This is a genomic window from Brevibacterium sp. ACRRH, from assembly GCF_022346365.1.
GTDB classification, from domain to species: Bacteria; Actinomycetota; Actinomycetes; order Actinomycetales; family Brevibacteriaceae; genus Brevibacterium; species Brevibacterium paucivorans.
Map to the genome: position 1 here is coordinate 115,344 of NZ_JAKRMN010000002.1, position 57,671 is coordinate 173,014.

The 57,671-nt window shown below is 57.0% G+C and carries 52 protein-coding genes, 2 tRNA genes and 2 pseudogenes (2 of these 56 cut by a window edge); 25 read left to right on the forward strand and 31 right to left on the reverse strand.

What is annotated here, in order from left to right; translation table 11 throughout:
- The 7 genes from MHX53_RS02720 to MHX53_RS02750 all read right to left on the reverse strand — a co-directional run.
- Positions 1-380: the 5' portion of a toxic anion resistance protein gene (locus MHX53_RS02720; RefSeq protein WP_239271210.1), read on the reverse strand. It extends 835 nt beyond the left edge of the window; 380 of the gene's 1,215 nt are visible here — the first part of the coding sequence; it begins with the start codon at positions 378-380; the stop codon falls past the left edge of the window.
- Positions 381-411: 31 nt separating this feature from the next.
- Positions 412-1,227, reverse strand: coding sequence for a hypothetical protein (locus tag MHX53_RS02725; RefSeq protein ID WP_239271211.1), 816 nt, complete (start codon positions 1,225-1,227; stop codon positions 412-414).
- Positions 1,224-2,837 carry a substrate-binding and VWA domain-containing protein gene (locus MHX53_RS02730; RefSeq protein ID WP_239271212.1) on the reverse strand — a complete coding sequence of 538 codons (1,614 nt, stop codon included), beginning with the start codon at positions 2,835-2,837 and terminating at the stop codon, positions 1,224-1,226. Before MHX53_RS02730 ends, MHX53_RS02725 begins: the two co-directional genes overlap by 4 nt.
- Positions 2,821-3,951, reverse strand: a complete 1,131-nt coding sequence (locus tag MHX53_RS02735) for a hypothetical protein (RefSeq protein WP_239271213.1) — start codon at positions 3,949-3,951, stop codon at positions 2,821-2,823. Before MHX53_RS02735 ends, MHX53_RS02730 begins: the two co-directional genes overlap by 17 nt.
- A gap of 115 nt (positions 3,952-4,066) precedes the next feature.
- The gene (locus MHX53_RS02740; RefSeq protein WP_239271214.1) at positions 4,067-5,398 is read right to left on the reverse strand and encodes a M20 family metallo-hydrolase; all 1,332 of its coding nucleotides are present in this window, start codon (positions 5,396-5,398) and stop codon (positions 4,067-4,069) included.
- A 462-nt stretch (positions 5,399-5,860) separates the two neighbouring features.
- Positions 5,861-6,220, reverse strand: a complete 360-nt coding sequence (locus tag MHX53_RS02745; protein WP_239271215.1) for a GntR family transcriptional regulator — start codon at positions 6,218-6,220, stop codon at positions 5,861-5,863.
- Between the two features lie 49 nt (positions 6,221-6,269).
- A complete protein-coding gene (locus MHX53_RS02750) occupies positions 6,270-7,319 on the reverse strand; it encodes a hypothetical protein (protein WP_239271216.1) in 1,050 nt (349 codons plus the stop codon).
- Positions 7,320-7,419: 100 nt separating this feature from the next.
- Here MHX53_RS02750 and MHX53_RS02755 point away from each other — a divergent pair, with 100 nt between their 5' ends.
- Together MHX53_RS02755 and MHX53_RS02760 are read left to right on the forward strand one after the other, a co-directional pair.
- Positions 7,420-8,334 carry a DUF1206 domain-containing protein gene (locus tag MHX53_RS02755; protein ID WP_239271217.1) on the forward strand — a complete coding sequence of 305 codons (915 nt, stop codon included), beginning with the start codon at positions 7,420-7,422 and terminating at the stop codon, positions 8,332-8,334.
- A gap of 151 nt (positions 8,335-8,485) precedes the next feature.
- A complete protein-coding gene (locus MHX53_RS02760; protein ID WP_239271218.1) occupies positions 8,486-8,641 on the forward strand; it encodes a hypothetical protein in 156 nt (51 codons plus the stop codon).
- A 32-nt stretch (positions 8,642-8,673) separates the two neighbouring features.
- Here the strand turns inward: MHX53_RS02760 and MHX53_RS02765 are convergent, their stop codons facing one another.
- Both MHX53_RS02765 and MHX53_RS02770 read right to left on the reverse strand, forming a co-directional pair.
- The gene (locus tag MHX53_RS02765; RefSeq protein WP_239271219.1) at positions 8,674-11,034 is read right to left on the reverse strand and encodes a S8 family peptidase; all 2,361 of its coding nucleotides are present in this window, start codon (positions 11,032-11,034) and stop codon (positions 8,674-8,676) included.
- Between the two features lie 170 nt (positions 11,035-11,204).
- On the reverse strand, positions 11,205-12,173 hold the full coding sequence (locus MHX53_RS02770) for an ATP-binding protein (protein WP_005886112.1): 969 nt from the start codon (positions 12,171-12,173) through the stop codon (positions 11,205-11,207).
- A 269-nt stretch (positions 12,174-12,442) separates the two neighbouring features.
- Between MHX53_RS02770 and MHX53_RS02775 the strand changes: the two genes are divergently transcribed.
- Positions 12,443-12,832, forward strand: coding sequence for a DUF4870 domain-containing protein (locus tag MHX53_RS02775; RefSeq protein ID WP_005886114.1), 390 nt, complete (start codon positions 12,443-12,445; stop codon positions 12,830-12,832).
- An 81-nt stretch (positions 12,833-12,913) separates the two neighbouring features.
- On the opposite strand, the gene MHX53_RS02780 is transcribed toward MHX53_RS02775, so the two are convergent.
- Positions 12,914-14,041 (reverse strand): hypothetical protein, encoded by a 1,128-nt coding sequence (locus MHX53_RS02780; protein WP_239271220.1) that lies wholly within the window; start codon positions 14,039-14,041, stop codon positions 12,914-12,916.
- A gap of 102 nt (positions 14,042-14,143) precedes the next feature.
- Positions 14,144-14,296, reverse strand: coding sequence for a hypothetical protein (locus MHX53_RS02785; protein WP_239271221.1), 153 nt, complete (start codon positions 14,294-14,296; stop codon positions 14,144-14,146).
- 224 nt (positions 14,297-14,520) lie between these two features.
- Here MHX53_RS02785 and MHX53_RS02790 point away from each other — a divergent pair, with 224 nt between their 5' ends.
- The 3 genes from MHX53_RS02790 to MHX53_RS02800 are packed head-to-tail and all read left to right on the forward strand — an operon-like array spanning position 14,521 to position 17,101.
- The gene (locus tag MHX53_RS02790; RefSeq protein ID WP_102239403.1) at positions 14,521-15,450 is read left to right on the forward strand and encodes a metal ABC transporter substrate-binding protein; all 930 of its coding nucleotides are present in this window, start codon (positions 14,521-14,523) and stop codon (positions 15,448-15,450) included.
- Positions 15,447-16,202: a metal ABC transporter ATP-binding protein gene (locus tag MHX53_RS02795; RefSeq protein WP_005886122.1), complete on the forward strand. Its 756-nt coding sequence runs from the start codon at positions 15,447-15,449 to the stop codon at positions 16,200-16,202. Before MHX53_RS02790 ends, MHX53_RS02795 begins: the two co-directional genes overlap by 4 nt.
- Positions 16,199-17,101, forward strand: a complete 903-nt coding sequence (locus MHX53_RS02800) for a metal ABC transporter permease (protein ID WP_239271222.1) — start codon at positions 16,199-16,201, stop codon at positions 17,099-17,101. Before MHX53_RS02795 ends, MHX53_RS02800 begins: the two co-directional genes overlap by 4 nt.
- On the opposite strand, the gene MHX53_RS02805 is transcribed toward MHX53_RS02800, so the two are convergent.
- A complete protein-coding gene (locus tag MHX53_RS02805; RefSeq protein ID WP_239271223.1) occupies positions 17,077-17,760 on the reverse strand; it encodes a metal-dependent transcriptional regulator in 684 nt (227 codons plus the stop codon). The two genes, MHX53_RS02800 and MHX53_RS02805, sit on opposite strands and share 25 nt — an antisense overlap.
- A 288-nt stretch (positions 17,761-18,048) precedes the next feature.
- On the opposite strand from MHX53_RS02805, the gene MHX53_RS02810 reads away from it, so the two are divergent.
- Entirely contained in the window at positions 18,049-20,325 is a 2,277-nt protein-coding gene (locus tag MHX53_RS02810; protein WP_239271224.1) for a bifunctional UDP-sugar hydrolase/5'-nucleotidase, read from the forward strand.
- A 172-nt stretch (positions 20,326-20,497) separates the two neighbouring features.
- Positions 20,498-21,088 (forward strand): dihydrofolate reductase family protein, encoded by a 591-nt coding sequence (locus MHX53_RS02815; RefSeq protein WP_239271225.1) that lies wholly within the window; start codon positions 20,498-20,500, stop codon positions 21,086-21,088.
- A gap of 898 nt (positions 21,089-21,986) precedes the next feature.
- Here MHX53_RS02815 and MHX53_RS02820 read toward each other — a convergent pair.
- From MHX53_RS02820 to MHX53_RS02835, 4 genes and pseudogenes are all read right to left on the reverse strand, one after another.
- A complete protein-coding gene (locus MHX53_RS02820; protein ID WP_239271226.1) occupies positions 21,987-24,551 on the reverse strand; it encodes a DEAD/DEAH box helicase in 2,565 nt (854 codons plus the stop codon).
- Positions 24,548-25,513: pseudogene (locus MHX53_RS02825) on the reverse strand (DUF1837 domain-containing protein). The gene MHX53_RS02820 and the pseudogene MHX53_RS02825 overlap by 4 nt, the downstream one beginning before the upstream one ends.
- Positions 25,514-26,053: 540 nt before the next feature.
- Positions 26,054-26,881: a CPBP family glutamic-type intramembrane protease gene (locus MHX53_RS11745; protein ID WP_102239411.1), complete on the reverse strand. Its 828-nt coding sequence runs from the start codon at positions 26,879-26,881 to the stop codon at positions 26,054-26,056.
- Positions 26,882-27,091: 210 nt separating this feature from the next.
- Positions 27,092-27,715: a hypothetical protein gene (locus MHX53_RS02835; RefSeq protein ID WP_102239412.1), complete on the reverse strand. Its 624-nt coding sequence runs from the start codon at positions 27,713-27,715 to the stop codon at positions 27,092-27,094.
- Positions 27,716-27,958: 243 nt separating this feature from the next.
- On the opposite strand from MHX53_RS02835, the gene MHX53_RS11750 reads away from it, so the two are divergent.
- A complete protein-coding gene (locus MHX53_RS11750; RefSeq protein ID WP_102239413.1) occupies positions 27,959-28,699 on the forward strand; it encodes a CBS domain-containing protein in 741 nt (246 codons plus the stop codon).
- A gap of 290 nt (positions 28,700-28,989) precedes the next feature.
- On the opposite strand, the pseudogene MHX53_RS02845 reads toward MHX53_RS11750, so the two are convergent.
- Positions 28,990-30,222: pseudogene (locus tag MHX53_RS02845) on the reverse strand (IS3 family transposase).
- 256 nt (positions 30,223-30,478) lie between these two features.
- On the opposite strand from MHX53_RS02845, the gene MHX53_RS02850 reads away from it, so the two are divergent.
- From MHX53_RS02850 to MHX53_RS02885, 8 genes are all read left to right on the forward strand, one after another.
- On the forward strand, positions 30,479-30,904 hold the full coding sequence (locus MHX53_RS02850; protein ID WP_102239414.1) for a MarR family transcriptional regulator: 426 nt from the start codon (positions 30,479-30,481) through the stop codon (positions 30,902-30,904).
- A gap of 70 nt (positions 30,905-30,974) precedes the next feature.
- Entirely contained in the window at positions 30,975-31,589 is a 615-nt protein-coding gene (locus tag MHX53_RS02855) for a DsbA family protein (RefSeq protein WP_219722392.1), read from the forward strand.
- On the forward strand, positions 31,582-32,049 hold the full coding sequence (locus MHX53_RS02860; RefSeq protein WP_102239415.1) for a deaminase: 468 nt from the start codon (positions 31,582-31,584) through the stop codon (positions 32,047-32,049). The genes MHX53_RS02855 and MHX53_RS02860 overlap by 8 nt, the downstream gene beginning before the upstream one ends.
- A 22-nt stretch (positions 32,050-32,071) precedes the next feature.
- Complete coding sequence (locus MHX53_RS02865) at positions 32,072-32,392, forward strand: multidrug efflux SMR transporter (RefSeq protein ID WP_102239416.1); 321 nt, start codon at positions 32,072-32,074, stop codon at positions 32,390-32,392.
- A 29-nt stretch (positions 32,393-32,421) separates the two neighbouring features.
- Positions 32,422-32,835, forward strand: coding sequence for a multidrug efflux SMR transporter (locus MHX53_RS02870; protein ID WP_102239417.1), 414 nt, complete (start codon positions 32,422-32,424; stop codon positions 32,833-32,835).
- Positions 32,832-33,515 carry an MFS transporter gene (locus MHX53_RS02875; RefSeq protein ID WP_102239418.1) on the forward strand — a complete coding sequence of 228 codons (684 nt, stop codon included), beginning with the start codon at positions 32,832-32,834 and terminating at the stop codon, positions 33,513-33,515. The genes MHX53_RS02870 and MHX53_RS02875 overlap by 4 nt, the downstream gene beginning before the upstream one ends.
- 80 nt (positions 33,516-33,595) lie before the next feature.
- Positions 33,596-34,201 carry a TetR/AcrR family transcriptional regulator gene (locus MHX53_RS02880; RefSeq protein ID WP_239271227.1) on the forward strand — a complete coding sequence of 202 codons (606 nt, stop codon included), beginning with the start codon at positions 33,596-33,598 and terminating at the stop codon, positions 34,199-34,201.
- Between the two features lie 45 nt (positions 34,202-34,246).
- Positions 34,247-35,524, forward strand: a complete 1,278-nt coding sequence (locus MHX53_RS02885; RefSeq protein WP_102239420.1) for an FAD-dependent oxidoreductase — start codon at positions 34,247-34,249, stop codon at positions 35,522-35,524.
- 165 nt (positions 35,525-35,689) lie between these two features.
- Here the strand turns inward: MHX53_RS02885 and MHX53_RS02890 are convergent.
- The 9 genes from MHX53_RS02890 to dnaA all read right to left on the reverse strand — a co-directional run bounded on the left by MHX53_RS02890 (position 35,690) and on the right by dnaA (position 46,969).
- Positions 35,690-35,762, reverse strand: a tRNA-Ala gene (locus MHX53_RS02890).
- A gap of 163 nt (positions 35,763-35,925) precedes the next feature.
- A tRNA-Ile gene (locus MHX53_RS02895) sits at positions 35,926-35,999 on the reverse strand.
- A gap of 165 nt (positions 36,000-36,164) precedes the next feature.
- On the reverse strand, positions 36,165-37,367 hold the full coding sequence (locus MHX53_RS11755) for a DUF3566 domain-containing protein (RefSeq protein WP_239271228.1): 1,203 nt from the start codon (positions 37,365-37,367) through the stop codon (positions 36,165-36,167).
- Complete coding sequence (gyrA, locus tag MHX53_RS02905) at positions 37,364-39,958, reverse strand: DNA gyrase subunit A (RefSeq protein ID WP_239271305.1); 2,595 nt, start codon at positions 39,956-39,958, stop codon at positions 37,364-37,366. The genes MHX53_RS11755 and gyrA overlap by 4 nt, the downstream gene beginning before the upstream one ends.
- Positions 39,959-40,072: 114 nt before the next feature.
- A complete protein-coding gene (gene gyrB, locus MHX53_RS02910; protein WP_239271229.1) occupies positions 40,073-42,067 on the reverse strand; it encodes a DNA topoisomerase (ATP-hydrolyzing) subunit B in 1,995 nt (664 codons plus the stop codon).
- Positions 42,068-42,273: 206 nt separating this feature from the next.
- Positions 42,274-42,795: a DciA family protein gene (locus tag MHX53_RS02915; RefSeq protein ID WP_204515214.1), complete on the reverse strand. Its 522-nt coding sequence runs from the start codon at positions 42,793-42,795 to the stop codon at positions 42,274-42,276.
- Positions 42,795-43,913 (reverse strand): DNA replication/repair protein RecF, encoded by a 1,119-nt coding sequence (recF, locus tag MHX53_RS02920; protein ID WP_239271230.1) that lies wholly within the window; start codon positions 43,911-43,913, stop codon positions 42,795-42,797. Before recF ends, MHX53_RS02915 begins: the two co-directional genes overlap by 1 nt.
- A gap of 12 nt (positions 43,914-43,925) precedes the next feature.
- Entirely contained in the window at positions 43,926-45,065 is a 1,140-nt protein-coding gene (gene dnaN, locus MHX53_RS02925) for a DNA polymerase III subunit beta (RefSeq protein WP_239271231.1), read from the reverse strand.
- Between the two features lie 473 nt (positions 45,066-45,538).
- The gene (gene dnaA / locus MHX53_RS02930; protein WP_102239428.1) at positions 45,539-46,969 is read right to left on the reverse strand and encodes a chromosomal replication initiator protein DnaA; all 1,431 of its coding nucleotides are present in this window, start codon (positions 46,967-46,969) and stop codon (positions 45,539-45,541) included.
- 454 nt (positions 46,970-47,423) lie between these two features.
- Between dnaA and rpmH the strand changes: the two genes are divergently transcribed.
- The 8 genes from rpmH (at position 47,424) to MHX53_RS02970 (ending at position 52,567) form a co-directional block, all read left to right on the forward strand.
- Complete coding sequence (rpmH, locus tag MHX53_RS02935; RefSeq protein WP_102239429.1) at positions 47,424-47,561, forward strand: 50S ribosomal protein L34; 138 nt, start codon at positions 47,424-47,426, stop codon at positions 47,559-47,561.
- Positions 47,562-47,906: a ribonuclease P protein component gene (gene rnpA / locus MHX53_RS02940; RefSeq protein ID WP_102239430.1), complete on the forward strand. Its 345-nt coding sequence runs from the start codon at positions 47,562-47,564 to the stop codon at positions 47,904-47,906. It abuts the gene before it with no gap.
- Positions 47,903-48,295, forward strand: coding sequence for a membrane protein insertion efficiency factor YidD (gene yidD / locus MHX53_RS02945; protein ID WP_204515211.1), 393 nt, complete (start codon positions 47,903-47,905; stop codon positions 48,293-48,295). The genes rnpA and yidD overlap by 4 nt, the downstream gene beginning before the upstream one ends.
- An 11-nt stretch (positions 48,296-48,306) precedes the next feature.
- On the forward strand, positions 48,307-49,263 hold the full coding sequence (gene yidC, locus MHX53_RS02950) for a membrane protein insertase YidC (protein ID WP_239271232.1): 957 nt from the start codon (positions 48,307-48,309) through the stop codon (positions 49,261-49,263).
- 6 nt (positions 49,264-49,269) lie between these two features.
- Positions 49,270-49,773, forward strand: a complete 504-nt coding sequence (locus MHX53_RS02955; protein ID WP_102239433.1) for a R3H domain-containing nucleic acid-binding protein — start codon at positions 49,270-49,272, stop codon at positions 49,771-49,773.
- A 2-nt stretch (positions 49,774-49,775) separates the two neighbouring features.
- On the forward strand, positions 49,776-50,405 hold the full coding sequence (gene rsmG, locus MHX53_RS02960) for a 16S rRNA (guanine(527)-N(7))-methyltransferase RsmG (protein WP_239271233.1): 630 nt from the start codon (positions 49,776-49,778) through the stop codon (positions 50,403-50,405).
- A 163-nt stretch (positions 50,406-50,568) separates the two neighbouring features.
- A complete protein-coding gene (locus MHX53_RS02965; protein ID WP_239271234.1) occupies positions 50,569-51,465 on the forward strand; it encodes an AAA family ATPase in 897 nt (298 codons plus the stop codon).
- Positions 51,458-52,567, forward strand: coding sequence for a ParB/RepB/Spo0J family partition protein (locus MHX53_RS02970; RefSeq protein ID WP_239271235.1), 1,110 nt, complete (start codon positions 51,458-51,460; stop codon positions 52,565-52,567). Before MHX53_RS02965 ends, MHX53_RS02970 begins: the two co-directional genes overlap by 8 nt.
- A 55-nt stretch (positions 52,568-52,622) precedes the next feature.
- On the opposite strand, the gene MHX53_RS02975 is transcribed toward MHX53_RS02970, so the two are convergent.
- From MHX53_RS02975 to murJ, 5 genes are all read right to left on the reverse strand, one after another.
- Positions 52,623-53,768 carry a peptidoglycan-binding protein gene (locus tag MHX53_RS02975; protein WP_343212350.1) on the reverse strand — a complete coding sequence of 382 codons (1,146 nt, stop codon included), beginning with the start codon at positions 53,766-53,768 and terminating at the stop codon, positions 52,623-52,625.
- Between the two features lie 58 nt (positions 53,769-53,826).
- On the reverse strand, positions 53,827-54,147 hold the full coding sequence (gene trxA, locus MHX53_RS02980; protein ID WP_204515207.1) for a thioredoxin: 321 nt from the start codon (positions 54,145-54,147) through the stop codon (positions 53,827-53,829).
- Between the two features lie 14 nt (positions 54,148-54,161).
- Complete coding sequence (gene trxB / locus MHX53_RS02985; protein WP_102239439.1) at positions 54,162-55,100, reverse strand: thioredoxin-disulfide reductase; 939 nt, start codon at positions 55,098-55,100, stop codon at positions 54,162-54,164.
- A gap of 70 nt (positions 55,101-55,170) precedes the next feature.
- On the reverse strand, positions 55,171-57,543 hold the full coding sequence (locus MHX53_RS02990) for a hypothetical protein (RefSeq protein WP_239271237.1): 2,373 nt from the start codon (positions 57,541-57,543) through the stop codon (positions 55,171-55,173).
- Positions 57,544-57,640: 97 nt separating this feature from the next.
- On the reverse strand, positions 57,641-57,671 hold the 3' end of the coding sequence (gene murJ / locus MHX53_RS02995) for a murein biosynthesis integral membrane protein MurJ (protein WP_239271306.1). It continues 1,583 nt past the right edge of the window; only the last 31 of its 1,614 coding nucleotides appear in the window; its start codon lies off the right edge, out of view; the stop codon is at positions 57,641-57,643.

The following is a 57,671-nucleotide window of genomic DNA, read 5'->3' on the forward strand; positions in this document are numbered from 1 at the left end:
AAGGTTTTTTCAGACGGCGCTAGATCGTTCATCACGGTGCGCAACTCCAGCAGTGAACTCGACACCTGCTGCTGGCTCTTGCTGCCTTCTGCCTTGGCGTCGCGCAGGGACTTCTCCATGAACCGGCTGGACGTCTGCGCGGTAGACTCAAACGTCTTACGCGCCACGTTCCCAATCGCAATGATCTGCGTCTGGAACTCCTGGCTGTGCGGGTTCAAAGCTGCCACGGTGTTCAACCACTTTTCGGCACGCTGGCTCAGCTCAGTGGAAACCGCTTGGTCCAGCGGCTCCAGCATGGAAAGCGCTTTGTCGTCTTTAACTTCTTCAACGGGTGGTTCAGCTACGGGAGCTGGAGCTGGTTCTGGTGGCTGCAGAGTCATGACGGTCCTTTCGGGTGAGTTTGGATTGGAGCTAGATATCAATAATCGATGGGGTGTCCGAAGCGTTCAGGCGCCTACGCATGAACTCCGAATGCACTTCCAGTGAGTGGCTCACGCCTCGCACCACGTCCTGTTCCAGCTGTTCCAGAGTCTCGCTCATGACGCCGAACTCACTGTGAATCGTCTCGAGGTTTTTCTGCACGTCCTTAAGCGCATCCCCGCTGAACTTCGCCAGGAAGTCGAACGTGTCGTCAACCGCGTCCATGAGCTCCGGAATGTACCGGCAGGCGATCCCCTCCAACATGAGCAGGTCCCCGTCGCTGGGGTCGCGTTCTTGCACGGCTTCGGTCTGGGCTAACCCGTCGATCCGGGTGAGGATCCCTGCCAGCTGGTCTAACACCTCGGCCGGCCGCGAGGCTCCCCCATACCGGCCCGAGGTCGCCCCAACTCCCGGCGCCGCCTCAACTCCGGAGGTGACCCCTGGGGCCATCCCCGCCGAGGTGCCACCCGCCCCTCGCTGTCCGCGCAGGTTCCGTTCGATCCGGGGCAGTTCGCTGCGCCATTCGTCGAGTTTGCGCCGTATGTCGCGGGTTGAGTTCAGCACGTTTTCCAGGATGGTGGCGGTGCTTTCGTTAACCCCGTCCGAGGTGGTTACGAGCAGGCTGGGCGCGGGAGTGATTGCGTGGAGAAAGACACCAACGGCGGCAGCCATTGCGCCTCCTGCAGCCACGGCGACACCCGCAACCCCAACCGCGCCGGCAAAACTACCCAGCCCCAAGACAGCACTGGTTGCGCCCAGCAGCACTCCACTGGCGCCAGCGATCATGGCCTGCGTACGAGTTTTCACAGGTAGCCTCGGATGTCCTTAAACGCGGCGGTGAGGTCGGCGTTGCCGTCAAACACGCGGCCCCCAGTGAGTGAGACCAGTTCCTGTAGTTCGTCTGAGTCGGCATTTCCGAAGCTCACCGCGAACACGGGGATATCCTGGACGTCCGGGTTATTGCTGTACCAGTCTTTGAACGCGCGGAATGAGATGCCGTGTTCGTTCATGCCGTCGGTGAACACCACCACTGAGGTGATCTTGTCATCCGACTTTTCTTTTTTCGCCGATTCCAGCGTGGTTTGCAACGTGGAGTAAATGGCTGTTCCGCCTTCAGCCGTCAGCGTCTGGATCTTGGTGTCGAGGTCCTTGCGCACCTTGTCAGCGCTACCGTTGTCAGTCAGTCTGTATCCGTCGGTGCTCTTGACTTCGTGCGAGAACTCCACCAGTTTGAGCTTTTCACGTGGCTGGATCGCAAGGAAGCGTTCGGTGTCGTTCTTTGCGCTGGTTCCGCTCAAGATTCCCAACGCTGTTTTGAGTTGTTCCAACCGCTCCCCGCGCATGGAGCCCGAGGTGTCAATCTGGAAGAACATCGTGGCGGGTTTGCGTCCGTTTGCCACCCACGCTTCCAGCAGTTTCTGGACCGTGTCCAGGGTTGCTGGGTACGGGGTTTCAAAGGTTGTGGGGAATTCGTCTGGGTTTGAGACCTTTGTGCGACGGTGTGTTTCGTCCGTGATGCGTTGCTGGACTTCATCGCTGAGCAGGTGTTCGGTGACCTTGTTGAATTTTTCCTTGGTGTCGCCGTCTGCCCCGTCAAGCAGGGTCAGTGGGTAGTCAGCAGTGACCACGCCGTCTGAGGGTGCGATCAGCACGGGTGGTTGGCCCCCAAAGTCCATGCCTTTGAGTACGGATTCGTAGTTGAAGATTCCGTCTGCTTTGGACTGGTCTTTTGCGAAGGCTTCCGCTAGCCACCCGGAACTTCCCGAGGTGAGAGAGGTTCCTTTGGAGAATTTGGAAAGTCCTTCTGTGGCAGCTTCAACGTCTTTGGTTTGTAGCGCGTTACCTGAACCAGAGAGTGCTGTTGCAGCTTCCAGAACAGTTGAGAAACCGGAGTTGGACGACAGCGGGCTGGTCATGCCGAACTTCAGATCGCCTTTTTCTGCGGCTTGTGCAACATCAGCCCATGCTGGTTGCTTGTCTTCTGACCAGCCCAGTTGCTTAGCTTTTTCAGGCTTGAGGCCCAGAACTACTGGCGAAGACATGATTGATTTTTCTTCACCAACGAGTGATTTCGACTGCTCAAACAACGACAGATAGTAGTTGGATGGGAACCATGTGAGGTCGAAATCGCCCTGACCTTCGTTGACCAGTTTTTCGGTGCCTTCAAGGGTTCCGGCGTAGGTGATGTCGAAACTTACACCGGTTTCTTTGGCCATGTCGTTAAGGATCGGCTCTAAGTCTTTGACTTCGGACCCTGCTAGGACTTTCAGACTGTTTGCGTTTCCTCCGAAGCCACCGCCGTCGCACGCAGCGGTCACGAACGTGAGCATACCCACGGTCAGCACAGCGATCAGGGTGCGGATGATGTGCCAGGGCTTGGTTTTCGTGCTTGTTGCAGACCTAGTTGGCCAAGTCATAGCGTCTCCCGATGTTGTCGACGAGGAACGTGGTGATTTCGCTGGACGGTATCTGCGCAAGCTCAACAAAGTCGCCTGCTGGGCGGTACCGGTCGCTCAAGTTCTTTTCTTGCACCCAGTTATCGAACGCAGCGGAGTGCGGACCGTTGCTGCGGAACCCGTGTTCGGCGAGGAGTTTGGCCAGTTCTTCGTCGTTGGACAACAGGTCCATGACCTTGTCGCCGTTTTCCGTAAACGTCACAGCGGTGTGCGTGGAGAAGACCGTTGGACTTGGGTAGGCGAGCACCATGTTGTCACGGATACGTGAGTTCTGTGCGGTTTCTTCTCCCAGGAACTGACCTTCGTAGGCGATGACCATGGGCGCTTCACCCATTCCGCGGCTCAAATAGCGTTCAAACGGAGCGGCTGATGACCCTTGTGCATACCCCTGGTTGAGGAAGAGTTTGGATAGGTCATTGACTTGTGATTCAGCCGCACCTTTGTCAGTGACAACCGAGTTGTTGTTCATGACGTAGCTGGCCAGCGTCATGTACATTACCGCGGAGTTGGACTTCCGGATGTCAGTGCTGGTGATGAGCACGTTGCGCTGGGGCTTGTACGCCTTGTTGTCTTTGAGGTCGCTCCACCGCTTGTTGTCTTTGACCAGTTCAAGATACTTGGCCATGTCGATTTCCCAAATGCCCTGGTTTTCGTGGGCAACGCCGTTCTTGGCTAACACCTGAACGACGGGTTCGAACGTTGCAATTGCGATGGGTGAGAAGAATGGCGTATACGAGTTACGCGCTTTGTCTTTGAACGCTTTTTGAACCGCCTGACCAGCGGATTCAGATGATGGGAAAGCGAAGTCGTTGTTAGCTGTGGAATCACTCTTCGCCATTGCAAGTGAACCAGCAGTTGAGACCTTCACTGTGAAGCCTTTATCAGCGAACGCTTCAACCACGCGCTGGTCTTTGAAAAAGGCTTCTTTCTCGCTACCAACAACCGCAGTGACTTCAGTTTTGGGTTTACCAAAGAGACTAAAGCCGAATCGGCTGGCAACAGCTATGCCAAGCACCGCAACAAGAACAACGATGATGGCCGCACCTGCAATGGCAGCGATCTTTTTGTTTTTCATAGTACTTTTGAAGCTTAAGGACGCTTGGTGAATAGTGTGTGAACGAATTCCCCCGGAAGGCGACGGGGCACGGCCGGTTGGCACCACCTCGGGCGGGGCTGGGGGACGTCCCAGGCTACTGGCGAATGACGTCCATAGCGTCAAGGCGGGCAAGGGCGGCGTCAAGGACGCGCACGCCGTTGGCAATGTCCGAGGTGTGGCTGAACTCCTCGGGGCAGTGCGAGCGCCCATCCACGCTGGGGACGAAAATCATGCCCATGGGACCAAGCGCGGCCATGTGTTGCGCGTCGTGCCCAGCACCGGAAGGGATCGCTTCCCAGGTGAGACCGGCAGTTTGGGCGGCGTTGGCGATCTCGTCGCGGATAGCCGGAACGGTGGGGACCGCCTCCATGGTGGCGAGCCACTCGAGATCCACTTCGACACCTCGGGCGTGGGCTTCCTGGGCGATCTGTTCAGCTATGTCGCGCTGAGCAACGCCCAGCCAGTCGCTGTCAACGGAGCGGAACTCAGCTTCGAGCGTTGCCCGGCCAGGCACCACGTTGAGCGCGCCGGGCCATGCGTCCATCCGCCCCACGGTTCCCACTCCGTGATTGGGTGTACCGCACGTGACCCGTTCGACCGTTAAAGCCGAGGCGGCCGCGGCCATGAGCGCGTCGTGGCGCACGTCCATGGGAGTGGTTCCAGCGTGGTCGGTGCGGCCGCTGAACTGGGCGATGAAACGCGAAATGCCCGTGATTGCTGTAACCACACCGATCTGAGTGTTGTGCCGTTCCAGCTGTGGTCCCTGTTCAATGTGTAGTTCGATGTAGGCGTGGAAGGAGCCCGGTTGCCACGCGTTGTTGAGCGCGGCGTTGGGATCCACACCAAAGCGTGCCAAGGCGTCGCCAAACTTTGCGCCAGTTGGGTCGGTGTAATCCAGCACTGCCGGGGTCACGCCTCCCACCAGTGTGTTTGATCCCACGCACATGGTTCCAAAGTCGTTGGCTTCTTCGCCTAAGAAGTCGATGACAATGAGGTCGCGTTCGAAACGTCTTCCTGCGCGTCGCATGGCTTCAACCATTTCAATGGCGCCCAGCACGCCCACGATTCCGTCGTATCTGCCACCTGAGGCAACTGTGTCGGTGTGCGAACCCGTCACCAGCGGTTTGAGCCTGGCGCCACGTTCGCTAGCCAGACCAGGCAGTCGACCGATGATGTTGCCTGCACCGTCAGTGTGGACTTCCAGGCCCGCGCTCTTCATGCGGTTAGCCACGAATTCGCGGGCGGCTTTGTATGGTTCGCTGAGCACTTGGCGGGTCCAGCCGTCCTGTGCGGAGTCGGTGTAAGTGGACAGTTGGTTGATGGCTGATTCCAGCGCTTCCGCATCCGGTTCAATGGGACGGGCGTTGTGGGTGCTGGACTTTACTGCACCAGAGCTGGGGGCTCTGGTCTCATGACTCTGCGACATTGCACAACCTCACTGACGTGGCCTGGGCTTTTGGTATTGGTTCACGATCGTAGCCATGAGCTGTACGTGGTGAGGTTCGTGTCCAGACTGTAGTTCTTGATGTGGTTTGCGTATGGGGGTCTAAGTCGTGGGGGTGCGAGTCTCGTGGGGGTCGAACCCACCTGACTGCGTTTCGCTACACTCGAGCACCGGAGTTCGAGTCGAGTGTAGCGAAACAGCCCGTTTTTTCACTCTGAGCGAACAAAACCGGTCGTTTGGCTACACTCCAAGAACCGGAGTGTAGCCAAACGCAGTTTTCACTCCTTCAAGTAGCGCAGCGCCCCAAACCACCACCCAAAACCCACACCCCACAACATCCACAACCCCACCCACACAACCGCGCCAAAAGCCCAGTGCCCCCGAGGCGGAACATCCACCTCGGGGGCACTGCCCACTTGACGGGCACTTACGTAAGGGAGGCGCTTAACGCTGGGCCACCTCGGCGAAGGCCCGGCGAAGCATCCGCACCGCCGACTCCATATCAACACCCATGTCCACAAGCTGGCGCGCGAAGTCGCGGGTGGCACTAAGTGCAGGCGCGGCCGAGGTGTCTTCACTCACGATCGTTCCCTTCCGACCCGCGGTTTTCACGTATCCCTGGGTTTCGAGTTCGCGGTAGGTGCGGGCGACCGTGTTGGGTGCGATCCCCAGGTCGCTGGCCAAACGTCGCACGGCTGGGAGGCGGGAACCGGGCGGGAGTTCGCCGGACTCGATCTGCTGGATGAGCTGCGAACGTAGTTGCTCGTACGGAGGTGTCGCACCTGCGGGGTCAATGCGCAACATGGCATCCGTCCTTTCTGTCAGGTCTCTGCCAGGTCTGGCAGGGTGGTCGTCAGGCGTTTTCGTCCGAGGTGGTCGCAGAGTTCGCGGTATTCGCACCTGCGTGCGTGCCGGCCGCGTGGGCGCCGTCCGCGTCCGTATGAGCTGCTGCCCCCGAGGTGGCCGCGTCCGAGGCGACCCCGAGGTCTTTTCCGGCCCACAGTTTGCGCCATGGTGTGGGGTTGAAACGGCCGGTCAAAAATGGAATCAGGACGATTGCCCAGCAAACCAGACCAGTGATAAAGGCCGAAACCGCCAGTCCAGCGGTGAGGTCTTGAGCGCCTTCGCGTACCTGTGGGTCGGTGATCGCTTTGGCCACTCCAGCCAGCGTCACCAGGGATGACACCATCGCCATGGCGATTGCGTTGTCGATGAGTCCGCGTAGTGCAACGGTACGTTCGGCGTCGTCCCAGGCGAGTTCCAGGTCATCGCCGGCGTGCTGTGGGCGGTTGAGAATGTGCGTGCAGGCGAACAGCATGGCTCCCCACAGCAACAGCAGGAACCCTGCAACAACGGTGAGCATCACGAACTGGTTGCTGTATTCCGCAATCACCCCGGGGGTACGGGCGGCAATGATCCACATGGCGGCGGTGCTCAGCGCGATGCTGACAGGCGCGAGCCACGGTGCGATCCGCTCACCTTTGCTGACGTAGTCGCCAAGGGTTGTTTCAATGGGGCGGGCTACCCGAGGTTGTTCAGGGGCAAGCGGTTTGGTTCGGTAGGTGGCGACGAGGCCGCCCAGTCCTCCACCGAATGCCACACCCATGAGAGTGAGGGGGCCAGCGATTGGCATGTCGGCGTCCCAGCCGCCGAATGCGGTCTGCAGAATGGCACCGATCACGAAGCTGATGACGATTCCAGCAATTCCGCAGGTCAAGGCCGCACGTTCACGTTGTGTGATTCGTTCGATGAGGGCCGGGCGGAGGTGGTTAGGGGTTGGAAGTTTCTGTTTGTTTGCGTATTTGGCGAGTTCTTTTTCATTCACTTTGCGCATACCGCTAGTGACGGGGGCTGTTGCAAAGAGCACCCCCACTGAAATGATGATCCAGATCGTGGTGTTCATGTCACTTCCTTCCGTAGCTGTATGTATCAATACATAGTATGTACTGATACAAAACTCGATTGCAAGTGGTTTTCCGCGTTCGCTCCGGTAAATTTGAGGTATGAGCGACCTCACAGACAAGTCCAAAGACGTGGCTGACCAGGCACAAGACGTTGCAGACAAAGCGGAAAACGTCGCCCACAAAGCAGGTGACGCACATAGTGAGACAGCTGAAAAAGCCGGTGAAGTGATCCAGCAGAATCCGGTGTATCGCGGGTTTGTCACAGTAGGTCTACTTGCCTACGGCGTAGTGCACTTGGTCATTGCGTTCATCTGTGTGCAGATCGCGTGGGGCGGAGGTACCAGCGGACAGGAAGCCTCTAACTCCGGGGCGACTCAGCAGATTGCACAACAACCGTTTGGATACGTGGTGCTGATTGTGTGTGCGGTTGGATTGGCTGCGCTGGTGGTGTGGCAGCTCATTGAAGCAGCGATTGGCAATCAGCAGTATTCGGGTGCAAAGCGGTTGTTCAAAAGGATTGCGTCAGTGGGTCGCAGTGCCGTGTACGCGTTCTTGTGTGCCAGCGCCGTTCAAGCCGTTGCGGGTGCTGGCGGAGATAGTGAAGAAAAGCAAGAGTCCATGGTGGGCCAGGTGTTGGGTATGCCTGGCGGTGTCGTGATTATCGCTCTGGCCGGTGTTGTGATTGCTGCCGTTGGCGTGGGCCAGATTGTTTCTGGGGTAAAAAAGTCGTTTGAGGATGACCTGGATGGGGGCGTCGCCCTGTGGGTGAAGCGCCTGGGCCAGGTTGGTTACATCACTAAAGGGGTCGCGATCATCTTTGTGGGTGGTCTGTTCATGTGGTCATCAATCACGCATGACCCCGAGGCGGCCGGCGGCACGAATTCGGCATTGCGCACGTTGGTCGATCAGCCGTTCGGACCGTACTTGCTGACGGTAATGGCGTTAGGGATCGTCGCTTTCGGCTGTTTCTGCTTGGTGTGGGCGTTTAATGCGCGGCACGAAAAAGCAGATTGATTGGCACGGAACCGCAACGCTGGGGTGTGATCGGTTTTGATCACGTTGGCCGTAGCGTCGAATTGGTAGTAATCCATGTCCCCGGCGGGGTGTTCGTTATTCACGCGAACTACCTCTCAAAGGGCTTCGAGCAAGAAATGAGGAACGCACGATGACGAAATACACTGATGTCAACGGCGTCGCATTTACCGACGCTGACGTTGAACGCTGGGCAGACGAGGCTGAAGCCGGATTCCCCGACTCAACGCTGACCAAAGAAACACCCACCTGGGTGCGAACTGACCCCATGGAAGTACACAGAGACTAGGAGCAACCGCTTCTTAAGCGCCCCGAGTAGCTTTACGGCGCAGATATCTCAGCCGTGACCGGAATCTCGAGTTGAGTAGCGATCGGCGTGTAAAGGTCTACGTCTTGTTCCTTCGTTTGGAGCGAAAGCAGAAGCGCATATCGGACAGGCAGGTCGCGGCGGTCTTTGCGACTGTTATTCTTCCACCAGCCGCCCACTGGATATATCGCGACACTGTTGCAGTGGGCTAGTTCGGCACCGGTGCCAATCCATTCGTCTTGGTGAAGCGACCCCAAGTGTCGCGCTCGCTCGCCCAGGAACCAACGGTCTGATTCCTTCAATCGTGGACCGCCTTCTTCGTTCTGCGCTTCCCGATTAATTCGTTGAATAAACTCGGCTTCGTTTTCCAAACGCCCCTGGAGGTCGAACCGCAAACCATGGGACGCGTACTGGTACTTGCTGCGCCAACCTCGTCGAGACGCAGACGGCTCTATGAAATAGGACAAGGTGACACGAAGGCGCACCTCGGCCGCACCGATACTTTGGAGGACATCGGTTGGCCACGGTAGCGCGTGCAGGCGAAAATGTCGCATCGAGTACTTGTCTCCGCTGAACGGAACGAAGCTGTCTTGAGCGATGAGTGTGACCGCGTCTCGCCTAGAATTCAACACTGCCTTTTCCGATGGCACGCCCCAGCCGAACTGGCGGAGGAGTATCTGGCGCCCAGTTTTGGTTTGGTCGCTAGCAAGTTGTTGAACCATCGAATCGGTCCACTCTGCGGAGTGTGTCAACAGCCCACGCACAGTTTCAGGCCAGTACGATGGGTACCGATCCATCACCATGGCCGCCAATCGCGAGGCTTGTGCGGTTGCGGCACTCGTGGCATTGGCCGAAGTCAGTGCAACATCGTTTTTGTGCCCAGTCGAACGTAACGACAGCGAAGGCAATTTATCTTCAAACGTGCTAGCGCCATCTGTCAAAACGTTACCTCCTTCCATGCAGATGTCCGGCTTGATCGGCCAGCGCGTCATGTTGAAGTAAAGCGACGTGGTCGTGTGCGGAGAGATGTCGCCGGATTCGGCTAAGACGTTCCAACCTGAGTATTGCGGGTGCGATGGAGCATCAGTAAGTTCGGTGTACGCACCGACTGTGAGTGCGTTCCAAGCCTGAGCCGGGTCTTGGATTGGCGAGTTTTCGGAGTTCGTATGATGATCAGTGGCGTAGTCCGGCACGTTTCCTGCCGCGACAACGATGAGTCGACCAGACGCGGGATCTGGCGTTGAAAGCAGTTGGAGTTCGTTTCCTCTCCGGACGATATCCGTGCCGGCCGCCAGTGCGTCGACTGACGCGGACCATAGCGTTGGTTCGCCCGGTTTGTCGGGATCGGTGCTCAACGTCAAGCAGAATGTGCGATGTCGATCGGGTCGAGCTACCTCCGGATGCGAGACCGCTTCGACAGTCGCCGTGCCGTAGTCGATCGGGTCGATCAACTGGTCACCGGGTCCCGGCCACATCCGCACTGACTCCAACCTGTGACGAAGGGCAACACTAGTCCGTGCCGTGAGCAACGAATCGATGTTTCCGAACAACGCGAGACCGGCCATCGAGGTGCCATGCCCACTCGGGTGAACGTCTGTTCCTGATCCACCGAAGATCGAGTGGTGATCGTTGGGCGCTAAGGACCCTCCAAGGAGAGTGTGAGTACGAAGCACTCCCGTGTCCAGGTGGCATACGGTTGGCACATCTGCCGAAGCATGAATGATGCGTTGGGCTAGATCCTCAACATACTCGTCCTGCTCACTAGTGCTCAGGTCTTCCACTGTGTCGATGAACTGGGGGTGCCGGATTTCGGCCAGAGGCACCGAAGTGAACGGGAGGATCTGTAGCTGGGACCATGATGCTTTTACCCAGACAACAAGGCGGTCTCCTAAACGGAATTCGCTACGACGAGTCTGAAGCTGGTGCGTAGTGACGAAGCGCTCCCAGTCGGCGAGGTGTGCGCCACTGTCGTCAAGCCACAGTTCCCACCAGTGGAGTCCAGTTTTCAGCGGCTGCATCTCCGAAGTCCAGAGGTCGTCAAGGACTGCCTGACGAATGCGTGCAATGTTCGCGACGAGATCCTGGTTTTTGGGTCGACCTTTCTTGGTGTTTTTCTCATCGTTGAGGTAGTCCTCGAAGAGCTTCAGGAACTGCGAGCGGTAGGAGTCGGAAATCCAGACAGTTGCCGTCTCGGGGTTTTCGTCCTGAGCTTTACGCACCGACAAAAGAAGCCACTTCGGTTTACGTACTTTTCCTCCTGTGTAGGAGTTGAGGGACTCGACCTTCAAAGGATACGCAGATCCTTCTCCCTCGAGAACGAGGATCGTGCCGGTTGCCCGGAGTTCCTCATAGGAGGGCATCTCGAGATCTGTCATTTGTTGGTCGAAGGTGCTGAAAACATTTTCAGCAGCCTTCTTTAGCCGAGTCCCATGGTCGCGACGATTGACTTGGCGGATCGACTTATCAGGTCCCCCCACCCACACGGTGAAAGTCTGCTGTTTCTACGTACCCCTCAATGTACAGGTGGTCGAGGTTGCGGTGCGCCTCAGCCAAGGCTTGCCGTTCTACGCGAGGTAAGTGCGACAATGAGATCTTCTCTTTGGACCCTGTTATCGCCACGCAACAAGATCGTCTTTGCTGCAGTCTCGGCCGCCTTCACAAGCTCGGCATGGCTCAGTCCGACCGTATATTCGCCCAGTTTTGCCATGCTTGTCCCGCTAGCAAGCGTCCCGAGACGTGCTCGCATGACGGCTACCGCCTGTCGCGCGTCGGGCAAAGAGTAAGTCAAGACCGCGTCGAACCGACGGAAGAGCGCTTTGTCGAGGATCGAACGATGGTTCGTAGCCGCGAGCACGAGCGACTCAGCGCTCGCTTCCTCCAAAAAAACAAGGAATGAGTTCAGAATCCGACGGGCCTCTCCGACATCATTCCCGGAACGGTCAGCCCCAAGAGCATCGATTTCATCGAACAAATAGACGGCACGGCGATGGGCAACAGAGTCGAAGATTAGGCGAAGTTTACTGGCTGTCTCACCCATGAACTTACTCATTAGGCTATCGAGCCTGACTGTGAACATTGGGATAGCAAGCTCGGTGGCGAGTACGGCAGCGGTCATCGTCTTCCCGGTTCCAGGCGGTCCCTCCAAAAGCAACCGATGCGCCGGGGCGAAACCGTACTCGAGCAGGTTTTTGCGCTGACGTTGTTCGGCGAGAACTTGCTTAATCTGCGTGGCAAGTTCGGCTGAAGCGACCAGCTCTCGCAATCGCACGTCGGCGTATGTCACCTCGACCAATTCAGCAAGTTCGCCACGAGGCTGCGCAAGCGGTGTGATCTTGCCAACAGGCTCACGTTCGCGAGAGGCGTCAACAGCCTTTTTGATGTCGTTAGCAAGCACGTGATGACCAGCTTTGGCTTCTCGAGCAGCCACTTGGAGCGCGACCGAATAGAAACTATCGTCATCACCAGACGCATGGCTACGCACCATCGCCGCAATGTGTTGTCCGTTGCCAGCCATGGCGCACCTCCCTCAGCGCTTGCGTCGTCAGACTTTCTTCATATAAGGATACCTTCACATTATTTTCTGCATGGGCATGCGTGTTGCAAACGGATTTTTGAAAGCACGATTAGCGCGGAATAGGGCTTCACAGTGGTGGGCATGTCGTTTTCCTCCAGCGTGTTTGGCGCTCAAAGATACCGAAGGCACGTCTTTTCTGGGTTGCATCCGCTAGAACTTGGGGGAAAACCGCATGGTCGCGCCTAGCTGAGCACGGAAGAATAGAAGACATGAACGAGACATACAGCACGCATCAGACCACCGATCCGTCGACCGAACGTACCTGGGCGATCCTGTCCCACCTTTCACTCATCATCTCCTCGGTGGTGAGCGTGGGAATGCTCTCTTTCGTGGGACCGCTCATCGTATGGTTCATCTACAAAGACAAAAGCGACTTCGTGCGCAATGCAGCCGCAGGATCCTTCAACTTCGCAGTGACCCTGGCGCTCGCCTCAGCGGCCGCCACTGTCCTCGCCTTCACCGTCATTTTGTTGCCCGTATCTTTCATCATCTGGGCGATCGTCTATATCGTCAGCATCGTGATCCCAATCCTGGCAGCGATGGCTGCTTCCCGCCACGAGATGTACCGCTACCCACTCACGCTCCCGCTGCTCCGCTAAGGTCGGCGGACAGCCAGACCCGCCACTACCGAACCTCGAAGGGCACCACGAACAGCCCCAAGGGGTGCCGAGGTGCGGAACCTAGTTGGGCCGGCGCTCCCAAAGGTAGTCGATGCTGTCTTCCGTAAGGATCCACGCGGTAGGGGTGCCGAGGTGGTTGACACGCGGCGTGAACCAATAGGTTTCGTCTGGCCCCCAGCCGGCAATCACTGTCGCTCTGTCAGCATCAACCGGGATCGCCGTCCCCGCTGCCGCAAGGTACGCAGCGACCTGGAGGTGTACTGCATCGTAATACTCAGCGACCTTTGCCCAGTCTGGGACCACCCACTTTCCGGTTCGCCCGGTGGTCAGATACCAGTCATGACGCTTTTGTGCCGTTTGCTCAAACGGGAACCGCCTGCACAACTCAGCCCACGCCTCTGCCGAATCGATCTCATACACACGCAACCCCTCTGGAACTTCCAACCGTAGGGTTTCTGCGGTCTCCCACCCCATACTGTCCTCTACCAGCCACAATCCCACCGGGCTCGTGTCGAACAACTCCCGAGTCGACGACGGGAGATCACGTGGAGGCGTGGACCACCAAATCCCGCTCCAAGATGCTGTTGGATCCGTGGGGCGCTCGCGTGCAGCCAATTTCTCATCGTCTGCATCTTTCGCCCGCACTGTGCGCAATACGCGCAACGGATCTTCCGGAACCCGTCGAAGCTCGCCGTCCCACTGCACAGTGCATTGTGACGACTCCTCCACTGGAGTGGTCCACCAGTCTGTGTGCGTCGAAGCTGCGATGTGTTCAGCGACTCGGCGCAGTCCGGCCCGCATGGGGTCGGTCGCAGCCAGAACATCGTCACCTTGGGGCTCCTGCCAATATGCCGCCATCTCCACCGCCGGCAACAGGCTCGACAGCAACGACCTCGGCGTCACTTCAGCTAAAGTCACGCCCTCTAAACGTGCGGCAGTCTCCTCCGGCGTCACCACCGTTTTTCTTATCTCCTCGGCACCTGGACCCATCAGCGCGCCTGAAGTCGATCCACTGCGCAATTCGAGGTGATAGGACGCGATGAACACCGCCAAGCTGAGTGAATCGTCTCGCTCATCCTTGCCCTCGATCCGTTCCGAGGCGAGCGCGTATTCCAGTAACAGCCGCCGACCGCGTGGGCCGCTTAACAACGCATCCGCCAAGCGGTGCTGGCGATCCTGTTCATGCATGAAACAAGTATGAACAGGGACACAGTTTCCTCAAAACTGGGCACGCGCTCAGCCCACTTCTCGATTTCGGCACTCTTGCTGAGGCAGTGAGTGGTTTCGCGTTCATGACCGGTCAACGTGACGGCCCGCCAGCACAGTACACATGAAGATCGACAGATTGAGCGGAGCGACAATACCCAACCATCCAGGCATGGGGGCGCCACCCACTACGTGTGCAAACAGTGCGGTGAATGTAGCAAAAACAGCGGCGATCACACCCCGCACCAAGCGGGCCGAGGTGGCTGATACGTGGTGTTATCCAAGGCCTCGTGTAGACCCCAGCCGTCGATCACTGTGCTGTTTCAGTATCAACCAGGTTCATTATCCCGACTGTCACTTCGCATACACTAGGGTTGTAACTACGCCTCGACGAACATTATGATTCGTCTATACATATTGTTTGCGTTTCTTTCACGCAGTTTTGGAAAAGAAGGTTCGGAATGCGGAAACAAATCGGAACAGTTCTGGTGGCCATCTGCGCCATCCTGGCACTCACACTCACCGGCTGTGGCAACGCCAAGAATGGAGCGAAAGCATCGAACGGCGGGAAGCCAACGGTGCTTACAACCTTCACCGTGCTACAGGACATAGCGCAGAACATTGCGGGTGACCATCTGCAGGTCGAGTCGATCACTAAGGCAGGTGCGGAGATCCACGACTACGAACCGACACCCGGTGATGTGCGGAAGGCTTCACAGGCCAGCCTCATCCTCGACAACGGACTTGGCCTCGAACGTTGGTTCGAACAGTTCGTTGAAGAAGCAAAGGTGCCCCACGCAGTTGTCTCTGAAGGCGTGGAACTGATGAACATTAGCGAGGACGCCTACGCGGGCAAGCCAAACCCACACGCCTGGATGAGTCCAAAAAATGTCCAGCTTTATGTGGACAATATGGTGAAGGCCTTCAGCGAGCTTGACCCTGAGCACGCTGACGACTTTGCCAGCAACGCCAAGGAATACAAGAAGTCCCTGCAGGGAATCCATGACGAGCTCACGCACGAACTCGCTGACGTTCCCAAAGAGAAGCGTGCTCTTGTGACATGCGAGGGAGCGTTTTCCTACCTGGCCCGCGATGCAGGTCTGACCGAAAAGTACTTGTGGCCGGTCAACGCGGAAGAAGAGGGAACTCCAAAACAAGTGGCGAGCGCCGTTGAGTTCGTTAAAAAGAACTCCGTTCCAGCAGTGTTCTGTGAATCGACCGTCTCGCTCAAACCCATGCAGCAAGTTGTCGACGCGACCCCAGCAAAGTTCGGAGGAACGCTGTACGTCGATTCGCTGTCCGAGGCTGACGGCCCTGTTCCCACCTACCTGGATCTCATGCGTCACGACGTCCGCACCATTGCCGCTGGGCTTACGGGGAAGAATTCATGACCACCGCAATTGAAACCTCACAATTAACTGTCGATTACGGCAGCGTTCGTGCTCTTGAAAACGCGTCGATGACAGTCGCTGCCGGCAAAGTCACGGGGCTCATCGGCATGAACGGTTCGGGAAAATCGACGCTCTTCAAAGCACTCACCGGGATGGTCCAGCCGACCTCCGGAACGATCCTGCTCGATGGTCAAACACCAGCACGGGCCCGCCGCAAGGGGCTCCTCGGGTACGTTCCTCAGAGCGAAGATGTCGATTGGTCCTTCCCCCTCTCCGTCGCCGAGGTCGTTATGATGGGTCGCTATGGTCGCCTCGGACTCACACGCCGGCCGCGAGCAGCTGACCGTGAAGCCGTCACCGAAGCGCTCAACCGGGTTGACCTCGAACCTTTCGCCAAGAGGCAAATTGGGCAGCTTTCCGGTGGCCAGCGAAAGCGCGCGTTCTTGGCTCGTGGTCTGGCCCAAGGCGCAGACATTGTGCTTCTTGACGAACCGTTCGCAGGGGTCGACAAGCGCTCTGAAGCAACAATCGTGCGGCTGCTCCGGGAGTTCGCAGCCACAGGCGGAACGGTGTTGGTCTCCACACACGACCTCCACGCCTTACCTGGTCTTGCTGACGAGGCGATCCTGCTCAAGCGCACGGTTCTGTATTCGGGTTCTGTCGCCGAGGTGCTCTCACCTCAGCGGCTCACCGAGGCTTTTGGGCTCAATCCCCTGGGCAAGGGTTCGTGGGACGGTCAGGTGGTAGCATGACGATCTACGATCTGCTGTTGGTGCCGCTTTCCTACGAATTCATGAGTCGCGCTCTTGTGGCTACTGTTATTGCTTCAGTGGTGTGTGCGCTCCTTTCATGCTGGTTAGTGCTCATCGGGTGGTCGCTCATGGGGGACGCGGTATCGCACGCGGTGCTACCAGGCGTTGTTCTTGCCTATATTTTGGGTCTTCCTTTCGCCCTGGGAGCAGTTGTCTTCGCGTTTATCACCGTTGGTCTCATAGGTGCAGTCAGGTTTAACACCCGGATCAAAGAGGACACGGCTATAGGCATCGTGTTCACGACGCTTTTCGCAGGTGGACTTGTGCTCATTTCAGTGACGCCCAGCCAAACCCACCTCGGTCACATTGTGTTCGGCAACATCTTGGGTATCTCTACCAGTGATCTCGTGCAGATTGGTGTGCTTGCGGCAGTTGCTTTAGCCATCCTTGTCATCAAACGTCGTGATCTCACTCTCTTCGCCTTCGATCCAACTCACGCGCGTGTCATTGGTATCTCTCCCCGACGCCTAGGAGCTCTCCTGCTCGGCGTCCTCGCGCTAACAACCGTCATTGCCCTCCAGATTGTGGGGGTCGTGCTCGTCGTAGCAATGCTCATCATCCCCGGTGCGACGGCTCGTCTGGTGACCGAAAAGTTCAGCAGAATGCTGGTCATTGCCCCGACGCTGTCGGCAGGCTGTTCAATTGCGGGCATCTACCTGAGTTACTGGTTTGACGCCTCGCCCGGCGGCCTCATCGTCCTCACCCAGGGTTGCGTGTTCACATGTGCTTATTTATGCGCACCACGGCACGGACTCATCGCGAACTGGCGCCGAAGTCGGCTAAATGCTCGCGCTACGCAGTCGACTACCAAACCTCAGCTGGCCGCAAGCGATACGTAAAGCACATCGGTAGCCGAGCGACCCAGCGGTACGGTCTTGGCACCTCGGCGTGCAGGAGTCACCAGCAACGCGTCAGAAAAAGGACCACCCTCGGCGACTGCAAGACGCACGCCTACACAGATTTCCTGCTCGGAGAAATACTTCAGAAGGGTGGGGTCACTGTCGGAGATTCGCTCAACTATAACTTCTTTCCCCGGGCCGACCTCGGACAATGTTTGAGCATCAGGGACATCGAGCTTACCCTCTTTGGACGGGATCGGGTCACCGTGAGGGTCTCGTGTTGGGTGATCGAGAAGTGCATCAATGCGGTCGATGAGGAAGTCCGAAACGGCGTGTTCGAGGCTTTCAGCCTCGTCATGTACCTGGTCCCAGGTATAGCCCAGCGTTTCAACAAGGAAAGTCTCAATGAGCCGGTGCCGACGGATCATCGCAAGCGCATACTTGCGACCAGACTCCGTTAGTTCAACAGATCCGTAGGGTGCGTGGGTCAGCAAACCTTGACTGGCCAGACGCCGAACAGCATCGGAAACCGATGAAAGTTTTAGGCCAATGCGTTCGGAGATTCGTGTGGGTGTAACGGGTTCCGAACTCCATTCCGTCAGACCCCAGATCACCTTTAGGTAATTCTGGGCACTCGTGGACAGCTCAGAGACAGACATACTTCCAGGTTACCGTCAGAACGCACGGAGCGAGCTATGCACACGCAATGGTCTCGAAAAGCGCGCTGATGATACCGACGTATCGCAGTGGGACGGGACGCCATGGCCACCCACATTCATAAGTTTGTTATTTAGTAACTTACAGTACATCTCTTCAACAACATAGAAGTTCGCTGTGGCGTATTATTTTTTTGCGGGCTATCGATCTCGGTGGCATTACCTGAAGTATTTGGCCCCTTCGGTCCACAGCTCGTACACATCACAAAGCATTCGACTCCAGGAGTACTCGTGCAATTACCTGTCTACCGGTCTGTGCTCGCCGGGATCGCCGCCCTCGCTGTGGCCATGGGACCGACCGCCGCTCACGCAGCTAGCGTTCCATCGCCTACAGCAGCCACCGATTCAGCTACCCCGTCGGCTGACGTTGTATCGCTGGACCTGTACAACCTTACGGACGTGCATGGTCATATCGAACAAAAGACGGACGACGACGGCAACATCGTCGAGGCTGGCGCAGCGTCTATGAAGTGCTATCTTGATCGCGCCCGCACCACCAACCCCAACTCGACCTTCACTTTGCTTGGGGACAACATCGGTGCCTCCACCTTCACCTCGGGCATCCTCCACGACAACCCCACAGTCGACGCGCTCAGCGCCCTCAACCCTGCCGCCTCGACAATTGGAAACCACGAACTGGACGACGGCCAGGACGTATTCCGTGCGCGAACAAAGGGCGGAACCGTCAACGGTGTGTCGTACAGCAAGTTTGGGTTTCCCTATCTAGCCGCCAACGTCAGCGGATCGCTTGATGACGTGCTCGGTGACCACAAAATCGTTACCACCGCTGCTGGCGTCCGCGTTGCTTTCATTGGTGGAATCGCACAAGACGTGCCATACAAGCTGTCCCCGGGCACAACCGCTGGCATGAAGTTCGCCGACCCAGCAGAAGTGACAAACAAGCAGGCGCAGAAACTGAAGGAATCTGGAAAAGCGGATGTCGTTGTCGCCATGATCGATGACGATGCGGCAAACACCTACCCTAAGATGGGCAAGTACGTCGATGCCCTCATGGGCGGTGACACGCACGTGCCGTACAAGTTTGAGAACGTCAAGGGTTCACAGGGCAATACCCTGGTAGCCACGGCCTCCGGTTCATACATGGACAATCTGTCCAAAGTATCTGTTCAGTTTGATACCAAAACCAAGAAGGTCCTGTCGTCTGATGTCGAACTGATTCCTGCTGCGAAGGTAGCCGAGTGTGGCGAAGACGCAAGCGTCGCGCAAATGGTTGCGACCGCTAAGAAGAAGGCAGACAAAGAAGGCGAAAAGCCCGTTGCCCAAGGGTACAAGCAAGGCTTTGCGCGTGGAGTTTTCGCCGCGAACGACAAAGAAAACCCCGTCCCGGGTTCAAACCGAGGAATCGAATCCACCCTGGGTGACATGGTCGCCGACTCGATGAAAGACACCGTACTCACCAAGGACGGCTCCAAGGTCGACATTGGGATTATCAATGCTGGTGGTTTGCGAGAAGACCTGCGTCCGCGCAAAGACGGCTCAATCAGCTACCGTCAGGTATTCGATGTGGCTCCATTTGGCAACGAATTGGGGTACGTCACTGTGAGCGGCGCCGACTTCAAGAAGGCACTCGAGCAGCAATGGAAGACGGATCTCAATTCGCAGAACTCGCGACCACTTCTCAAGCTGGGTCTCTCTTCCAATGTGCGATACACCTACGACCCAAGTGCCAAGTACGGTGAGCGGATTACCTCCGTGTACGTCAATGACGAGCCATTGGACCTTAAACGCAAGTACACGATCGGCTCCGTCACGTTCCTGCTTGAAGGTGGAGACTCGTTTGACGCTCTCACCGCAGGCAAGAACCTTGTGAACATGGGTAACCTGGACCGTGACCAGCTAGCGAAGTATCTGGGTGAAAAGGTGCGCGAACCGCGAGCCCAGAAGTCCTCTGTGGGAGTCACTGTCGGTGCTCCTAATAAACAGGGTGACATTCCAGTCGACATGCGCGGACTTTCCTTCTCAGAAGGTCCGGGCGTGACTAAAAAGGTCACGGTTACCATCGGTGACGTGGAGCGCACAGCGGACGTGAATAACTCGCTTGTCGAACCGAAGGCCAACACAACGGACTCGATCATCACCACTGACGGCGCCGGACAAGCTCAGGTGTCGTTCAAGAAGGAAGAGGTCTGTGGCACTCGCACAGGACGGCAAGATTTCTCTGTCGCCGTGGCTACCGACTTTGGCACCTCGGTCTCACCTGACCAGCTCAAAACGGAGATCGACTGTGGCGCGGAAACGCAACCACGCCCCACCGATAATGGGGATTCTCAGGACGACGACAAAGACGGTTCAGACGCTGGCCCGTCAGAAACACCAGGTGACGAACCCTCCGATGATCAGTCCTCTGACGCTCCTGCTCACGCTGAAAAGGACAGCGGTGACATGCCACGCACAGGTGCCAACATCGTTCAAAGCGCTACCGTGGCTCTCATTCTGATCGGCATGGGTGTAGTCACCGTTGCTTGGACTCGCAGAACTCGCAAGTGACAGTACTCGAACGATGGAGCTAGGTCTTCAGGCATAGTTGTTCATCGTCTCGACGGCACTATCTCGGTTTCACCAGCGAGATTCGGTAGCTAGTTCTGGTTACGGGGCCGTCCGCTCTCTTGAGGAGTGGACGGCCTCGTTTATGCTTGTAATACGATTTCTGGAGGAAAATATGCGCAAAGTAATCGTGCTTAACAACGTTAGCTTGGACGGCGTAATGCAAGCCCCTGGACGTCCCGACGAAGATGAACGGAACGGCTTCGATCGTGGCGGATGGGCGCAAGAATACAACGATGACGTGAAGAGTGCGGCTATGGGTGCCGGCATGGCCAATGGGGCCGAACTCCTGTTTGGCCGACGCACCTATGAAGACTTCTATTCTGCGTGGCACGGGCAAACTGGAAATCCCTTTACTGAGGTGCTTGATAACACGCCCAAGTATGTCGCTTCTACCACCGCTGAAGAGCCGTTGATCTGGGAGAATTCGACTCTGCTTACAGGCGATGTGATCGAGGCCGTGGAGGAACTTAAGCAGCAAGACGGGCCAGATTTGCTCATCATGGGGAGCAACAAACTGGTTGAGTCGTTGCGCGCTAAGCCCGGAGTTATCGATGAGTACCAGCTGATGATTCATCCACTGGTGCTCGGCAAGGGGTGGCGGCAATTTCCTGACGGAGCGGTTTCGGAGGATCTGGAGCTTGTTGGAGAGCCCACTATCACCACGACAGGTGTAATTATCGCGACCTACCGAGCCAAGAGCTGAGGCTTCGAAGACCAGGGCCGTGCAGAAGCTAGCGCAAAGTGAGCGAAACTGCGCAATATATTGCGCAGTTTCGCTCACTTTGCGCCGTTGACACGCCCGACTCATACACACATTTTGAGCATTAACCCGCTTTAACCCAAAAACTCACATACGGAACGCAAAAGCCCTGGTGGGTTATCCCACCAGGGCTTTTGTTCTACGAGTGCTGTCTCACTAGCTTCTCGAGTGGACCTAGCGGGAGGCTTGTCGAAACTTGCCCCCGCCGTTGACTCTCATGGGTGTAGCGCACGAACACATCCGACAGCGAACTCGACGCCCTGCGTCTTCTGGAGCCACCCATACTCGCTGGCAGACAGACGCTCCCCATTGACGCAGCTCTACAGACAGCCCCAACCCGTTACGAGACGGCACCAAGCGATCCGAGATTGCATCTGATCTTGGTGGGAGTCGGCAACGACTAGCGCGGACGGGAGGTCCAACTGCGCAGTAGCTCAGCGTCGCAGACGGAGGTAGGCGAGCTGGTGAGCCGGCACAAACTGCAGGTGGATCGCTGGAGCGGCTAAACTCCCGCAATTTCTTCTGCTGGAGCGGTCAGAAGCTGGATGACAAGGAGTGCGCGGAAATCCGCGACCCCCGGGGCGAATACTGATGGCCGTACGCACGTGGTCCACCAGTTGGCGAAACGCGCCCTCAAGCATGTTCGGCCAGGTACCTATAAAGGTGTTTTCAGGAACAGCTGGGAAGGGTGCCGGGCGCAACTGTACGCATTCAAGCCGCTCTTGCAAGATCGATTTCCGCGTCATTCGAGGTCGCGGTTCATGCAGAGTGCATCGCATCACACCTGGCTTACATGGTTCTGGTCCGCTTCCGGCCCCCATCACAGCGACAGTGCGGCTATCTACCTTGCTCGCCCGCGTCGCTCGGAAAGAAGTTGTCGATGCGCCATGATCTCGCGTGCGGCGAAAGCAGGAAGTTCAAGTTGCTCGACATCGACATTCTCGATCCAAGCTGTGCAATCTGCTGGAGAGAGCGCGGGATCCAGTAGTAATTCCGCAATGGCACGAGTAGTAGCCCTTGACAACCCAATCGAGATGAATGACATATCAGTTAGCCGTGGCACTCCGAATTCAAGCATCATCTCGATATCGACGGCATCCACATTAATCTGTCTACCAAGTTCTCCCGCCGCTTGGGCCACGACGTCAGCATAACAGGATAAATACCTTGGAGCCTCAAAACGCGCGATCTCCTCTACGTCCGCCATCACCTGGCGGATCAGGCTTGGATAGGAGACTTCTTTGCCTTGGTCACGTTGCCATCTCGCACGGTTGTCAATAATGACGCTAAGAGGCACGCCCCTCATCCAATGAACGATGAGACGCGAAAGTGACAAGCGACGACGCTCCGGCTCGAACGATCCGCCCAGATACTCAGCAACATAGTCCAACGCGATTTTGTACTCATCGAACGCATCATCGCTAGTTGGGGGTACCAGAGCAAGTTCCTCCGGGTGTCCGTTCGCCAAGACAGCATCCAAGAGGCGCTGCATCGACGTCGGACTGATACCCGCATGCTTCTTCACCAGGGCCGAACGAATCCGGAGAGATGGTGCCACACGCCCAAGTGCTTCAGCGATCCGGTCGGTGTCCTCTGCGTTTAAGGCGACACCATGAATCCCAATCAGATTCCCGTCAGACAAGAAACGCCCAACCAGCCAGTTGAAGGCTGATTCGAGCTCCGGAGAAGTTGCACGATCAGCTTCGCGTGCACCGCGGTCGATATATTCGATCACGCTAGCTACGTTGGATAGCGTCGCAGCTGCCGCGGGAACGATCGATGACCGCTCGCGTCGCCCAGGCTTTTCAGGCCATGCCTTCGCATCTGAAGTATCAACACAGAATACATTCCCCTGAAATTCAGTTCCCCACCTACCAGCTCTCCCTGCCAGATTCCAAAAATCTGGCATAGGCATATGCTTCCTCGGCCCTTTACGTGGAGCACGTAGGAAGAGGTTGCGACACGGCAGGTTGACTCCCTCAAGGAGCGTGGAAGTACATACCAGGAATCTGATCTCCCCTCTCTTGAATAGCTCCACCACCTTCGCCTTTAGCACGAGGGGCATGTCACCGTAGTGGAACGCAACGCCCCGCTTAGCAAACTCGGCGAGCTGAAATCTCTCGTGCACGACACCTTTAGAAAAGTCGACCAATTCTTGAATGGCGTCTGACTTCATCGCAGGGCCTTCGCCTAATGCATTAAATATAGTTCGCGCAAACTTTTCCGCTTCAGCCGGCCCATTCGCAAAAACAAGATTCCCCGTGGAGACGCCCCCAATCGCGGCAGCGATGAGAGGAACCTTCTGCCCAACGCCATCTGGGGCAAGAGGCAACTCAATCTCACCAACCTCCCGCTCCTCACCCTCGTACACAAGTGAGAGCACATAGCGGCGCGGCTTCCGAGGGACTTGGTTGACGAAGACGAGGTTCTGATTCACTGTCACCGTCTCACCGACAAGCGCAGCCTTGCGCTCCTGTGAAGATGTGGGATCTAGCAGTACGCCGGGATTAGACGACAAAGGACTCGCGAACACTAACCGAATATTAGGGTCTCTGCGAAGGGCTTCGTCAAGCACTTGCGTTAGCAGTATACCGCGAGTGCCATCGGCGATCTTCTGAGCTTCGTCCACAAAGATCACTGATGCCTTAAACTGCGGCAACCGTTGGTGTAGGAGGTGAAGGCGCTCTTGCGTGAGCACAAAAACCTGTCGTTCGAAGCCAACAATCTCAGGATCCCACGGGAGAGTATGAACACCCACGCTTTCATCAAGTTTAGATCGGAAGACCTCGCTAACCTCCTCAACAAGGGCTCTGGTGGGCGCTATGTACACCAGTCGCACAGGCGTCGCCCCTCGCAGTTCCGCAAGCATCCACTCACGAATGATGTACGACTTACCTGCGGATGTCGGCGCGGATACACTTACCCAGTCATTGGCAGACGCAAGCTCCCAGAACGCCTTTTGGAAGGGATTTGCGTCGATAACGGCGCCGTTCGGAAGCGTTACCGTTAGTTCAGCCCGACGACCAAAAGCATCAAGGACGAGTGCCGACGAATTCGCTTCGATCGATGTCAGGATACTCTCGTCACGATCGCGCGCTAAAGCGATTGCCGGCTGATTCCCAACTCGTTCTAATAGAAGAACGGCGGCGGCGCGCTGCTCGTCAGTACTTTGGCGCGATCGCAGGCAGCCTTGCGCAACACGCAACACGGCATCCTGGGCAACCTCATTCATTTCTGCTGTTAGCGCACTCGCGCACACCAAGAGGAAAACCCAGTCAGGTTCAGGGGCAGGAGAAGCGGAGTCGTCTACCAAAGGCACATCTGCCCGTACCGAACTAACCGCTATCTCTTCAAGTCCAGCTCGGAACCGGCTAAGGGCAAGCACCCGATCAGAAAACTCGCTCACGAATTAACCTCGATCCGAAGCTCTGCCTTGATCGCCCTTCGAAATTCACCGACAGACGGCATTGGGAAAAAGAACACTTCGACAGCATGTCCAGTCAAGGAACGATTCCGAAGGCGCTTCCTTGTGGATTCCGCCCAGCTAATTATAGCTTTGTCCAGTTCGGCCTTCACGGATTCTTCTTCACGCGGAAGCTTTGGATAGTTCTCATGCACAAACCCGATAAGACAGGCACCACGCATCTCGACATTCGCTGAAAGGACCGATTTGTCATTGAAGTACTCGAGTAGCCGGGCCGTCACCTCTGCGTTTCCAGCGTCGGCATAGTGCCGGATCAGGAAGACATCCTGCTCATGAGCGTTACCCAACAGATACGGCGCGATACTGTCCATGCAATCTGTCATCGCCTTAGCGACCGACTCATAGAGCTTTGCTTCACCCCAATAGACAGCTAGATCCCCGTTATCAAGGAGCTTCGCATGGACTCCGTCAGCACCATGCTACTGCATCTCAGTACTCGTCTTTAGAGACATTTTGCTAAGGATCTGCGGTATCTGGAGCCCTTTTTCAAGTAGCGCATACAGAAGGAGCTCCGCACCCTCCCCTGTATTGACCTGAGTCTGAGTGAATAGGCGTGCCGCTTCGTTAGCTAAACGAGTAATCTCCGGAATCTGCCTGTCTAGAGATAGTTGCCCAACCTTCTGAATTTCCGTCCGTGGGATGCAGTAGTTGACGATTTGATTCGCAAGCTGCTCCGCTAGCACCTTGAGGCGAGGGCGGCCCGAAGGGTCACTTCGAAGAAAGTGGCAGCGCACAATCGAACGCGTGCCTTCAATAGCGATCGGTTCGCCGTAAGTAACAATCGAACTTTCTACTTCGTCCCAGCCGCCCCGCACGAGTCGCCGAACCGCTTTGATCAACGGCACTTGTTCTTCAACGGCAGCCTGAGCCGCCTCGTTAATCATGCGATCGGGCCAATCTTGCTCCGAGCGGGCAAAGCGACGACACGCACTCCTGGGCTCCACGAAGTTTGTTGGTTCATCATCGACCACCTCAGCCGAGGGTCGAGGGGACCGAACGACCCGGATCAGAATCTCATACCGCCCATCCTACCCGTATCGTCATGGCCGCAACAGAGCGACACATCGACGCCGACAGTCAGGTCGCTACGGAGCTACAGGTCGGCTGCCGATGTGGACTACCGAGGTATACCGGAGCAACCGCGCAGACTCCGACGCACGATGCAGTGGTCACATCGATGGCAGGTAATGAGAAAGAAGCGAAACCAGGCGGGGCCAGACGACGTAACCCGGTTAGGCGATTGTGGCGTCTCACCATTACAGATCGAGGTGCCACGTCTCCTGGGCAGTGGGGCTGCCCACGCTCGTTTTCAATGGTCGGGCGGTCAGGGTCCGTAGCGCAGTTTCGGTGCGGGCGTGGTCGCACTGCTCGTCTTGGCGACAATCGCTCTGGTGCTCACAGTCTTAATGCAGTGAGCATCGGGCTCAGGGCGTGCTGTAACCGAGCCGCCCACGCGTGAAGGCCAGGATCACTGCTACGAGCACCGTCAGCGCAAGCGCTGCCGGCCACGTATTCACGATCGGGGAACCAAGCAGATTTCCCGCCGACAGCAGTCCCCAGTTGAGAGAGTTGTGGGCCAGTATTGCCGGGATTGAACTCCCGCCGGAAATATTGAACACCCAGGACAGCACGATCGAAAGCACCACAACGAGCAGCAAATAGGCAACCAACTGACCCGCATCCGAACGCGAGGTGTCCCACTCATCGGTGAGGAACAGCGGGGCATGCCAAAAGGTGTGGACTGTTCCAAGGCCGACAGCCGCCAAGAGCGGATGCATCGACTGCTGCATGCGAGGAAGTGCGAAGCCGCGCCATCCCGGCTCCTCTTGGAGAGGACCTCCCACAAGGTAGACGAGGTACGTGACAAGGGTGGTTACGAGTGTCGATACCGTCAGCCCTTCGACACCGGCTTTTCCCTTCAAGAAAAGGTAGGGCAGTGCAACGACCAGCGGCACCATAATAAGCGCAAGCGCATACGTGGCAGGCCGACCCCGATACGAGAAGGCTCGAGCGAGGAATGCCCGCGGGCTTCCTGGTCCATCGAGAACCCGAGTCACAATGAGTGCCGCGGCAAAGGGGCCCGCAAAGAGACCCACCTGGTTGACAAGAGCAATAACCGCAAACGGCATCGTGAACGGCAGAACCCCAATGCCGCTCTCCGAAAGCCACCACGGTGACCATCCCAACCAGGATCCGAGGTATGCCAACGCGAAGAAAGCAACAACAGGACGACGGCGGACAAGGTCTTTCACGGCACCTCCCCGAGCGGGGCCAGAAGTTTGCGCTTCTTCCCGCCCAGCATAGACAGCAGCAGGCCGGCTACACACGCAATCAGGCACCCGATCCCGCAGCCGCAATCCACCTAGTAGTAGCCTCACCCACCCCAGGCGAATAACAACAACGGCGCCCCCAGGATGATCGGCGCAGCCGAAATCCACAGCGGTGGTGGAATATCCCCGGGTTCAAGCGTGAGCTTTAATCAATGCGCACCAGGTAGTGAAATGGTCATCCGTCGCGTCCAGTATCGCTGCTGGCAATTGATTCATGAGCTTTGCGACGCTGGCGTTCTTCCCCATGCGTTTGTACCCAATTGTTCCGGGCGTAAAGACTCCATGGAAAGCGAGGTGACGAATCCCTGCAGCCAACGGGGTCACATCATCGCCAGAAACCTCGAGCTCTGTGAGCTTCGCGACCAACTTGTTGCTGTCAAGGTGCTTTTTCATGGCGTCCCGCAGCCGCTTACTCCCGTCGGCCCTGTAGTAGTTAGCAATCTCCGGCGACTCGACTCGAACTCTCCGGTGAGAATTGTCGGGTTCGCATTTGGCTATCTTCGCGTATCCATTGATCGCCTTCTCCAGCGACTCGAGTACTGAGTAGGCCATCCCGCAGTGAACAATTGCCACATAACCAGAAGGCGTGTCCTCGGTGACATAACCATCGAGCTCGATCTTCATACTTCGCGCAGCACGATAGCGCGCCTGGAACCGTGGGAATGCACCTCGAATTTCTTCTTGACGACGATCTTCCAGCCCCTCCAAAAACTCATTGAATAAGTCCCAAGACTTAGGGATGTTGTCGGCTGGCATTGGCGGGGCCTCCCTCGAACGCTCATAAGTGTCTGCTTAGACGCTATCAACTTACACCCTCATTTAGAAGAGGGACTACCACGGCATCAGGTGTCAAATGGACTGCGGCGCTAGAGGGTACGAGGTACGGGTTTGGCCAAGACTCGAACACTCACTGATCCAGACGGATCTCCACTGGTCGATTGTTCAGATGTGTAACTCAGATAATGGGATGACCACATGTCATTGACGAAAGGTTATGTTGTGACGCCAACCCTCGAGCCAACCGAGCTGCTTGATCGATTCCTTTCCGCTGTCGAGGAGATCGTGGAGATCCTCTCGAAAAGGTACAACCGCGAGTTTCAGGGCATCGGTGAAGCAATACGCACTGCCTATGATCAGAAAGATCCGGTTGTCCGGAGGAACTTCAGGATGCTGAAAACGCTGGCCGACCTCCGTAACGCAATTCAACACGGTGACCGCAAGCAGGGGAAACCTGTTGCGATACCGCGCGAAGACACAGTCGATTTTATCGAAGCTTTAGAGAAACAGATCAGGCAGGCACCACAGGTGAAGGACCACATGATCAAAGACGTTGATGTGCTGTCCTCTAATCATTCATTGGCCGATGCAGCTGCCGAGGTTATCAAATACAACATCTCCCAGATGCCTGTCTATGACGGTAGGCAGTACATCGGCTTGTTCACCACCAATGCCATGGCGCGCTGGCTCAGTAAACACATCGATATTGACGGAGTGTTGATGGCTGAGAAAGTCACCGTTGCAGAGGTCTTGGAGTGTGCTGAGGAGAACGAGAAGGTGAAGTTCTACAAACCCACCACACCAGTCCACGAAGTCTGCAGTGATTTGGGCTCTGCCGATGGACCTGTTGCCTGCTTGATCACGACCGATGGCAAAAAGACCGGCCAGCTCCAAGGACTGGTCACACGCTTTGACGTGTCCAGGATTCTAAAGGAGACGTCGATCGACAAGAGACGTCGATGATTCACAGTGGTCGGCGTGGTTCGGCGGTGTGGTTCGGCGGCTTACGCCTCACGTGACCGTAGAGGTCCCCTGACCAGTTCCTTACCCACGAGTTCGTCATCCGGAAAGACTCCGCCGTCGAGTAACAAAGGCTTGTGACGAGGAGCAGTGCGTGCTGATCCACCGTTTCAATCAGCGAATTGTCAATAATGGGTTGATAAACGAACAACTTCACAATGGCGGGGTGTTGGTATGGCCGTCGATGGCGAACAGATTCTGAAACTGGCTTTGAACCGTCCTGGGTTTCGTTCCTAGAGGGTTGGTAAAGACAGTTCATGGTTGGTGAGGCTTTCGGCGTATTGGGCTTCGATTTCTGCTGGTGTCTTGTAGCCCAGTGCTTCGTGCAGCCGGGTGGTGTTCCACCAGTGGACCCAGTTCATGGTCGCGAACTCGACATCGGTCAGGCTGTTCCAGGCTGGCTGGGAGTAGATCAGCTCGGCCTTGTACAGGCCATTGACAGTCTCAGCGAGGGCATTATCGTAGCTATCGCCGATCGTTCCGACTGATGGGGTGATTCCTGCGGTGATGAGGCGTTCAGTGTAGGCAATGGCAACGTATTGCGACCCCCGATCGGAGTGATAGACCAGGTCAGCGATGCCGGTGGTCGCGGTGTTCAGCGCGTGCTCCAGCGCTTCTAAGGACAGCGCGTGCGTCGTCATCGATGATCGGGTGGCCCAGCCGGCGATACGGCGGGAGTACGCATCGATGACGAACGCGGTGTACACGAAGCCATACGATGTGCGCACATACGTGATGTCAGCGACCCACAGCCGGTTCGGTGCCGGTGCTTTGAAGTCGCGCATCACCAGATCCGGGCGCTCATCCGTTGTCGCGCCCAGGTGTCGTGGTGCGCGGTTTCCGGCCGCGAACCACCCCGCTGATTCCGGCCTGACGCATCAGCCGTGCGACCTGGTCGCGGCCGATCTTCCAGCCGCTTCGGCGCATCGCATGCCACATTTTACGAACGCCGTAGACCCCGTAGTTGCGGGCATGCAGGTCCTTGATCACCACGCTCAGCTCCCGATCCCGGATCTGACGTTCACAGGCCGGTCTGGTCTTCGCGGCCCGATAGCCACGGGACGTGATGAATCCACCCTCGCGTGCTGCAAGTGTGCGGCAGATGAGCTCGACTCCGAACTGATCACGGTACATATCGATGTAAGCAATCATTTCGGCGAGGGGCGGTCGAGCTCGGCTGCAAAAAACGCTGAAGCAGTCTTCAGTATCTCGTTCGCCCGTCGCAGCTCACGATTCTCACGCCGCAACCGGCGCAGCTCTTCAAGCTCATCCGTTGTCGCGCCCGGCTCAGTGCCGGCATCACGTCTGGCCTGCTTCAGCCACCCGCGCATCGTATGCGGTGAGATCCCAAGTATCGTTCCCACCGCATGCGCGGCCGACCACTGCGAGCACTGCGTGTGGTGAAGATGATCCTCCATCAAACGCACCGCCCGCTGCTTGAACTCCCGGGTATAGACAGTTGGCATGATCCAATTCTCCTTCAATCAGTAGAACGGAACGAAACCCAGGACGGTTCAGTAATGGTGGCGTGACCAAATGAGGCACGGGTGACCACGGCACGCGGTGCCTCCGGGCTGACCGCCCCTGGCGACGCGGAAAGGCGAAAGCGCCTCGTTCGACCACACAACGCCCCAACACCTTTAGAGCCTGTTGACGTGGGGCGATACACCGCCTACCATAGATGCATGTACAGGAATGTAGATCACCGGAGGGGGTGAGACGGTGCAGGAGCCAGGTGCTTCGTGGGCCACAGTCGTCACCACCGTCGGCGAGATCGAGGCCACGCTCAACAAGTGGTTGTCACAGCGTCACGGATTGGGGCTGACCGACTATCGCGCCCTGTCACTGCTCAGCGAGGCGCCAGATCATGAACTGCGGATCACCGAACTGGCCACACAGGTCGGGCTCAACCAGAGTTCCACCACCAGGCTTGTAGCACGCCTCGAAGCCAAGGGCTTCGCGTTGCGCGACACCTGCCCCGACGATGGTCGCGGCATATATGCGGTCCTCACAGAGTCTGGCCTTGCACTGGTGCGCGAACTGACCGAAACCTATAACGAACACCTCGGGGCGCTGCTCGCCAGCACTGTTGCCACCGACGCCGAGAGGAGCCGCGCCTTCAACGCGATCACCAGCTTCCCTTCCTAACCCAAACCCCTACCCGAGCAAGCCCAACCCCACCCATTTATATGTATGCACATACAGCTAGGAGAGATTTGTGTCTACACCCACCATTGATGTGTACGTCGACTATGTCTGCCCGTTCTGTTTCCTGGTCGAACCTGCCATCGAGGAACTGAAGCGTGACCGCGACGTGCGGGTCCGGGTGCGACCGTTCGAGTTGCGCCCCGACCCGGTCCCCACGCTGCGCCCAGAGGATGACTATTTGCCCCGCGTGTGGCGCGATGCTGTCTACCCGATGGCCGAGCGCGTCGGGGTCCCGGTGCGCCTGCCCAGTGTCTCGCCGCAACCTCGTACGGAGAAAGCGTTCCTTGTGCTGCAGCTTGCGCAGGAGCAAGGCCTTGCTGAGGACTACTCGCGGGCCATGTTCGCGGCCTTCTTCCAGGACGACCGCGACATCGGCGACGAGGACGTGATCGTCGACATCGCCGAAACCCTGGGCATGGACGCCGCTTCGGTCCGCAAAGCCATGAGCAGCCCGGAGCGGCTACGACAGCATCGCGCCGACCTGGCTCATGCCACCGAGACCGTCGGCGTAACTGCGGTGCCCGGCATCGTGATCAACGGCACCCTTCTCCCAGGCGTCCCGAGCGCGACCAGACTGAAGAAGGCCGTCGACGCCGTGAGTACCTCCGAGGGCTCGGATGACTGACTTCCTGGAGGATGTGCTGACCCAGGCGGTCGCCGCGGCGCTGGCCCATGTCGAGCGTGGTGGCATTCCGTTCGTGGGAGTGGTGGTTGACGGCGACCGGGTGATCTCGGAGTTTGGCGTCAACCGCGTCCACGAAACGGGCGATCCAACAGCTCACGCAGAGATCGTGGCTATCCGTGACGCCCTCACCGCCTCTGGGCGCTCTCATCTTCGCGGCGCGACCCTCTTGGCCACCGGTGAGCCGTGCGGCATGTGCTACCGATACGCCCTCGACGCCGGCATCACCGACATTCGGGTGGCCCTCACCCGCGACGAGGTCGCGGCACTCGGCTTCGACTACCGCAACAGCTATCCAACGTTCGGAATCACCGACACGATCCGTGACACCCACATGCGGCCGCTGCGAGCTCCCGGTGACACCGAACCCTTCAGCCGCTTCCTGACTCTCCACAGCATCTGACCCAACAGAAAGGACCCTTGCCATGCAGTGGCTCTACCTAGCAATCGCCGTCATCTTCGAAGTCACGGTCGGCATCGCGGCCGGAAAGGCCCAAGGCTTCCGCAATGTCCCCTGGACGATCGCGACCCTGATCAGCGGCGCCATCGCCACCTTCTTCCTCAGCCTCGCACTGCTCACCTTCGACGTCGGCGTCGGCTACGCCCTATGGACCTCCCTCGCCGGAGTCGGAATCGTCATCGTCGGCGCCCTCTTCCTCAACCAGCGACTCACCTGGAAGAAACTCCTCGGCATCGCCATCGTCATCATCGGCGTCGTCGGCCTCAACCTCGCCGGCACCGCCTAAGTTACCAACCACTGGAAAGGAAATCCATCATGACTACCACCAGCACCGACACCGCCGCTCACGTGAAAACTGGCAACGCGGGGCCCTGGGCTGCGCTCCTGCTCGCGGGTGCCTTCGAGGTCGGCTACGCCCTCAGCGTCAATGGCAGCCAGGGCTTCACCAAGCTGACGTGGTCTCTCGTCGCGCTCGTCTTCTTCCTGTGCACGTTGTTCTTCCTCAGCGTTGCGCTCAAGCGCATCGATGTCGGCATCGGCTACGCCGTGTGGGCAGGAATCGGAGCCGTTGGATCAGCCGTTCTCGGGCCTGTCTTCTTCGAAGAGACCTTCACTGCCGCAAAGGCCATCTGGCTCACAGTCATCATCGCCGGAGTCGTGTGGCTCAAACTCGCCGACAGCGCAAAGCTCAAGACCGATACTGACGCAGCAACGCGCGCCAAGCTGTGACTACGCATCCGATGCGCTCCTCCCGTCGTGTCGCCGCTGCAGCGGGAGGAGCCTTCGCATCCATCTATATCTTCTACACCAGCGCTCCCACAAGCCTCGCAATCAGCACTCCCAGCGCCGGTCTGCGTGTAGGGATCGTCATGCTTATCGTCGTTGTCGTACAACTGCTTGTGCCACTTCTCAGTCGGTATGTCTCGACGCGACGGCGGATGGTCACAGCGGCGCTTGCAGCGATGGGCGCAGGGAGGCCTACCTTGCCCGCCGCTGGGCATTGGCCAGGAATGGCGCTACTTGGTCTTGGGTTTGGCGTCTTCGTCGTAGCCAGTACTGCTTGGGCCAAAGAGATCGCCAGACCGGAACTGCTGGGGGAAGCACTCGGTTTGTACGGCTTCCGAGCGGCGATTAGCGGAGCGGTTGGTGCACCCATTGGCCTATGGCTCGCCCAGACAGTCGGCGTCTACCGCACCGCTGTCGCAGGCGGCATACTTGCGTTCGGGTCCGTCCTTGTCACACTGTCGACGCAGACTGCGCCAGAGACCACCGGCGGCGTCACGCCGAGCGAGGACAGCGAGCCAACAAAACATGGTTTCCAAAGCGGGACGACCCTCGTGGCGCTCATAGGCGTGGTCGCTCTGTCCGCCGCCGCACCCGAACACGCGCACGACCTCCTCCTATTTTAAGTACTTTGCGTTTCTATGTCGAGCGATGGCGGATATAATAAGTACGCAACGTACTCAAAATTCTGTGAGATGAGCTCGCATTGGCTCGGACTCGCCGGCCGCGCCGGACCAAATTGGAAGTTGAAGCCGCAATCCATTCCGCCGTGTTGGCAGTGCTGTCCGAGGTGGGGTATTCAGCGTTGACATTCGAAGCTGTTGCCCGTCGCGCCGAGGTGAGTAAGCCGGTGCTCTACCGTCGACATTCAAACCGAGTGTCGCTGGTTCTCGTGGCGGTTTCGGCCACCATCGAGGCAACCTATGCTGAACCTCCGGATACGGGCGATCTGCGCAGCGATCTCCTGGCATGGCTGACGAAGTCAGGCGAAATGGTGACGGAAGCGCAGTCATCGGTGCTTCGAGGCCCCATCGGGAAGGCTGGCGACGCTGAGCTCGAACGTATCCATGCCTTGATGCGCGAACGAGTCAACGACCTGGAACGCTGTATCCTCAACCCTGCCGCGCAACGCGGCGAAATCTCCGACGACATACCCACCTCCGTGTCTCGACTCTTCTTCACCTTTATACGGGACCGAGCGCTCTTTGGCCCTTCGACTTCGGATGACATCGCCTCGTTCGTCGACGAGGTCATCATGCCACTGCTCAAGGCTCACGCTCGGCCAACATCCAAACCAGAAACGCCATACTAGAGAGGCATTGTCACAATGAACAGCACGAACGAATCTCAGACTTCCATGCATAGCCAACGCACGACATGTGCAATCGCGGGCGGAGGCCCAGCAGGCCTGGTTCTAGGCCTGCTTCTGGCTCGCGCCGGAGTCAAAGTCACCGTTCTTGAGAAGCACGCGGACTTTCTCAGGGACTTCCGCGGAGACACCGTCCATCCGACTACCATGAGCCTCCTCGACGACCTCGGCCTCTTCGAGAGATTCAACGAACTGCCACAGTCCCGGATCACGGAGGCTCAGATCACCGACGAGAACGGTGAGGAGGTGCGGATGGCCGACTTCACTCGGCTTCCGTTGCGTCACCCCTACATCGCAATGGTTCCCCAATGGGACCTCCTCAACCTCATCGCCGAGGCAGCCGCGCAAGAACCGACGTTTACCCTGCTAACCGAGCATGAGGTAACCGGTGTGGTCAAAGAAGGCGGACGGGTCGTCGGTGTTGAATACTTCTCACCCGACGGTGATGGTCAACTCCTAGCCGACCTCACCGTTGCCTGCGATGGCCGATGGTCAGCTGTCCGTCAATCGACCGATCTTCCATCCAAGGAATTCCCTGTCGACTTCGATGTGTGGTGGTATCGCCTGCCCACCACCAAGAAGACCGCCGGATCGCTCCTCCCTCGGATGAAGAACGGAAACGCCGCCATCGCAATTCCACGCGAAGGCTATCTTCAAGTGGCCCACATCGGGCGAAAAGGCACCGACGATGCCATTCGAGCCAAAGGGATCGAAGCTTTCCGTGCACAGGTCGCAGACCTCATGCCCGAGTTCGCAGACAGCACCAAGTGCCTGGAGTCAATGGACGATATCAAACACCTCGATGTACGTCTCGATCGTCTGCGTCGCTGGCATGGTTCAGGGGTGCTCTGCATCGGAGATGCCGCCCACGCAATGTCCCCGGTGGGCGGAGTCGGCATCAACCTCGCAGTCCAGGACGCAGTCGCTACAGCACGCCTACTGGCAAAGCCGCTGTCTGCCGGCGAGTTGAGCCGCCCGGAAGGCGATCGCGCCCTGCCTCGCGTCTACCGTCGCAGGATCGTTCCCACCGTCATCGTCCAGCAAATGCAGCGTCTCCTGCACTCCGGAGTTGTCATGCCCGCTCTCAACGGGAAGACCATGACGCCGTCCAAGCAGCTCAGTGCGGTGGTGAAACGTATTCCAGCTCTGACCGCTATCCCTGCGTTCCTCGTTGGCGTAGGGCCCCTGCCTGAGAAGGCGCCGAAGTGGGCACGTCGGCCGACCTTAAACAAGCGGCATGAGCCCGAGGTGGCAGCGACCCGCTGACGCAGAGAAGACTCGGCAGTCTCCGCATCGAACTTGCGGAGACTGTCAAGACATCTGCCGGTTCTGCGGGTTGAGGTTATAGGCAAGCGGAACAACGCAAGAGCCCTGGTGGGTTATCCCACCAGGGCTTTTGTTCTACGAGTGCTGTCTCACTAGCTTCTCGAGTGGAGGTAAGGGGACTCGAACCCCTAACCCTCTGCTTGCAAAGCAGATGCGCTACCAATTGCGCCATACCCCCAAGCGGTGAAATCTACTCTATACCGAGTCGGTGTAAGATTTCCACTCCTGGTGGCCACGCTGTCGCTGTGATCTTAGTCGCAACACGCAACCCAGAAGGGCCGCTAACAGTGTGACCGGCAACCATTTCTTCACGTCGTTTCCTCCGATCGGATGTGGTTACGTGGGCCTACCTGGACTTGAACCAGGGACCTCTTCATTATCAGTGAAGCGCTCTAACCGCCTGAGCTATAGGCCCTGAACCGAAAATCTAATATACACACGTTTCCAACACTTTGCAAAATACGTTCTCGCACACCCCAAAAACAACTCTCGCCCGGACACTGCACACAGCATCCGAGCGAGAGCTCACAAACTCACCCAGCCTCAACCGCCAGCCAGGGCCACGGCCACAAAATCAACCTCAGTCGTCGACCAGCGTCAAGCGGAATCCGCCCACCATCTTCGCACCGATGTTGTACAAGAACCCAAACAGCGTCGCTAGCGCCGTCATGAGCACCACGTTCACCACGGCCAGAATCACAGCAAAGCTCACAACCGGCCCAAACCCAAGCAACTTCAGCATCTCTTCTGCCGACTCAGGTCCCGCAATCTCACCCATGGTTCCGCGGATGCTCTCCAGCGTTCCCGTCGCCTGCATCACCAGCCACAGAATAATGAACGCCACAATCGTCGCAATCCCCAGCGCCACCGACAGCAACAGCGCCATCTTCGACACCGACCACAGGTCAACGCTCGCAACCGTCAGGTTCACGCTCCGCGGCCCGGACTTCTTGTTGCCCTTCATCTTCACGCCGGCAGAACTTGCGCGCACGCCATCCTTGGACTTTTTCGCTCCGCTTGTCTGTGCAACGTTGGAGTGGTCCGGCCCGGACCCTGTCTGGTTTGCCGTCGCCGAGGTCGCAGCACCTGCCGCCGCAGACGCACCAGCGCCTGCCCCGGCTGCAGCACCCACACCACCGACCTGCGTTGGAGCGGACCCACGCTCAGCCTGCGAGGACGACTGCGATTCGCCACCTCGGTCACGGGACGTATCCGGCCCCGAACCCTGCTGGGTTGGCGCCTCGGAGCCACGTCCGGCCGTACCGCCACCGGTACCACCAGTACCGCCACTACCAGATCCGGCCGAGGTCGCTACCACCTGCGTCTGCCCGGCGTCTGACTTGGAACCACCCAAGCGCACACCTTGCGACGTGGAGCGCACACCCGAGCTCTTTGGTTTGGAAGCGTCAGAGGTTTTCGCGTCAGAAACGTTTTGAGGGTTGCCTGATGCACCACCACTCGGCGCCTGGGCAGGTTTTGCTGGCTTCTCGGGCTGTGCCGCCTTTGCGGACTGACCGGCCTGCCCTACCGGACCAGTCTTCCCAGTTTGCCCCGCCTGCTTTGGCTTCTCCGCCGGCTTCCCCACCTGGCCACGCTGACCAGCTTGACCAGCTTGCGCCGGCTGCTGTGCCTGCGCCGGCTGAGCACTGCCAGCCACAGACGTTTCACGCTTGTTTTCAGCAGCACCACTCTGCGACTGACCAGTGTCAGACGATCCCGCCGTCAAACGGGTCTTCCCTGCTGAGGTCCTGAGGATCCTTGGCTTGTTCTCGTTATCGCTCACTGGTGTCCATCACCTTCGTCTGCTGATTGGTTTTCCGCTGACTGGCCGTCCTGAGTCGGCTCCGACTGGTCCGAGTCTACTGACTGGCCATCATTCTCAGCGTCAGAAACCGTACCTTCTTCGACTTCATCCAGAATGTCTTCAGCTTCCGGTCCCCGAGTCACCGCAATAATACGGTCCTTCTTACCCGGCTTCGCAAACACGACTCCCATCGTGTTACGTCCCTTCGCGGGAACCTCGTCGATCTTAGAGCGCACAACCTTGCCCATTTCCATGACAACAAACACGTCGTCACCTTCAGACACGATCAGTCCGCCAACCAGATCTCCGCGCTGCTCAGTGATTTTAGCGACCTTGATTCCGAATCCGCCACGTCCCTGCAAACGGTATTCCTCAACCGGGGTGCGTTTTGCGAATCCGGCCTCCGTCACCACGAACACGTACGTGTCTGGAGTGAGGACGTCCATGGTGAGCAAGGTGTCGTCACCTTTGAACTTCATTCCGGTGACGCCCGAGGTGGCACGCCCCGTTGGCCTGATTGTCGAGTCGTCCGCGGTGAACCGGATCGACATGCCTTTACGGGACACCAGAAGCAGGTGGTCGTCAGCGTCAACCAAGCGCGCTGAAACCAGTTCGTCTGGCTTTCCATCTGCCATTTCGCGCAGGTTGATCGCAATGACACCACCCGTACGGTTGGAGTCGTATTCAGACAACCGCGTCTTCTTCACCAGACCAGACTTCGTAGCAAGCATCAAGTACTGCGCCGCGTCATAGTCCGGGATCGACAGGACTTCCGCAATCTCTTCATCCGGCTGGAGCGCCAACAGGTTCGCAACGTGCTGACCCTTAGCGTCACGCATACCTTCTGGCAGCTCATAAGCTTTTGCCCGGTACACACGCCCTGTGTTGGTAAAGAACAACAGCCAGTTGTGCGTCGACGTTACGAAGAACTGCTCCACCACATCGTCCCCACGCAGGCGGGCACCCGTGATGCCCTTACCACCTCGGTGTTGGGCCCGGTACAACGCAGACTGGGTGCGCTTTGCATACCCTCCACGAGTAATGGTGACGACAACTTCCTCTTCAGGGATGAGGTCCTCCATGGACACATCCCCGTCGAACCCAGCAAGAATCTTGGTACGGCGGTCGTCGCCGTAACGCTGCACAATCGCGTCAAGCTCTTCCGAGACGATCTCACGCTGACGCGCAGGCGTTTCCAGGATGTCGTTGTAGTCCTTGATCAGCTCTTCGATCTTCTGCGCTTCTTCTTCAATCTTGAGACGTTCAAGCGCTGCAAGTCGACGCAACTGCAAGTCCAAAATCGCATTTGCCTGGATTTCGTCGACGTCCAGCAGCTCCATCAGGCCGGTTCGCGCCTCATCTGAAGACGGCGAACGGCGAATCAAAGCAATCACTTCGTCAAGAGCAGACAGAGCCTTGAGGTAACCGCGCAAAATGTGCGCGCGTTCTTCTGCCTTCTTCAAACGGAAGCGTGTACGACGCACAATCACGTCAATCTGGTGCTTCACCCACAGGCGCAAGAACGCGTCAATGGACAAGGTACGCGGCACGTTGTCCACCAGCGCCAGCATGTTCGCCGAGAAGTTTTCCTGCAGCTGCGTGTGCTTGTACAGGTTGTTCAGCACGACCTTTGCGACCGCATCGCGCTTCAGGACAATGACCAACCGCTGACCGGTACGTCCAGAGGACTCGTCACGCAGGTCAGCAATACCTGCGACCTTGCCGTCTTTCACATACGACGCGATCTTGTTCGCCAACGTATCTGGGTTCACCATGTATGGAAGTTCGGTCACCACCAGGCACGTGCGCCCCTGGATCTCTTCTACTTCCACAACTGCACGCTGCGTGATCGACCCACGGCCGGTACGGTAAGCGTCTTCAATTCCCTTGCGCCCCAAAATTGTGGCGCCGTTGGGGAAGTCTGGCCCCTTGATGATGCCCAGTAGCGCTTCAAGCGCCTCTTCGTTTGTGGCATCTGGGTGCGACAAAAGCCACTGCGCACCGGCTGCTACTTCCCGTAGGTTGTGCGGCGGAATGTTGGTAGCCATACCCACCGCAATACCGGCCGAACCGTTGACCAGCAGGTTTGGGAACCGAGCCGGCAGGTACACAGGCTCTTGGTTACGCCCGTCGTAGTTGTCCTGGAAATCAACCGTGTCTTCTTCAATGTCACGCACCATCTCCAAGGACAGTGGCGCCATCTTGCATTCGGTGTAACGAGGAGCAGCCGCCCCGTCATTACCAGCCGAACCGAAGTTACCCTGCCCGTCGATGAGCGGGTAGCGCATGGCCCACGGCTGAACCAAACGCACCAATGCGTCGTAGATCGCGGAGTCACCGTGTGGGTGGTACTGACCCATCACGTCACCCACAACACGTGAGCACTTGGAGTAGTTGCGATCAGGACGGTACCCACCGTCGTACATCGCATAGAGAACGCGACGGTGAACCGGCTTCAAACCGTCCCTGGCGTCGGGAAGTGCACGTCCCACAATCACACTCATTGCGTAGTCCAAGTAACTACGCTGCATTTCAAGGTTGAGGTCAACCTTTTCAACCCGTGAGGCCACTACACCTTGTGCGTCTTCCGGTGTCTGGTCCTCACCGTGAGTTTCGTCGGCCACTTAAGCCCTCCTCGTGTCTGAACGCTGACTCGCACCCGCGAGCTGGCAACGTCGTATGTCTTAAATGTCTAGGAAGCGAACGTCTTTTGCGTTCTCTTGAATGAAGCGTTTGCGCGAATCGACGTCATCGCCCATCAGCACCGAGAAAATCTCGTCTGCCACCATCGCGTCGTCCAACGTGACCTGCTTGAGCAAACGGTTATCAGGGTTCATGGTGGTCTCCCACAGTTCGTGGTAGTTCATTTCACCCAGACCCTTGTAGCGCTGGATACCCAGTTCCTTTGGCAAGCGCTTCCCGTTGGCACGCCCATCGGCCAAAAGCGCGTCACGTTCCCGGTCTGTGTACGCAAATTCGTCCGACGCATTCGACCACTTGATTCGGTACAGCGGCGGAGTCGCCAAGTACACGTGACCACGCTCAATAAGCGGCTTCATGTAACGGAAAATCAACGTGAGCAACAGCGTGGTGATGTGCTGACCGTCAACATCGGCGTCGGCCATGAGCACAATCTTGTGGTAGCGCAGTTTCTCCATGTCGAATTCGTCGCCGATTCCGGTTCCGAACGCCGTAATCATCGACTGCACTTCCAGGTTCGACAGCGCGCGGTCCAGCCTGGCCTTTTCAACATTGAGGATCTTTCCACGCAGAGGCAAAATCGCCTGGGTCAGCGGGTCACGACCCTGCACCGCCGAACCACCAGCGGAGTCACCCTCCACCAAGAACACTTCCGAAATCGACGGGTCCTTCGACTGGCAGTCCTTGAGCTTTCCGGGCAGACCCGAAGATTCCAGCAGCGACTTCCTGCGCGTCGCTTCGCGTGCCTTACGGGCAGCGAGCCGTGCTTGAGATGCCTGGATTGCCTTGCGTACGACCTCTTTGGCTTGCATGGGGTTGGATTCCAGCCAGTGGCCGAGGTGGTCGCGGACTACCCGCTGCACGAACCCGCGAGCTTCAGAGTTCCCCAGCTTGGTTTTGGTCTGACCTTCGAACTGAGGCTCACCCAGTTTGATTGAGATAACAGCCGTGAGTCCTTCGCGGACATCGTCACCAGTGAGGTTGGTGTCCTTTTCCTTGAGGAGCTTTTGCTCACGCGCGTACGCGTTGATCAGGTTGGTCAACGCAATGCGGAAACCTTCTTCGTGGGTTCCACCTTCGTGAGTGTTAATCGTGTTCGCGTACGTGTGAACCGATTCTGCGTAACTCGACGTCCACTGCATGGCCACTTCGAGCGCAATGGTTTCGTCAGTGTCTTCAGCCTCGAAAGAAATGATGTCTTCGTGAACGGGCTCGGACTTCTTCGTAGAGTTCAAGTACTGCACGTAATCAAAGAGTCCGTTGTCATACTTGAACGTGACTTCACGTGGCTTGAACTCTTCTTCTTGTTCTTCAAGCTGAACGTCGTCGTCGTTGACCTGTTCTGCGCGTTCGTCGCGCAGAGTAATACTAAGTCCCTTGTTCAAGAACGCCATCTGCTGGAAGCGAGCGCGCAGCGTTTCAAAGTTGAACTGGACGGTGTCAAAAATCTCCTCGTCCGGCCAGAACGTAATGATGGTTCCGGTGTGATCGGCCACTTCGCCCTTGGTGACCTCACCCGTAGGCACACCGCGCTCGTAGCTTTGGCGCCACACGTAGCCGTCACGGTGGACTTCTGCATCCATTTTTTTCGACAGCGCGTTTACCACGGAAGAACCTACACCGTGCAAACCACCGGACACTGCGTATCCACCGCCACCGAACTTACCTCCGGCGTGCAAGATCGTCAGAACCACCTGCAAGGTGGGGACCTTCTCAGTGGAGTGCATGGCAACCGGGATACCACGACCTCGGTCTTCTACCCGCACTCCCCCATCAGCCAAAATGGTGACGTGAATCGTGTCGTTAAACCCGGCCAGAGCCTCATCAACCGCGTTGTCGACGATTTCATAAACCAGGTGGTGCAGACCTCGTTCGGATGTTGACCCGATGTACATACCGGGACGCTTACGAACCGCTTCTAAACCTTCTAGGACGGTAATATCGTCCGCGTCATAATGCCGGTTGTCGTCCGCTGTCATGGGTCTCCTCGTCTGAACAATACGTACTGCTCAATAGTATCGTGTTCGCGACCCTCATACCTTTATATAAGGCGTTTAAACCGGGCAAATTTGGAAGTTTATCCCGATTCACACACCGCCCCTTAGCTCTACGGGTGTGCGGCCGTTATTTGGGCGTTCAGAGCTTTCACAAATTGCGGACTATCCGTACGTGTTCGTCACGCCTGTTACCCGTACGTGTCCCGGGGACCTCTGCCCTTGACCGAACGGCGACCACGTTTCCACGATTTCTGCGCAGGCCCCATGATCTCAATCTCATCAATGACTCGCCGGCCCAGCTCTTTTTCCAGCCGGTCCAAAAGCATGGCCGACATCACGCGCATCTGCGTGGCCCACGTGCTCGAACTCGCGCGCACCACCAGCTTGGGTGGTTCGCAGATCACCGGCACGCAGTGCTCGGCGACGTTGGCGCCCACAAGTTGCGGCCACCTACCCATCAACTCACCCACATCGAGCTGGGTCTTCCACCCAAACTTCTTCGTCAGCGCAGCCAGGCTGGCCCCCAACTTCTGCGGATCCCGGGGATCCTTACCGGGTCCGGAATAAACGACCTCGGCGCGGGTATAACTACGCCACGAACGCTGTACGCCAGCTGCCAAGTCCGCCCCGTCTCCCATGCGACGCACCCGGTCCAACGCCTCCAAAACCGCCACCGAGGTGGTGGGATCCCCCAGGGTGTACTCCCCCACTACGCGTCCTGCAGGTCAATGATAGTCGAGTGCAAGGACTCTGGAACGTCGCCGGGGACGGCTGCCGTGATAAGGACCTGTTGCGCGGGTTCGAGCATTCCCGCCAGCCTGTTGCGGCGACCTTCATCAAGTTCAGCGAAAACGTCATCGAGGACCAAAACAGCGGAGTCGTCTGGGCCACTGTTGTCCTCTTGTAATACGTGCCAGCCGGCCAACTTCAACGCCAACGCCACTGACCACGACTCACCGTGCGAAGCGTAGTGTTTAGCCGAAACTCCGCCGATCTCCAGTTCAAGGTCATCGCGCTGCGGCCCGACTAGGGTCAGTCCACGGTCAATTTCGGGAACCCGCCTGGCCTGAAGCGCTTCAATAATTGCGTTCTTGGCATCAGTGGCATTTTCGATATCCGAATAATCGATCCGCGAGGAATAGCTCGCGCTGACCGTTTTGCGGTCCTCGTTGGCATCCTGAGCCAGGGTGCCGAAGTCGTGCTGCAAAGGTTGAGTCAGTCGCTTCACCAAGTCCATTCGCCCCACCACCAGCTGGGACGCAGCCTCGGCAAATGCCTCATCCCAAATGGCAAGCGTTGCTTCAAGACCTGGATCGCGGTTATTTTTCAGTTCCTTTAATAAGGCGTTGCGTTGCTTGAGCGCTCGGTCAAAGTCGGCTCGCACGGCCACGAATCTAGGCGACTGAGTCACCAATAAATCATCGAGGAAGTCCCGGCGCTGGGCCGGCTCCCCTTTCACCAGGCCCAAGTCTTCGGGCGCGAACACCACACATGGCAAAAGACCAACCAACTCACGTGGCCGCACCGACTGCCGCTGAATACGAGCCGAATTCGCCCCTTTTGCACGAACGGTGACTTCTAAGGCCAACTGACGGGCACCTCGGTGAGCAAGAACGGCAACCGTCGCCTCATCACATCCGGACCTCACCAACGGCAGATCCTGGGAAACCCGGTGTGACTTCAAATGCGAAACATAAGCCAACGCTTCGACAAGGTTGGTCTTCCCCCACCCATTAGGGGCCACGAACGTGCTCACGCCCTTTTCTAGAGCAACGTCGAAGGACTCGTAAGATCGAAAGTTACGCAGACGCAGCTGCGAAACCCACATGTTTAACCTCGCTTAGAAACGCAGAATCGGCATGAGCAAGTAGCGGTAAGCCGAATCGACTTCACCGTCCGGTTCCTGCATACCAGAAATCACCACTGGTTTCTTAGGGTCAGTCAGGCTGAAGCGCACATACGGGGTATCAATTGCGTTGAGTCCCTCGGAAATGTAGTTCGGGTTGAAACCGGTGAGAATGTCGCCGCCCTCGATTGTGGCCGGAAGCGCTTCGCTCGCCTGCGCGTCATCCCCAGCGCCGGCGCGAAGAACAAGAGAGCCATCAGCGAACTCAAACTTGATAGGAGTGTTGCGTTCAGCGACAAGTGACACACGGCGAACTGCTTCGCGCAGCGCTCCCACCTGCAGAACAGCCGAAATTGTCGACTCCTTGGGGAACAACGAACGCACCTTGGGATAGTCACCTTCGATGAGAAGCGAAGTCACTACTCGGCCTTCAGACGAAAACGCCAGCATTTCCTTGCCGTTGGATTCCGCCAGCGAGATTTCGACATCGCCCGACATTGACTTGGCAACCTCGGTGAGCGTCTTACCGCGAAGCAAAGCGTTTGCAGAGAAGTCCGGTGTGCGTGGGTTCCATGTGAACTGGCGAACGGCCAGACGGTAACGGTCAGTTGCCAACAACGTGACTTTGTCACCCTCAATCTCGATACGAACACTCGTCAGAATAGGCAGAGTGTCGTCACGGGACGCAGCCACGGCAACCTGTGACACTGCGTGCTGGAATGTGGATGCACTCACAACACCCGTGGTGTCAGGGATTGTTGGCAGGTCAGGGTATTCCTCAACCGGCATGGTCATGAGCGAGAAGCGCGACGAACCACACGAGATGTCCACTTTGCCGTTGTTCAGTTCAAGAACAACCTGCTGAGGTGGCAACGCACGCGCAATGTCAGCCAAAAGGCGACCAGAAACCAGGAACGTTCCAGGCGCGTCAACTTCAGCTTCGATCGTGATGCGCTGGGAAACTTCCCAGTCGTAGAACGCCAAGCGAACAGTTCCGTCGCTTTCAGCAGTGACCAAAACACCTGTGAGAACAGGGATGATTGGACGCTGAGGCAAGTTCTTGGCTGCCCAAGTAACTGCGTCGGCAAAGACGTCACGTTCAACTTTGAACTTAACGGTGTTGTCTGCGTTCACGTCTCTCCCCAAAGTTCGTACTTATTCGCAGATTGCAACTTTACACGCCGGTTATACCCCGGGCAATTTTTTGTAGTTTGTGGCTCGCAGTTCGGTTCTCTGCAGGGCGCGGCGTCGCTTCTTGTAACTCAACTTGGAAATATTTGCAGTAGTAGGCGCTGTGGAAATTGTGGAATTACATGAATGTCATCGAGCTTTTATGCGCTCAAACGACATTTGTGCCGTGTGTACATGTGTGTGCGTAAAGATCCACGTACCAGTGGACGCTTGTGAGTTACATCGAGGTAGTTACACAGACATCCACCGACGGTAGTGAAAAGTTCATTCATCTCCCCACAGGAAGACATCTACTTTGCACAGGCTTTTCCACAATTGTGAACAACGTCTCTTGTGTGTTAGTTGCGTGCGTGCGCACGTTTAGAGAGGTCGCCCTCCCCGGGGCCAGTCCCCGGGCACAGACGCGAGTATGAACCCTAGAGCCGGTGCTGTTGCTTGATCCGGTTGGTGAGTTCGGTGACCTGTGTGTAGATCGCACGACGTTCAGCCATCTGCGTACCAATTTTGCGGTTGGCGTGCATAACCGTGGTGTGGTCGCGCCCGCCAAAGGCTTCACCAATCTTGGGAAGCGACAGATCCGTGAGTTCACGACACAGGTACATGGCGATCTGCCGAGCAGTCGTCAACGTGCGCGAACGACTCGACCCCTGTAAATCCTCGATCGACAGGTTGAAGTACTGAGCGGTCTGCCCCATGATGTCGGTCGCAGTGATTTCAGGCGTTTCATCATGGGTGATGAAGTCCTTCAAAACTGTTTGGGCAAGTCCCACATCAATGACTTGTTCATTGAGGTTCGAGAACGCGGTGACACGAATGAGCGCCCCTTCCAGTTCTCGAATGTTTGAGGAAACTCGCGAGGCGATGAACTCCAAGACCTCATCTGGCACGGCCAGGTTCTCATTAGCGGCTTTGTTCCGAAGAATCGCAAAACGAGTTTCGAGGTCCGGCGGCTGGACATCGGTAAGAAGCCCAGACTCAAACCTTGAACGCAGACGCTCCTCAAAGCCTTTCAGCATTTTTGGTGGCTGGTCAGACGTGATGATGACTTGCTTGTTTTCCGCGTGCAGAGCGTTAAAGGTGTGAAAAAACTCTTCTACCGTCGCGTCCTTGCCCTGCAAGAACTGGATGTCGTCAATCATGAGGATGTCGACTTCCCGGTACCGGCGCTGGAACGCAGGACGCAATGTGTTCGAGGTCACCTGCGATCCAACCGTGTTAATGAAGTCGTTCACAAACTCCTCACTGGACACGTATCGCACCCTGATCTTGGGATACAGCTGGAGTGCATAATGACCCACCGCGTGCAACAAGTGGGTCTTGCCCAGTCCCGAATCCCCATAAATGAACAGCGGGTTGTACGCCTTGGCGGGTGATTCGGCTACCGCAAACGCGGCTGCATGAGCGAAACGGTTGGACGCACCGATAACGAAACTGTCGAACGTGTACTTGGGGTTCAGATCTGAGCTTCCCACCTCGGGAAAGTCTGCAGACGCTGCCAGCGTAGGTTCAGCGGGTGCCACGGCCGGGGGTTCCGGCGCCGAGGTCGTCGCAGGTTCCTCTGCGGGTGCGGGGTCCGTGTTCATGTTGGAATCCAGCGCGAACGCGAACGACACGTGCCTTCCCAGAGCCTCGCTGAAAGCCTGCCCCAGCGGTTGCCGGAGTTCCCGCTCAAACGTGTGGCGGGTCAGGTCGTTGGGGACCGAGATCACCACCAAGTCTTCAACGATCGCTTTGGGTGCTGCTAGTCCCAAAAAGCCTTTCAAGCGGGGTTGAAGTTGAGAGTCGGCGCGCATTCCTTCAACGACATCCGTCCAGATCTGTTGAAGGTTCTCGTTTTCGTTGCTCATGTGGTTCCTAAAGGGTGCGTGAACACACGTGTGGATAGAGATAGTTCTACTTCCACATAGTTTTCCACACAATGTGGAATTCTCAACCCGTCACCCTTGAATTATCCACATCGGTGGACAAGCTTGTGGATAACTACATGGTTGTCATTTGTGGAAGGCGGTGTTTATAACCCTGTTTAAGTACACTGATGTAATTGAAAAGAAGACTTGATGTGTACATCAGGTAAAGCGAGAACCGCTCACGCAAAGCACACATGACGAGAATGTGAACCTACGCACCTTTGAGACCGTATGGTTTGACCAACCAGTCGCACACGCTTTATGCTGGAGTGTCCTGTGTTGCGGGCCTTTGCATGATGTGACTGATTCGGCCTGGTCGCAGGAGCGCCGTAGATCGCGCACCGTGCCAGCCCATGGCACCGCAAAACAGTTTCGACATAGACGGAGAACTAAAGTGAGCAAGCGTACCTTCCAGCCAAACAACCGTAAGCGTGCCAAGACCCACGGCTTCCGCCTGCGTATGCGCACCCGCGCCGGACGCAGCATTCTTGCTGCTCGTCGTCGCAAGGGTCGCGCTAACCTTTCAGCCTAAGTGTTACCGGTCGGGAACCGGGTTCGGAGCTCTGAGGACTTTCGGCGCGCATTTCGCTCCGGTCTGAAGGCCGGGACCCGGAACCTGATCCTTCACGTAGCACTCGACTCGGAATCCCACGCCCCGCGCGTGGGGTTTGTTGTCTCTAAAAGTATTGGAAATGCGGTTACTCGTAACCGTGTGAAACGTCGGCTACGTGCCATTGCACACGAACGATTGACGCAGATGTCTCCAGGCATTTACGTGGTACGGGCGCTCCCCCAGTCATCTCGCAGTGAGTTCATTCATTTAGAACGTGACTTCGACGTAGCGCTGAGTCGCGTACTGCCAGAGGACCACCAGTGAAGAGCTTGGAAACCACGCCGTCATCGCTTCCTCCGTGGCCACGTGGCGTGTGGGCGAAGATCGGTCATGCGTGCGTGATAGCGCCACGGATGCCGGCGGTATGGTTTATGCGCGGGTATCGCGGAACTGTGTCGAAACTATACGGGAACGTGTGTAAGTACTACCCCACGTGTTCCAAGTACGCACTGGATGCGTTCGAAGTTAAAGGTTTGTTTATGGGGTCGGCCATGACAGTATGGCGACTGCTCAGGTGTAACCCCTTTTCGCAAGGTGGCGTCGACTATGTACACGGGTCGGTGCTTCACCAGCGGAGTTTGGAAATGAAGCGAGCGAACAATGGCACAATGGTGCCTGACGCTTTTACAGATGACGCTTCTCGCAGCGTCTAGGAGATTACTACATGGACTGGCTAGGCAAGCTACTTCTGCCCATTGAGTGGGTCGTCGCATGGATTCTTGCATTCTTCCACATGGCATTCACCGCGTTGGGAATGAGCCCAACGGCCGGGTGGACGTGGGTCGCAGCGATTGCAGGTTTGACCATCGTTGTGCGTGCTGTGCTGATTCCGCTGTTTGTCTACCAGATCAAGGCGCAGCGCAAGATGCAGCTCCTGCAACCAGAAATGATGGAGCTGCAAAAGAAGTACAAGGGTAAGCGCGACCAGTTCTCCAGGCAGCAGATGGCAGAAGAACAGCAGGCGCTGTTCAAGAAGCACGGAACTAACCCATTTGCTTCATGTTTGCCACTCTTGGTTCAGATGCCCATCTTCTTCTCGCTGTTCCGCGTTATTCGCAACACTGAAGGAATTGGCAACGGCGACATTCCGCCCATCGGTGGTCTAACTCAGGAGCTGGCAAGCCAGGCGACCCACGCTTCGATTTTTGGCGTCGAACTTTCCGACACTTTCCTTCAGGGTGATCTTGGAACTAAGGTTCTCACCGCGATCCTGATTGTGATCATGGGTGTTACCCAGTTCATCACTCAACGCCAGATCATGGCCAAGAACATGTCTGAAGCAGCCATGAACAACCCGTTCATGCAACAGCAGAAGATGCTTTTGTACATGATGCCAATCATCTTCGCTGTGGGTGGTATTTACTTCCCGCTTGGTCTGATTGTGTACTGGCTCGTTTCAAACGTATGGACCATGGTTCAGCAGTTCATCGTGATTCGCAATATGCCTACCCCCGGTTCTAAGGCCGAAAAAGAACTCATTGCTCGTCGTGAGCGGCAGGGTAAACCGCTTCCTAAATCAATGCAGCCGAAGAAGGCCGCTGAGACCGAAGCAAAGCCTAAGTCCGGCCAGCGTCAACAACCCATGAGCAAGGCTCGTCAAAAGAAGAAAAAGAAGAAGTAGAGAAGCATGACTGACGAAATCGTTGAAAAGAAGCCCACACGCGCCGAACTTCTTGAAGAAGAAGGCGACATTGCCGCTGATTACCTCGAAGAACTGCTCGACATCGCTGACCTTGACGGAGACATTGACATCGACGTCAAAGAAGGTCGCCCACAGGTCGCCATCATCTGCGATGAGAAGGACTCGAACCTTTCCACTTTGGTAGGCAAAGAAGGTCGCACACTCGCTGCCCTTCAGGAGTTGACTAGGTTGGCCGTTCAGTCTGCCACCGGTCAGCGCTCTTGGATGATGCTGGATATCGACGGTTTCCGCAACCGTCGCCGTGACGCGTTGAAGGAAATGGCGCGCGAATACATCGAAAAGGTGAAGGCATCAGGCGAACCAATTTCGCTTAAGCCCATGAACTCGTTCGAACGTAAGGTCATTCACGATCAGGTTTCCAAAGCCGGTTTGGTTTCCGAATCGGAAGGCGAAGGCGACCGCAGGCACGTGGTTATCTCCGCTGAATAATGATGTCTCAGATAGAACCAGTACCCGCGTGCGCGGAACAGATCTTTGGAGAACGTCTCCCCCTTGCCCGCACCTATGCCCAACACTTGGCGACCACTGGTGTGGAATGGGGCCTGATTGGCCCGCGAGAGCTCGATAGGTTGTGGACCCGTCACATTCTGAACTGCGCAGTTGTTGCTCCCCTTATCCACGATGATGACGTTGTGGGTGATATTGGTTCGGGTGCTGGTCTACCTGGCCTTGTCTTGGCCCTTGCACAGCCGCAAGCATCATTCGTGCTCATTGAGGCTATGGAAAGGCGCGTGGATTGGCTACGGATGGTTGTCGACGACTTGGGCCTCGACAACGTTCGTATTGTCCGAGGTCGCGTTGAAGAGCTAGTTGACGAAGAAGTCTTCACAGTTGTGACTGCACGCGCTGTCAAAGCCTTGAACGTACTCGTTGAATGGGCCGCGCCAGTACTTGGCCCTAACGGCAGGTTGCTGGCGCTCAAGGGACAGAAGGCCCAAGAAGAGATCGACAAAGCCAAGAAGGTTCTTAAGCGACACAAGATGACTCCCCCGGTGATTAAGCAGATGGGTGAAGAGTTCCTCGAGATCCCCACACGAGTAGTGGAAACAACTCGTCGATAATAGAATATATGTTCTAAACGAGTACTGCGTGGCTCGCTTTGCGGTGAGGCTTTGACGCTCCGCTTTTCAGTGTTTCACGTGAAACATTTCCTGATTGAACTGTCATAAACATGGCTCTGCACGTGGCTTAGAATGGAGTAGTTACGATACGAACGGAGTCAAAATGCCCATTTTGGATGATTCGACTCCCCTAGGCGCCGAGATCGCTCGCAACAACAAGCGAGCTGAGCGTCTAGCGGCGAAGCGCTTCCCCAAACCGCAGAGTACACGCATCTTCACCATCGCAAACCAAAAAGGTGGAGTCGGAAAAACGACGACAACTGTAAATATTGCGGCTGCATTGGCTAAGCACGGGTTGCAGGTTTTGGTCATCGACATTGATCCGCAAGGCAATGCGAGCACAGCCCTCGGGATCGAGCACTCAACTGACGTGAATTCGGTATATGAGGTGCTTCTTGATGGCATGAGTATGGCCGAGGTGGTCGGCGAGTGTCCCGACATTTCGGGATTGAGCGGTGTTCCAGCAACGATTGACCTTGCCGGCGCAGAAATCGAGTTGGTATCGGTACACGCTCGTGAGTTCCGCCTGAAGCGTGCGCTTGAATACTACTTGGAACTGCGAAAAGCAGACGGAAACCCAGTGGACTATGTGTTCATTGACTGTCCCCCAAGCCTGGGGTTGCTCACCGTTAACGCATTTGTCGCTGCGGAAGAAGTGCTGATTCCGATTCAGTGTGAATACTACGCTCTGGAAGGCCTTAGCCAGCTGCTTAAGAACATCCAGCTTATTCAAAAGCACCTGAATCCACAGCTGTCGGTGAGCACGATCCTTTTGACGATGTATGACGGACGCACAAACTTGAGTTCGCAAGTAGCAGAAGACGTTCGTGCGCACTTTCCTCAGCAAACGCTGAACACCCCTATCCCCCGCAACGTACGTATTTCAGAGGCGCCTTCCTATGGGAAGACCGTCATAACTTATGACCCAAACTCTTCCGGAGCGCTCTCATATCGAGAGGTAGCGGAGGAAATAGCTGAACGAGGAGCACAGAATGGCTGAGCGTAAACGAGGACTAGGGCGCGGGATCGGTTCGCTCATTCCTGATGTGATCAACGAGGACCGTCCTGTCGATGTGTTTTTTCCTCAATCCAAGAAGAATGTTTCACGTGAAACATCCAAGGACCCCGCGGAGTCGATGAGACAGTCTCGCGCTTCAAAGAAGCCACTCCCCCGCAAGTCCGACGAGAAGGTCCAAAAACCGGAAACCAAGACTGCGTCAAAGTCCAAGTCTTCGACGAGATCACCATCGAAATCGTCGAAAAGCCGCGATGTTTCACGTGAAACAGAGTTAGTGGAAGTTCCCGGCACTGTGTTCGGAATGCTGAAACTGGAGACCATAGCGCCAAACCCACGTCAGCCACGTACAGTATTCGACGAAGATGACCTCGACGAGCTTGTCACCTCGATCCAAGAGGTGGGAGTTCTGCAACCCGTAGTGGTTAGAGTTGTTGATACAAAGAAGCCAGCGTATGAGCTGATCATGGGTGAACGAAGGCTACGCGCCTCCAAGTTAGCTGGGCTGACAGAAATTCCAGCTATTGTCCGGGAAGTAAGTGATGACGACCTGTTGCGCGACGCTCTGCTTGAAAATCTGCACCGATCAGACCTCAATCCGCTTGAAGAAGCCGCGGCATACCAACAATTGCTAGACGACTTTAAATGCACACAGGAAGAGCTGTCAGAAAGGATCGGGCGGTCGCGTCCGCAAATTGCTAACACACTGCGCCTTCTTCGTCTGCCGGGATTGGTGCAGCGTCGGGTAGCAGCAGGCGTTTTGTCTCAAGGGCATGCGCGCGCGTTGCTTGGGCTGGACGACCCGTCACACATGGAAGAACTTGCACAACGGATCGTCGCAGAGGGACTTTCTGTTCGCGCAACTGAAGAAGCAGTTATTCTGCTGAATCTTGGAGAACAGAAGAATGTTTCACGTGAAACACGAAAGCAGGACCCAGAACTGGCTACACTCGCACAGAATGTCGGGGACAAACTCGACACGAAAGTGAACATTGTGATGGGGAAGCGGAAGGGCAAGATCACCGTTGACTTCGCTAATCAAGAGGATCTAGAGCGAATCCTGAAGGTCTTAGGACTTAGTAAGTAAGCGCAGACAACAAAAAACCGCCGGTCGCTATGACCGGCGGTTTCTCTATTGTGTACTATCGCTTAGCGAACAAGTTACGCATCTCACGAATCGTTTGAACGTTGAGCGTACCTGTGTCGTGGTCATTATCTTTGTGGAGGAACAACCGCTGAACGGCGACTGAAACGCCTTCAGCGATCGAGTCGCGCACTGAAGTTTGAGAAAGCAGTTCGCAGTCGTGTGCATTAGACATGTATCCAGCAAACACCTGGACCTTAGGAGCATCGACGTTTCGCAAGCTCTTCCATGTGCGAGCATGAACGCCACAGTCCAGAAGCGATGTGCGAGCTACGACTTCGCGGTGAACGAGACCACCCAGAGAACGGCCAATAGGGGAGACCATATTGGAATCCTTGTGCTGGCCAAAGTAGAAGGTAGCAATGCCGTTTGGGGCAGGGGAGAGGGCGTGGTCCTGGTTCACGGTGACGACCGCAGCGGCGTCGAGATCATCCGCCAGATGCGGCTTGTCACTTGGGATGTGTACGATCGACGCTCCAAGAGCACCCAATCTGCCCTCTACACGTGAAGCGATGTCGCCACTCCAGATTCTCTCCTGTTCGAGAGCTTCTGAGGTGGCAGTAGTATTTACAAAATCGCGTGCAGTTGTACCGGCCTCAATCACAATGGTGCGCCCGCTCAATGACTCACCAGAAGCAGTTACACGTGCGCGTTCTTGGAGTGCCCACAGATTGCCATGCGACGACTGGCGATACACAGCCGAAAGGGCTGACAACGTGGACGGTCCAACGATGCCATCGGGGGAGAGGCCCAGTTCCTTCTGGATTTCTCGCACTGCGTTATATGTAGCAGGCCCAAACTCAAAACTGACTGATTCGGTATAGACACCCAAACGCGAAAGCCGGTGTTGAAGCTCAGTGACATCGTCACCCTGCAATGGACGCACTGGGTCATATCGAAGGACACGGTCACCCAGCTTGTAGCGCGCAATATCAAGCTCCTTGTGCGTCTCGGGTCCAATAACGCCGTCGACAACGATTCCACGTGATTGCTGGAAGCTACAAATGACAGATTCGAACTGGTGATCGAATAATTCCGACGAGGGGTCGCACTCATAACCCAACCGCTGAAGCTGGGCTTTGACTGTTGCGACTAACGGGCTCGAATCGCCCGGACGGATCGTGAAAACTGTCGTGCTCCTTATCGTGAAGAAGGGTGCCTGTTGAGTTTATAACAGGCACCCTGAAAGAGTTCTCAACGAACTAGCCGATGAATTCGGCCAGTTCCTGCTCCAATGCCGGCTTTGGACGTGCTCCAACGATGGTCTTGGCGACCTCGCCACCCTTGAAAACGTACAACGCTGGAATGGAGGTGATGCCGTACGCCGAGGCCGTTTCCAGGTTCTCGTCGGTGTTCAACTTCACGACTTTGAGTTTGTCGGCTTGTTCCTGGGCGATTTCGTCAACGATTGGGCTCACCATGCGGCATGGACCGCACCATGGAGCCCAAAAGTCCACAAGAACAGGAAGGTCACTCGAAAGGACTTCTTCCTTGAATGTTGCGTCAGTAACTTCCTGTGCCATGTTTTCTCCTTTGCTTATGACTGATCGGTGAGTTGGGCTAGGTAGTGTTCAGCATCAAGGGCTGCCACACAGCCAGATCCTGCTGCTGTGACTGCTTGACGGTAGACGGGGTCAATGACATCACCTGCTGCGAAAACACCTTCGACGGACGTCTTGGAAGTACGTCCATCAACGGCCAGGTAGCCGTCTTCGCGCAGATCAAGAGTATCTTTGAACAGATCAGTGCGTGGGTCTGAGCCGATTGCTACAAACAAACCCGTGACTGGCAGTTCCGATTCTTCCCCGGTGACTGTATTGCGAACGGTCAGTCCGGTCACGGAGGTGTCACCGTTGATACTTGCCACCTCGGAATCCAGGAGGAACTCCAACTTGGGGTCTTCTTGAGCGCGCTTTTGCATAGCCACTGAAGCACGGAATTCCTGCCTGCGGTGGATGAGTGTCACCTTTGAAGCGAAACGGGTCAGAAAGGTCGCTTCTTCAAGTGCGGAGTCGCCTCCACCTACAACCGCGATGTGCTGGTCCTTAAAGAAGAAACCGTCACAGGTGGCGCACCAGCTCACACCGTGTCCGGATAGCTGGTCTTCACCGGGTACGTTCAAGTGACGGTAGGCCGATCCCGTAGCCAGAATGACTGCTTGCGCTGTGTATTCGCTTCCAAGTGCGGTGGTCAGCTTGTGTGCTCCTGGTGCGAAGTCAATCGAAGCTACGTCGTCATACACGACCTGTGCACCAAAGCGCTCAGCTTGCTGGCGCATGTTCTCCATGAGGTCCGGCCCCTGGATACCTTCTGGGAACCCGGGGAAGTTTTCGACATCAGTGGTGTTCATGAGTTCACCACCGGCTGTCACTGATCCGGCAATAACGACGGGGGATAGGCCGGCACGGGCAGCGTAGACGGCGGCAGTGTAGCCGGCTGGCCCTGAACCTACGATGACGAGTTGTGTCTGAGTCATTGATCTCCTTTGTCGTTCAAGGCAACACTGTGCGTTACCGAGTTATTCCGTATACCAGCTACCCAACAACTTAAGACAGTGAGACGTTGGGAATGACGGCACGGTAACCGTTGCCGGCTTTGGGAAGTTCGGAAACCCAAATGAACACGTGGGTAGCTTCAGCGGGTTCATCAATCTTTACAGTGGTCACTTTACCTTTTTGGAACTCGCCGGACCCCACTTTTTGAGCCTTGTCGACATCCTTGTCGGTTCCAACAAGGATGTCGAAGGAGCCACCGCCGACTTCAGATTCAACACCAACTTCTTTCACCTTGGTGCGTTCCTTAAGCTCAAGGGCAATTCCCACTCCCTTTTTGAGCTGGCCAAAGTCCTTGGAGTTGTAACGGTCGGTCTCCCAACTGCCACGCTCACCAGGGATCAGATTCTTCGCTTTCGAGTTTCCCTCTTTGCCATCACCTTCGGGATCTAGGGGAGTGGCCTTCTTGATCTGAGGTGCAGGGCCCTGTGGTTCTTCTTCCGCAGGCGGTTCCTGCTCGCCTGAGTCGTCACTTTGGTCGTCTCCCTGGCCCTGGTCCTGAGGCTTTTGGTGGTTCTCCTGTGGTGCGGTAGCGGATTCGTCAGACCCTGACCCCACTGATCGCACAATCACTACGCCTACCAAGACGAGCGCTGCGATGATTGCGACAACCCCAAACAACACACCAAAACGACGCTTGCCACGTTTGTCGGGGTGTGCCTGGGATGTGTGAGCAGGCTCCGAACCAGCCGGTTGCTTTGCTGGCTCCTGAGCTTTGGCGTTTCCAGTGCTTGCTGCTGCGACCTCGGCAGAACCCGCGCCAGCGGAAGCAACACCAGCGGGCCGTGCGTCGCGGTCGTTCTCAGAGGCGTGAGCCACCTCGGTCTCATTGTCCCCATTGTCGTTAGCCGGTGTGGCCGCCGCCGAGGCGGTCGCCGCCTGTGCCCGCTGGGCACGTTCCCGTGCCTGCCGCTCCAGTTGGCGTTCGCGTTCAAATTCGGCTTGTTGCCGAGCAAAGGCTTGTTCACGGGTTTGGAAAACGCCACCCATGAACCAGTCGTTTCCGCTGTCGGAATCGCCTTGGGCGTCCTCAGACGCAGGACCGGCATCAACGGAGTCCCCGAGAGCATCCGCCTCTGCTACGGCCCCAGAAGCACCATTTGCGTCGTCAACATCACTACTGGCCTCCCAGTCACCGTCTGACCAGTCGACGTCACCCTGGTCACTATCGGCACGGTCGCCAAACGCTGCATCGCGATCCATAATGCGTGCGGTCTGGTGCGGGTCGGTCTCGGACACGTCACCGGGCCCTTGCGGGTGTTCTTCCGACCATTCGTCGACTTGCGGCAACTTGTCGGCAGCAATGGGGAACGTGCTTGCGCGTCGCATCTGGATGCGGTCGGCGTAGCGTTCCGGGTGACTGGAGTTAACCCCGGCGGCCGCCCCGTGCATTCCGGGACGAGTGAGCCCAATGCGTTCCAGCGCCACCGCAAGTTGGGCCGGTGACGCGCCGGGGGAGTGGTCGGACTTTGCGTCGCCTTCCGTTTCGGGCGCCACAACGGTTTGTGAGTCGTGGTCACGAACCGAAAAAAGTTCATCTTCAGTGCGTGAAGACTGGTCGATCGTTGTGAGGAGCCTGGCGTCCCACGGCTCTAAGAACCGCACAACTTCACTGGGGGAGCGGGGCCCGGGGTCCTGTTCACCCATGACTCCGGAGGCGAACTCTTCGATTGATTCGGGCACCGTGTCCACAAAGTGGCTCACGGGCAAGATTCTGTTGTTCTTGCGTCCCGAGGCGGCAAGTCCCGCCCGTTCTTCGTCACCCGGCCATTTTCCAGTGAGGCACGCGTAGAGGATAGCGACGAGCGAGCGTGCGTCCGTTCGGCTGAGTTCGGATTCGGTCATGTGCTCGGTGCCCAGGTTGAGGGGTTCCTGGGCAACGGCCGAATCGATGGAGATTCCCCGGATGACAACGTCACCGTCGGCGGTGATTGCAACAGACTCAGGTCCTAGGACTCCGTGGTGGAGACCTCGGGAAGCTGCGTGCGTCAAAACAGTGGCGAGTTCACCTACCACGGCGGTTGCAACGGACGCGTCTAATGGGCCATGGGCGAGTACGCGGGCAAGCGATGTGCCACCGGTGCGTTCGACCACAACATAGTCGAAGTCATTCCACGTGCCCGCGTCTTCAATGGCTGGCACACGAGGGTCAGTGAGGAGCGCGCTACGCCCGGCCCGTTCGAGCAGTGGCCCGGAGTATTCAGCAGGAGAAACATAGACGATACGAGGAACATCCAAGATGGCGTCGAGTGCTAAAAGGATTGATCCGCGTTCGGGGAAATCCACCAGCCAGGGACGCAGAATTTCGGACACGACGTACCGGTCCGCAATGGCTGTGCCTCGTTGAATCTGTGGCAGTTTCCTCACCTCCTGCTCATGTCATCTTAACGGACTGCAAACGCTGTTCGTCCCGCCACTGAGCTGTACACGGCAAACAGTTTCGCCCTGTCGTACACGGCATTGCTCATCGCCCTAACTTGGCGCGAACCGTTGTG

Bases quoted from the DNA above. Each gene is read 5' to 3' on its own strand.
- MHX53_RS02730 (WP_239271212.1), bottom strand. From the start codon at position 2,837: ATGACTTGGCCAACTAGGTCTGCAACAAGCACGAAAACCAAGCCCTGG.
- MHX53_RS02735 (WP_239271213.1), bottom strand. From the start codon at position 3,951: ATGAAAAACAAAAAGATCGCTGCCATTGCAGGTGCGGCCATCATCGTT.
- MHX53_RS02740 (WP_239271214.1), bottom strand. From the start codon at position 5,398: ATGTCGCAGAGTCATGAGACCAGAGCCCCCAGCTCTGGTGCAGTAAAG.
- MHX53_RS02745 (WP_239271215.1), bottom strand. From the start codon at position 6,220: ATGTTGCGCATTGACCCCGCAGGTGCGACACCTCCGTACGAGCAACTA.
- MHX53_RS02750 (WP_239271216.1), bottom strand. From the start codon at position 7,319: ATGAACACCACGATCTGGATCATCATTTCAGTGGGGGTGCTCTTTGCA.
- MHX53_RS02755 (WP_239271217.1), top strand. From the start codon at position 7,420: ATGAGCGACCTCACAGACAAGTCCAAAGACGTGGCTGACCAGGCACAA.
- MHX53_RS02760 (WP_239271218.1), top strand. From the start codon at position 8,486: ATGACGAAATACACTGATGTCAACGGCGTCGCATTTACCGACGCTGAC.
- MHX53_RS02765 (WP_239271219.1), bottom strand. From the start codon at position 11,034: ATGACAGATCTCGAGATGCCCTCCTATGAGGAACTCCGGGCAACCGGC.
- MHX53_RS02770 (WP_005886112.1), bottom strand. From the start codon at position 12,173: ATGGCTGGCAACGGACAACACATTGCGGCGATGGTGCGTAGCCATGCG.
- MHX53_RS02775 (WP_005886114.1), top strand. From the start codon at position 12,443: ATGAACGAGACATACAGCACGCATCAGACCACCGATCCGTCGACCGAA.
- MHX53_RS02780 (WP_239271220.1), bottom strand. From the start codon at position 14,041: ATGCATGAACAGGATCGCCAGCACCGCTTGGCGGATGCGTTGTTAAGC.
- MHX53_RS02790 (WP_102239403.1), top strand. From the start codon at position 14,521: ATGCGGAAACAAATCGGAACAGTTCTGGTGGCCATCTGCGCCATCCTG.
- MHX53_RS02795 (WP_005886122.1), top strand. From the start codon at position 15,447: ATGACCACCGCAATTGAAACCTCACAATTAACTGTCGATTACGGCAGC.
- MHX53_RS02800 (WP_239271222.1), top strand. From the start codon at position 16,199: ATGACGATCTACGATCTGCTGTTGGTGCCGCTTTCCTACGAATTCATG.
- MHX53_RS02805 (WP_239271223.1), bottom strand. From the start codon at position 17,760: ATGTCTGTCTCTGAGCTGTCCACGAGTGCCCAGAATTACCTAAAGGTG.
- MHX53_RS02815 (WP_239271225.1), top strand. From the start codon at position 20,498: ATGCGCAAAGTAATCGTGCTTAACAACGTTAGCTTGGACGGCGTAATG.
- MHX53_RS02835 (WP_102239412.1), bottom strand. From the start codon at position 27,715: ATGCCAGCCGACAACATCCCTAAGTCTTGGGACTTATTCAATGAGTTT.
- MHX53_RS02860 (WP_102239415.1), top strand. From the start codon at position 31,582: ATGACTGACTTCCTGGAGGATGTGCTGACCCAGGCGGTCGCCGCGGCG.
- MHX53_RS02865 (WP_102239416.1), top strand. From the start codon at position 32,072: ATGCAGTGGCTCTACCTAGCAATCGCCGTCATCTTCGAAGTCACGGTC.
- MHX53_RS02870 (WP_102239417.1), top strand. From the start codon at position 32,422: ATGACTACCACCAGCACCGACACCGCCGCTCACGTGAAAACTGGCAAC.
- MHX53_RS02885 (WP_102239420.1), top strand. From the start codon at position 34,247: ATGCATAGCCAACGCACGACATGTGCAATCGCGGGCGGAGGCCCAGCA.
- gyrB (WP_239271229.1), bottom strand. From the start codon at position 42,067: ATGACAGCGGACGACAACCGGCATTATGACGCGGACGATATTACCGTC.
- recF (WP_239271230.1), bottom strand. From the start codon at position 43,913: ATGTGGGTTTCGCAGCTGCGTCTGCGTAACTTTCGATCTTACGAGTCC.
- dnaA (WP_102239428.1), bottom strand. From the start codon at position 46,969: ATGAGCAACGAAAACGAGAACCTTCAACAGATCTGGACGGATGTCGTT.
- yidC (WP_239271232.1), top strand. From the start codon at position 48,307: ATGGACTGGCTAGGCAAGCTACTTCTGCCCATTGAGTGGGTCGTCGCA.
- MHX53_RS02955 (WP_102239433.1), top strand. From the start codon at position 49,270: ATGACTGACGAAATCGTTGAAAAGAAGCCCACACGCGCCGAACTTCTT.
- rsmG (WP_239271233.1), top strand. From the start codon at position 49,776: ATGTCTCAGATAGAACCAGTACCCGCGTGCGCGGAACAGATCTTTGGA.
- MHX53_RS02965 (WP_239271234.1), top strand. From the start codon at position 50,569: ATGCCCATTTTGGATGATTCGACTCCCCTAGGCGCCGAGATCGCTCGC.
- MHX53_RS02970 (WP_239271235.1), top strand. From the start codon at position 51,458: ATGGCTGAGCGTAAACGAGGACTAGGGCGCGGGATCGGTTCGCTCATT.
- trxA (WP_204515207.1), bottom strand. From the start codon at position 54,147: ATGGCACAGGAAGTTACTGACGCAACATTCAAGGAAGAAGTCCTTTCG.
- trxB (WP_102239439.1), bottom strand. From the start codon at position 55,100: ATGACTCAGACACAACTCGTCATCGTAGGTTCAGGGCCAGCCGGCTAC.